Raw genomic sequence first — 43,120 nt, 5'->3', positions numbered from 1 at the left:
AACGAGGTGGGGAGGGTGAGGCGCGCGAGCCAGCGGTGCGCGTGGCGACGCACGCGATGCGGCGCATGATGCGTCCGACGGCGCGGCGTACAGCCGTGGCCGTGCAGGCTTGCAAAATTACAAAGGGGTGGATTTTACAGCAGTGCGGCCGAGGTCGCCGGTGACGCGAGCGGTGCGGCGGGCAAGGTCGCGGCCGCGACCTTGCAGACTTTTTGCGCGGTTTTGCGCTTCCTTCGTCACGCGGCCAACCGAACAGCCGCGTGACGAAGCGCGTGCGAAAGCCGTCAGATGATCAAACGCGAAACCTTGGTCCCTTCGAGGGACACGCCGGCCATCAGGCCGCCGTTCGTCAGCACGAATGCTTCGACCGGGCCGGTCGCCGTCGACGTATCGACCGCGCCGTTCGCGCCCACCTTCAACACGGCGACGGTTGCATCTGCACCCGCTGCCCATCCCTGGCTGTGCAGGAACGTGTCCAGCGCTTCCTGCGTCATGAACAGGAACACGAGCGCCTTCGATTGCGCGCCGATCTGCAAACCGAACGAGCCGGCGACGGTGCTGTAGAAGCCCCGCGTGTGCCCGTTCACGCGCAATGCGCCTTCGCCGTATTGGCCGCCGACCCAGAAGCCCGCCGAGATCACCGACGGGAACACCAGCACGCCGCGCGCTTTCGCGACCAGTTCGCGCGAGCCGCCGACGTTTTCGTAGAGGCGCGCGAGCGTCGCGTCGACGCCCGCGTTGATCGTGTCGCGCTTGCCGGCGTTGGCCGAAGGCGAGGCGCTCGAGGACGGCGAAGTCGTCGTGCAACCGGCGAGGCTGAAGCCAACGGAGGCCAGAGCAGCGCTGCCGGTCAGGATGAATTGTCGTCTGCGCATGTTTGTTGTCCTTTTACGTTATTGAGGGTGCGGGAGTGGCACGTACCCCGTGCCCGGTGCTTCCCGTGCGTAGCCGCGCATGTCACCGCGATGGCGACAGGGCCGTACGACGCTTGCTAGTCAGCAGAAAACGTACCCGACCCCGCGGGCCTGCGCAAGGGCGGCGGGTGGGTGTGGCGGGTCGGTGTGGTATCGCAGGGAACAGGCGGAAACGCGGCGAGGTCTTGCGCCGCGTTTCCGCCGTTCATCTCTACGCTGCCGGTCGGATGTTCTGGTTGTGGCAGAAAAGATTGTGCGGATCGTAGCGGCCTTTTACAGCAACCAGCCGTTCGTAGTTCGGCCCATACGCATCGGCGACGCGGCCGCCTTCTTCCTCTGTCATGAAGTTCACGTACACGCTGCCGAGCGCGAACGGCGCGGCCGCGTCGAAGAACGCGCGCGCCCACGCGATGCAGCGCTCGTCGTCGGCGGGGTCGTCCCAGCGGCCGTGCACATTCATCGCGTATTGCGTGTCGCGCGCGGGGTAGGCGGTGGCCGCGACCGGCACGCGCTGCGTCTGTGCGCCGATCTGGCCGAAGAAGATTTCGCACTGCGGCGACGGCAGATTGTCGATCGCGTTGAGCAGCGCGTCGATGAGGCCGTCGTCGATGCCGCTGAGATTGTGCGACTTCCAGTAATTGCGCGCGCCCGGTGTGAGCAGCGGATCGAACGCCTGTTGCCACATGGTGTACGGCATCGGGCCGAGATGTTCGCCGACCGGCGTGCCGAAACCGCGCACCGGTTCCACGACCGACGGGCCGTTATCCACCGGCCCGTTGTAGCACATCGCAAACACGCACACCGGCGTGCCGTGCACCTCGGGCGGCAGGAACGGCAACGGCGGCGCGAGCCGCAACACCGCCCACACGCTGAGTTCCTCCGGGAAGTCGGCGTGCGCGGCGCGGTACTTGACGAGCGCGTCCCGCGCCTGCGCGATCGGCAGCACGACGAGGCCGCCATACACAAGCGGTCCGACCGGATGCAACTGGAATTCGAATAGCGTGACGACGCCGAAATTGCCGCCGCCGCCGCGAATCGCCCAGAACAGGTCTTCGTGTGAATCGGCGCTGACGTGCAGCAGTTCGCCTTCGGCGGTGACGACATCGGCGGAGAGCAGGTTGTCGATCGTCATGCCGTATTTGCGGCTGAGCCAGCCGAAGCCGCCACCGAGCGTCAGTCCCGCGACGCCGGTAGTCGAGTTGATGCCGAGCGGCGTCGCGAGTCCGAACGCCTGCGCTTCATGATCGAAGTCGTGCAGCGTCGCCCCCGGTTCGACATAGGCGCGCCGCGCAGCCGGGTCGATGCGCACCGACTTCATCGACGACAGATCCAGCACGAGGCCGTCGTCGCATAACGCGCTGCCGCCGATGTTGTGACCGCCGCCGCGAATCGCGAGCGGCAGGTTGTTCGCGCGCGCGAAAGAGACGCCGTAACGCACGTCGGCGGCACCGGCGCAACGCAGGATCAGCGCCGGACGGCGGTCGATCATCCCGTTCCAGATACTGCGTGCCTGATCGTAGCTTGCATCGCCAGGCAGCAGGAGCTGGCCTCGGATCGCGGATTTCAATTCGTCGGTAGCGCTGCTGGACACATTAACCATGGCTGGCCTCATCGGAGAGTGGAAGGCGCTCTCAACGCTATTCAAATGACCAAAGTAAACAGAAAGCGGTAAATAGAAAGCGTACTGAGAGCTTTGTGTGCGTCCAGTAAACGGGCCAGTCCGGCGAAGTCAAACAAAGGTAAACCCGCGCTTGCCGACGATCGCGCGCAAGCGCTCGCACGGCAAGCGTCCGCGGGCGGCGCGCGCGACGCGAGCCGTGCAGCGGCCCGCGGATGGTGGAAATGCTTCGGGAAAAGATCGCGCGACGAAGTGTTGGTTTGCGCCGCGCTGATGGTCGCGCGGCGACACTTTGCGCGCGGCGCCGCGAGCATGCGGGCTTTCGCGGCGCCCGTTCAGCCTTTGACGAGACCGCCGTCGACGATCAGATTTTGACCCGTCACCGCGCGCGACCAGGGCGACAGGAAGAACAACACGGCGTCGGCGAATTCTTCGGGTGTCGTGACGCGCCGCAACGGCGTGGAGTTGGCGATCAGGTCGAATACGAATGCCGGCGTGGCCGCGCTGGCGTCGGTGGTGCGCAGTAGGCCGCCCGACACCATGTTCACGGTGATGCCGTCTGGGCCGAGATCGTGCGCGGCGGTGCGCGTCAACGACAGCAACGCCGCCTTGGCCGCCGTGTAGTCGTGATACGGGACCACCGGATTCTGGAGCAGATTGGTGCCGACGTTGACGATGCGGCCGAAGCCGCGCGAGCGCATGCCGGCCGCTGCCGTTTGCATCGTGTTGAGCGCGCCTTTGAGTGAGCCCTCGAGTTGCTGCTGGAAACGCGCCCAGTCGGTGGAGTCGATCGAGGGGACGCGCGTCGCCGTCGAACTGGAAGTCGGCCAGCGCATTGTTCACCACCGACACGATGGGCTGCCCGGTCTGTGCTTGCGCTGCTTCGAACAGACGCGCGACGGCGGCGCTGTCGGTGACGTCCGCCTGAAGCGGCAGCACGCGCTCGCCGAGTTCTTCCCGCAGCGCGTGCGCCAGGGTTTCGCTCTTACGGTAATTCACGATCACGCCCGCGCCTTCGCGCACCAACGCTCGCGTGATCGCCGCGCCGAGTCCGCGAGCGCCGCCCGTCACCAGTACCCATTGTTCGGAGAGAAGCATCTGTTTGTCCTGTTGTCGATGAAGTTGCGATGTTCGTATTGTCGCTTGAGTTGGGGAGCGCTTGCTGTGTGGGATAGCGCACGAAACAGGAGATTGCGTTGAGAGGCAGTCGGGCACTTCAGGTGAGGCCCGTTTTTGTGTTTTGGCGGTGACGAGGTGACGTGCCTCGGCGAGTGCGATGGTGACGAGGAGAGAAGGTCCTCCGCGTTCCTGTCTGTGGGATTGCGCTCACTCGGATTCGGCAGTCGCGTGCTTGTGTGCGGACGAACACGTAGAAAGTGCGGAGACGTACGTCATTACCCTGATTGCTTCGCGAAAACGGTATTGGAGTTTGTCGCCGGCTATTCAATTCGATGAGTAAAGCAGTCGGCATATTTAACGGCATATTAGTTTGGACTGCGTAACTAACGTCGAAAGTTGCCGCGATTTTATGGCTCTGGATTTGACCATTCTTGACACTTGGGCCATTGCAATCGACTTGAAGCGGATCCGCGATATCGCTTTGCGTGGGCTAGCGCACGGTCGCCACCTGGCGCTGCGCATACCTTCAACGTCCATCAGGACTCGCTGTGCCGTTCTCACAAAAAGGTTCGCGCGCAGCCAGTCTTTTCTCTCGGATGACGCCAAATCGGACCGGGATTTTTCGCGAGAGAGGCGCCGCACGCGATGCGTTTTTGCATCGATCGAGGCAGCGTCGACTGGGCTTTGAATTTTCGTTTTTAACGGTGAAAAAGAGATTCGCTCGTTATCTGGGCCGGTCACTCTAGGTTGATAGTTAGGAGAATGAAATGAAAAGGCAAAACGGGGACGCGCGCACATTGGGGACGCGGCAGGCGGTATTGGCAGTGGCGGTGAGTTTGTATGCGGCGATGGCGGGTGCTCAAACGAATCCGGCGACGCCGTCGACGAGTTCCGCCGGGCTGGTGGTGGCGCAGGCATCGCCGATGGGCGCTTGTTCTGGCGGTGGACCTGGCTGCGCGGGACCGGACATCGGCTTTCTGGCTCCGGGCGGAGGCGGCCTTGCGGCGGCGAGCGTGGGAGCGACGCCGAGTACGGGTTCGCAGGGCGGCAACGGAGCGCCGTCGACGGGCTCGGGCAATAGCGGCGGCAACGGTGTGACCAACTCCGGGTCGGGCGGGATCGGCTCGGGGAACACGGGCGGTAGTACCGGTGGCGGCGCCGGCGGGAAGGGCGGCACCGGCTCGGATGGTGGGACGAGCGGCGGTGGTACGGGCGGGGATGGGTCTGGTGGGGATGGTGGTGACGGTGGCGGTGATGGCGGTGATGGTGGCGATGGCGGTCATGGTCATGGGCATGGGCATGGTCATGGTGGGTATGGTCACGGTCATGGTCATGGTGATGGCGATGGCGATGGTGGCCATGGCCACGGCGACGGCGGACACGGTCACGGTGATGGTGGCCAAGGCGACGGTGGTCATGGAGACGGCGGCCACGGGGACGGTGGTCATGGCCACGGCGATGGCGGCCATGGTGATGGTGGCCAAGGCGACGGCGGTCACGGAGATGGCGGCCACGGAGACGGTGGTCATGGCCACGGCGATGGCGGCCATGGTGATGGTGGCCAAGGCGACGGCGGTCACGGAGACGGCGGCCACGGGGACGGTGGTCATGGCCACGGCGATGGCGGCCATGGTGATGGTGGCCAAGGCGACGGCGGTCATGGAGATGGCGGTCACGGAGACGGTGGTCACGGAGACGGTGGTCACGGCCACGGCGATGGCGGTCACGGCGACGGCGGACATGGCCACGGTGACGGTGGGCAAGGCGATGGTGGTCACGGTGATGGCGGCCAAGGCGGCACCGGTCACGGCGACGGCGGTCATGGAAATGGCGGCCAAGGCGGCAGCGGTCACGGCGAGGGCGGTCATGGAGATGGTGGCCAAGGTGGCACCGGTCACGGCGACGGTGGCCATGGTGATGGTGGCCAAGGCGGCACCGGTCATGGCGCTAGCGGCCATGGTGACGGTGGCACTGGTCACGGCGAGGGAGGCAACGGCCCTGGCAACGGTGGCCACGGTGGCGGTTCGGGTAACGGCGGCTCCGGCAATGGCGGCCATGGCGGTGGCTCGGGCAACGGTGGTTCCGGCAACGGAGGCAACGGTGGCGGCTCCGGCAACGGTGGTTCCGGCAACGGCGGCCATGGCGGTGGCTCGGGCAACGGTGGTTCCGGCAACGGAGGCAACGGTGGCGGCTCGGGCAACGGTGGTTCCGGCAACGGCGGCAACGGTGGYGGCKCRGGCAACGGCGGTTCCGGCAACGGCGGCAACGGTGGCGGCGCAGGCAACGGCGGTTCCGGCAGCGGCGGTCACGGTGGTGGCTCGGGCAACGGCGGTTCCGGCAATGGCGGCAATGGAGGCGGCGCAGGCAACGGCGGTTCCGGCAGCGGCGGTCACGGTGGCGGCTCGGGCAACGGTGGTTCCGGCAACGGCGGCAACGGTGGTGGCTCGGGCAACGGTGGTTCCGGCGGCGGAGGCCACGGAGGTGGCTCAGGCAACGGCGGTTCCGGCAACGGAGGCCACGGAGGCGGCTCGGGCAATGGTGGCTCCGGCAACGGAGGTAACGGCGGAGGGTCAGGCAACGGCGGCTCCGGCAACGGCGGCTCCGGCAACGGAGGTCACGGCGGCGGCTCGGGCAACGGTGGCGCCGGCAACGGCGGCAACGGCGGAGGCGCGGGTAACGGCGGCCACGGCGGCGGCTCTGGCAACGGCGGTTCCGGCAATGGTGGCAACGGCGGCCCAGGTAACGGCGGTGCCGGAGGTGCCGGCAATGGAGGGAACGGCGGCGGCGCGGGTAACGGCGGTCCGGGCAACGGCGGCAACGGAGGCAAAGGCGGTCCCGGCAACGGTGGCAACGGCGGTCCTGGCGCAGGCAACGGTGGTCCCGGCAACGGCGGCAACGGTGGCCCGGGCAACGGCGGCTTCGGCTCAGGCCGCGGTGGCTTTGGCGGTGGCTTCGGCTCGGGCCGTGGCGGGTTCGGTGGCGGCTTCGGTGGAGGTCATGGCGGCGGCTACGGCGGCGGCAATGGTGGCCACGGCGGGGGCAACCATTAAAACTGGCGGATAACTTTCCCCGCAGCGCGCGGAGGCTGGCGAGACCTCCGCGCGCGAACAGCCAAAAGCATCAGAAGCAACAGACACAACCGAAGCAAACAGAGACAACAGCAGCAACCCGAGCAACACATCCAGCAACACACCCCACGCACCATAATCACCAAAGAGTGGACGTTCGCGTCCACTCACCCCGACGCACCCCCCACCTCGATTACCCGCTCCTGCACGACGAGAAACACTCTCTCCGCAGCCGCACGTCCTTCCTCGCGCGCTCCTCCCGTAAAGCTTCCAAAAGCCGGCAACACGCCGCACTCCTTGCCGAACCGGAAACACGGCACGCGCACCGAATCGGTTCGCGTCGTGATCCGATAGACCGGATGCACATGGCCCGCAAGCGCATACGCGCCGTCGACCCGCTGCGGCTCATGACACAACGCCCAAGGCCCGACGATCCACGGTTCCCGCACATACTCGACATTCAGCGTCCCCGGCAGCGCACCCGCGTGCCGGTCGTGATTGCCCTCCACTAGCACCACCCGCAGTCGCGCATGGCGTGCGCGCCACGCATGCAGCGCATCGAGCGTTTCCGGCGCATGCGATTCGCGCGCATGCAGCAGGTCGCCGAGGAACACGAGTATCGCCGGTTCGAATTCGGCGATCAGGATATCGAGGCGCAGCAGATTGTCGGCGGTCGAGCCGATCGGCACCGGAATGCCGCGCGCACGAAACACCGCGTCCTTGCCGAAGTGCGCATCGGCGACGAACAGACAGCGCAGCGCCGGATCGAAACTCGCGCGCAAGCTCGACAGCACTAATGCATGCCCGGCGATCTGAACCGTCAACGACGTAGGCGTCATGCGCGCGCCGCCTTTTCGAGTTCAGCGAGCATTCTCTCGACACGATCCGCGAGCTTCTCGGTGCTGACCTTCTCGCGCAAGCGTCCGACGATCAACGGAAACGCAAACGGCGTCGGCTTCTTCGGTCGCGTCACCACCACCCGGCTCGCGTTCATCCGTTCGAGTGCAATACGAATGCGCCGGGCGTCGAGTTCCTGCAGTAGCACTTCGTCATCGGCCTGGTTGAGCAGCAGGTTGCCGCGATCGTGATTACGAAAGATCTCGTAGAAAAGACCGCTCGACGCCTGCAATTGCCGCGCGCTTTTCTGTTGACCCGGATGCCCCTGAAACACCAGACCCGATACCCGCGCAATCTCGCGAAAGCGCCGCATCGACAGTTCGGAAGAATTGAGACTTGCGAGAATGTCGTGCTGCAGGCCGTCGAGCGAGAGCAATCCGCCCTCCAGTTGTGCGGCCCAGTCGAAGGGTTGCGCGGACAGCAGCTCGAAACCGTAGTCGTTCATCGAAATCGAAAAGGTGCCGGGCTTCTCGCGCGCGACCCGCCATGCGAGCAGGGCGCCCACGCCGATATGCGCGGTGCGCCCCGCAAACGGATAGCAAAAGAAATGATGTCCCTCGCGCGACTTCACCAACTCCACGACCAGCACGCCCGGCTCCGGCAACGCCGACCACTTCTGCTGCAATTCGAGCAGCGGCCGTACGGCGCGCATCTCGGGTTCGTCATAGATGCCATCGGCGGCGCGCGCGAGCATCGTCAGTGTGGCGTCGGCGAGTTCGGACGAGAGCGGCATGCGGCTGCCCGCCCATTGCGGCATCGCTCCACGCGACGACGTCGCGCGCCGTACCCAGGCGGTCATGTCCTGCACGCGGATCAATTCGAGCGCACGACCGCCGAAAGTGAAAATATCCCCTGTTTTGAGCCGTGAAATGAACGACTCTTCAATCGCACCGATTCGGCCGCCCGACAGATACGCGACATTCAGCGTGCCGTTCGCGACGATCGTGCCGATGTTGTTGCGATGGCGGCGCACCAGATCCTCGCGCGGCACGCGATAGAGGCCGTCGTTTTCGCGCACCACGCGATGGTAGTCGGGATACGCACGCAGCGACGTGCCGCCGCCTTCGACGAAGCCGAGCGCCCAGTCGAACTCCGCTTGCGTCAGATCCCGGTACGCATAGGTACCGCGAATCTCACCGTACAGTTCACGCGCGTCGAAACCACCGCCGATCGCCACCGTGACGAGATGCTGGACGAGCACGTCGAACGGTTTCTCCGGCGTTTCGCGGCCTTCTATCTGACGCTTCTCGACCGCCTCGCGCGCGGCGGCGGCTTCGACCAGTTCGAGCGCATGCGTGGGCACGATCGTCACGCGCGATGGACGTCCGGGCGCGTGTCCTGAGCGGCCCGCACGCTGCATCAAACGCGCGACGCCCTTCGGCGAGCCGATCTGGAACACGCGCTCCACCGGCAGAAAATCGACGCCGAGATCGAGACTCGACGTACACACCACCACTTTCAGCAGGCCGCTCTTCAGGCCACGCTCGACCCATTCGCGCACTTCCTGATCGAGCGAACCGTGATGCAATGCAATCAGCCCGGCCCATTCGGGCCGCGCTTCGAGCAGCGCCTGATACCAGACTTCGCATTGCGAGCGGGTGTTGGTAAACACGAGCGAGGTTTGCGCTTCGCCGATCGCGTCGGCCACCGCGCCGACCTGGCGCATCCCCATGTGGCCGCCCCACGGAAAACGTTCGATGGTCTCGGGAATCACCGTGTCGACGATCAATGCTTTGGGCAGCGCGCCATGCACGCTTACGCGCGGCGTCTTCACGGGGGCGAGTAGCACGTCCGCGGCGAAGGGCAGGTTGCCGAGCGTCGCCGACAGCCCCCACACCTGCAAGTCAGGACGCCAATGCGCGAGACGCGCGAGCGCGAGTTGTGTCTGCGTGCCGCGCTTATTGCCGAGCAACTCATGCCATTCATCGACGATCGCGAGCCGCACATGCGAGAGCACTTCACGCGCGTCGGGCCGCGTGAGGATCAGCGTCAGGCTCTCGGGCGTCGTGACCAACGCCGTCGGCATGCGCCGGTTCTGCCGCGCGCGTTCCGCCGACGACGTATCGCCGGTGCGCAAGCCGACGCTCCACGGCACGGCCAACTCGGCCGCCGAACTCTGCAACGCGCGCGCGGTGTCCGCGGCGAGCGCGCGCATCGGCGTGATCCAGAGCACGGTGAGCGACTCGGGCTGCGTGCGCGGAGTACGCTTGCGCGCCGACGCTTCGGATGTTGCGAAGGCGGCCAATGCGCCGAACCATACGGCCCAGGTCTTGCCCGCGCCGGTGGTCGCGTGCAGCAAGCCGCTCGCGCCCCGACCGATTTCCGCCCACACGTCGCGCTGAAATTCGAACGGCTGCCAGCGGCGCGCTTCGAACCATTCGCGGAGTTTGTCGGCGAAGGGGCGGCGCGCGGCGGTGTCGTCGAGCGTGAAAGGGACCGGCTCGAAGGCCGGCTCGCGCGCATCGAGTCGCGCCTGCTGTTCGCGGCTGCGCGGAATGCGACGCGGGCGGGGCGCGCGGCGCCGTTCGGGCGCGACGGCGGGCGCCGGATCGAGAGGCTCGTCGGAATCAGCCGGTTCGGTCATCGAAAGTACTCTTGGGCATGGCAGTCGCTGTCGACCAATGGCTCGCGTTGAGTGTCTTATGTGGACTATGGAAGCGTGCCGGGGTTCACGTCGGCGTGCGCGTACTTTCGCTCGCGGCGCTGATCGTGATTAAATGCCGGGACTTTGCGCATTCATAGAGTGGCCGAATCCGCGTGGCGCATTGCAATGGTCCATTCATCACGGAGTTCGCGTTGAATCACAAACAGGCATCGCTGCCGCAGACGTCATTGCGAATCGCGGCTGCGCAGGCACAACCGGTTTCCGGCGACGTGGCCGCGAACATCGCGAGAACGGTCGAATTGACCGGTCTCGCCGCCGACCAGGGCTCGAGACTGGTGGTTTTTCCCGAGAAGTTCCTGAGCGGCTATGAACCCGATCTGGTTGCAGGCGACCCCGCGAAATACGCTTTCGACGCACACGACCCACGGCTCGAACCGATTTGCGCAGTGTGCAGACAGCGCGAGATCGCGGTGATCGTCGGCGCGGCGACGCGCAATGCGAATGGTGCGGGTGGTCTTCATATCTCGTCACTGATGTTCAACCGCTCCGGCGAACAGCTTGAGCCGTATCACAAGCAGTATTTATATAGCAGTGAGTCGCGTATCTATCAGCCGGGCTCGCAAGGCGGCATGCTGGAACTCGACGGATGGCGGCTTGCGCTGAGCGTGTGCTACGACGCCGGCTTCCCGGAGCATGCGCGGCTCGCGGCGGTCAACGGCGCGCATGCTTATCTGGCGAGCGCGCTCTTCAGCGCGAAGACGGGTTATCACCAGTCGCGTATCTGGTTTCCCGCGCGTGCTTTCGACAACACCCTGTACGTGCTGCTGTCGAATCACGTCGGCATGACCGGCGGCTGGGCGACGTGTGGCGCGAGCGCGATCTGGAGTCCGTACGGTGACGTCGTTGTGCAAGCGGGCCGCGATCGCGACGAAGTGATTAGCGCGCTACTCGATCCGGCAGTGCTGGCCGATGTGCGCGAACGCGAAACGGTGCTGGCCGACTTCAATGCGCTTGGCGGAGTGGCGGGTGCCCATCGCTACAACGTGCAGCGGCTCGATTGAATAACATTCAAGCGAGCGTGCAGTTGGTCCTCCCGGTTATCCCTTCGCTTCGATTCGCGCGATCACACTGGCCGGTCCGGCAACTCAACCTGTACGCAACATTGCAACGCGGCGGCATCCCACATGCGATCCGCTACAATGGCGCGCACTACCTCACTGGAGATTCGCTTTGAAATCCATCGTTGCTTTGGTTGCCGCGGCTGTTCTCTCGTCGACGGCAATGGCCGCCGCGCCCACGACTGACAAACTGCCTTCCGGCGTGATCGTGCAACACCTGACGCAAGGCACGGGCGCTCAACCGGCAGCCGACGATGTCGTCAAGGTCAACTATCGCGGCACGCTGCCGAACGGCACCGAATTCGACAGTTCCGCAAAGCACGGCGGCCCGGCGAGTTTCCCGCTCAATCGCGTGATTCCGTGCTGGACGCAAGGCGTTCAGAAGATGAAAGTCGGCGGCAAGGCCAAACTGACGTGCCCGGCGGCAACCGCTTACGGCGACCGTGGCGTCGGCCCGATTCCGCCGAATACCGACCTGACGTTCGAAATCGAACTGCTCGGCATCGGCAAATAACGCTGCCGCGCAATGCGTCGAGAATTAAGCCCCGCTCCGGATTCCCGTGGCGGGGCTTTTGTTTTTCCGGGCGTTGAAGCGCCGTTGTTGGGTATTCGTCATGAAACGTGAAAACAGTGCAGTGCGGGTCGCAACCATCGGTTTTGCCGGCAAGAGCGCGCAGAGCTTTTTCGATTTGCTGAGGAACGCTCAGGTGCGTACCGTTCTCGACATCCGCCTGAATAACACTTCGCAATTGGCCGGCTTTGCTAAAAAGCAGGATCTGCCTTACTTTCTCGACAGGTTGTGCAATGCAGCGTACGTCGAAATGCCGGAACTCGCGCCCGAGCCGGATTTGCTGAAGCGCTATCAGGCCAAACAACTCGCGTGGGACGCATTCACGGCGGAGTACGTCGAGCTGATTGCGCGGCGACGCGTGGAAAGCAATCTGGATGTCGATCTGTTTCACTCGGCTTGCCTGCTTTGCAGCGAACATTTACCACATCGCTGTCACCGGAGCCTCGCGGTCGAGTATCTGAATGCCCAATGGAATAGCCGGCTCACGATTACTCACCTTACCTGATAGGGCCGCGCCGTTCCGTACCGGCCGCTTTTTAAAGCTGCCCGGTGCTCGGTCGTCTACTATCTACTCACGCGCCGATCCTGCGTCTCGCCCCGCCGCGCAGTCGAGAACCCCCGCCGTCATTCGCCATTCGTCGAGCGTCAGGAGTGCCGCCATGAATATCGACTTTCACTATGGTGTGGTCTATATCGCCGCCCGCGTCGGCGGAATGACGGCCGGCGACGCGCTGACCGTGGCGCACGCCTGCCAATACGTCGACGATGCGACGACGCGCGGCATTCTGCGTTTCAAAGGCGGTGAGACCTTCGAGCGGTTTGCCACCGCGCACAAGCTATTCGACTACGCGAACACGGAGAACGACCAGAACCGCCTCGTGTGGACGCCGTTTCATTTTCTGCCTGCCGGCGAAGGCGAAACGCTCGAAGAAAAAGCCATTTGCCGGCCGGACAGCGAAGTGGCCCGCGAAGTCGTGCGGCGTGCAATTCGTCAACGCGGCTCGGAAACCGGTTTGCATCGCCTGGGCGTGACGCTTCACTCGTACGTGGATACATGGGCGCATCAGGGATTCGCGGGAATAGAAAGTCCGTGGAACCGCGTGCACTTGCTGGAAGCTCAGGATTGCACGCGCAAGGGTTGGATGGAAAGCCTGAAACTGGTCGCCGGACATCTACTGGAACATATCGAGGAGGACATACTGACGCTGGCATTGCCCGTCGGCCACGGCGCCGCGTTGCATTATCCCGACCAGCCGTGGGCGCGTTGGCATTACATCGACGGCAGAAACAACTTCATTTCGCGCCACAATTTGCCGGATTTCGTAGAGGCGGCCGACATGGCATGCCGTGCAGTGCGCGGCTATATGGACGGGCGGGAGGACTTTGAAACTCAACCTGGTTTGCCGGCGGACGTGAAGGAAGCGCTCACCGATCTGCTCGACACGAATCGGAATGCGGACGACAACGACCGCTTGCGGACCGTATGCGAATGGGTGAAAGCGGGCCGAGTTCCGGGATTGAAAGAGCGCGTTCCCCCTTATATCGCCAAAGGACGCGGCTCGTGGAAATGTCTCGCCACCGGTCTGGAATACGACGATGACACCGGGGACAGACCGGTATGGACGGATGCGTTCGAGAAAAGCGATTACCGGCTCTTTCACGACGCGGTCAAGCAGCACCGTTTCGTGACCACGCAGGAGATTCTGCCTGCCCGCGGATTGCGGATCGCGTGAATGAGCGCAGGAAGTAGAAGAAGGAGCGCCGCCGCGAACCGGGCCTCGGCTCGCAATTGAGTGAGTCCGGCGCCGCCGCCATTAATGACCTGCCTATTGCAGCCTGGCTTGCTGACGCTGCGCGGCCTGTTCTTCGGCATGTTTCTTCGCCATATGCCGTCCGACGATGCAGCCGCCGACTGCGCCGACGACCGCGTGATGCCCGGCATAATGACCCGCTACCCCGCCTACGACCGCGCCCTTCAGACAACCCGCCGCGTTCGCCGTGCCGGTCATTGCCGAAGTGAGTGCCGCCGCTGCGAGGGCGGCTTTGATGTAACCCGCTTTCATCTGAAAGTACCGTTCTGTTGAGATTGTCGGAAATGGTGCTATTCGAGTGCTTTTCAATAGTCACCCCAGCGTCGGTGTTCACGCGCTTCATGTTCGCGCCATTGTTCACGACGCCATTCATGTTCTCGCCACTCGCGATGCTCGCGCCACCTTCTCGCGCGCCAGTCGCCATCGTCGCGGTAGTCCACCGCCAGGGGAGCCGGACCGTAGGCAACGGGGCGGCCGATCTCGATGGGTGGCGGCGATGTCTGAACGCCGAGCGGAATGCCGACGCCGACGGCCACATCCACGTGTGCCGATGCCGCCGACGATACCGCCAGAATGACCAGACCCAATGCCGCGCCAATAATCTTCCTGTTCATTTTTCCTTCTCCCTGGACGTCGAGGTGCGCTGCTCTCCGTTGCTTTCCGCTGCTTTTATTCACAGCCGGTCGGCAGCGAGGCACGGTTCGAAGTGTAGAAGGGTGGTCGCGACACAGGTGAAACATTGCTGAGAGATCCGTAACGCCGGGTTACCGCCGTGGCCGGCTATGCATCCGGCCGTCCTCGAAGGCGGTTTTTTCATTCTCGATGGCGTTTTTTTTTAAAGCCGGCAGCCAGGAAAACTCACTTTCGAATAAAAAATGAACTGCCGTCCTTTGAATATTCCAATGCTTGCCTATAGTAGAAGCGGCTATTGCCGCGAAGCACAGCAAGCGCCATTTGGTTGATGCGGGTCACGGGGAAACAGAAATGACGCCATCGAATGCTGCGATCTATCAGTCCGGGACCTGTACGCCCGAATCTCTCCGCACGCTTGCCGGCTACCTTGAATTGGCGCTCGACGAGGGAGAAAGCGTCGTTCTGATGCGAGTCGGTACGCAGGTACGCAGTGTTTATGTCGGCGATCCTTCAGGCGCATTGGAGGATCTAACGGATTCCGGTGTAGTCGACGCTTTTCAGGCGGACGAAATGCTGATGTTGACCAGGCTGGGACTCAACCGGATAACGGCGGACGGTCAACAGTACCGTTTTGTGCGTAGTGTGCGTTACATCGCCGATCGTCAGGCTGTCGTTTTTACGCCAACCTGAGTTGTTTTTAAGAAGCGTGCTGGAACTGCAAGCCAAAAGAAGAGTCTTGGGAAAGGAAAAGAAAGAGAGACCGGCTAATTGAGTCACGGACCTGAAAGCTCCGTACTCGAACGCTATGTGATCAGATGGCGTCTCGGTGTCTGAAAAGGGCACACGGATCTGCCTTTCTTCTATTATTCATGGCATAGTTCGACGATTACCACATAGGGAGGATTCAAATGCCAACGTTAGAGCAAATCCAGGCAAAGCTGAAGAAACTGCAAGCGCAAGCGGATGTCATTATCGCCAGAAAGGCACAAGTCGCGGTCGACCGGATTCGCGATCTGATGCTTGAGCACGGTCTGACTACTGAGGATATCGAAGCCAAAGCCAAGGCGAAGCGAGTAGCGCGAGGCTTGAATGGCCATGCCGCAGGCGCCAAGGTAGAAGCGGGTGGCTCGGGCAAGCCGGCGAAATACCGCGATCATAAAACCGGTGCAACCTGGACGGGCCATGGCCGCGCGCCGGGCTGGATTGCCGGCGTCAAAGACCGCACTCAATTCCTGATCGACGGCGCAAGCGAACTGAAGTCTGCGGCAAAAGCGGTGGTCGCTCATGCCAAAGCCGGTAAAGGTCAGCCGAAAGGCGCACAGCCGCCCAAGTACCTCAATCCGAAAACCGGTGCAACCTGGAGCGGCCGTGGTCCGGCGCCCGCATGGCTCGCGACGGTTAAAGACCGTACTAAATTCCTGATCGACGGCGCCGCGGCTAAACCTGCGACTAAAGTAACAACCAAAGCGGCAACGAAAGCCGGCAAAGCCAAATCGGCGGCGACGAGCGGAGCGGTAAGCAAGAAAGCCGCGGCGAAAAAGCTCGTGGCGAAAAAAGCGGTAGCGTCCAAAAAGACCGCTGCGAAGAAAGCACCGGCAGCCGGAAAGGTAGTAGCGAAGAAAGCCGCTGCGAAAAAGACCACGGCGACCAAAGCAACCCGCGCGGCAAGAAAAGCGCCGGTTCGGAAAGCCGCCGTCAAGTCGTCGGTCGCAACAAGCGCCGCGGCAACGCCGCAAACCGCGCCGGAGCAAGCCAGCGCATGAGCGCAACGGAGTCGTGAAGTAGATGACTAGCACGATCGAGTCACCCCAGCAGGAAGACCACGTCGTCCTGCTGGACTCCGTTCCTTATCCGGCGGCCGATGCGGCCGAACCTTTTATCGTCGCGAGCGACCGCCGGGTGATACTGGCTTACCCGATTGCGGAAGCCGACTTCGAGCGGTTCGGCCCATTCGATCCCGACGACGATCCCTTCTGCACGGTGCTGTTTCCCGACGCGATGTTTCATCGGCTTGGTCCGCCGGGCGACGTCGATCTCGAGATTCACCCGCTCGCCATGCAAGGTCTGCTCGGTTACTCGGTTCACGAGGTCGTGAATTCTTCGCTGGCCGCGGAGATTGCGGCAGTCGGATCGGCACTACCGGCATTGCGCCATTTCGTCATTACGTTTCAGAGCTCGACGTTCGAATGCGTGGCGTCGGACTATACGGTGGTCGGCGTATATGGCGCCGGCGAGATTGCCAGTCGCGAGGCGTTCTCGCTAGTCAGATAAGTCAAAGAGGCGAAAAAAGCGTGGCAGAAAGGCACGCTTTCGCGACGGGCACGCGCAATGCGTCCTGTCATCGTGGTTAAAGCCGGACCCTGGGTCCGGCACGCTCCGTCCAACTGCGGGATGCGCCTCGCGTGTCCCGCCGCTCAGTATCGAGGCCACGCTTGCTGACCATTCCTCTCACCGCGTTTATCACGCTCGTCATTATTCTGCTGATCGCCAATCTGTCGAGCGGCGAGAAGAAGATCGAACACAAGATCGAACGGCTTTACGCGAGCGACGATCCGCAATTCCTTCGTTCGATGGGACTGCTGCTCGGGCCGCCGGTCATCGGCGGCAATCGCTTTGAAATGCTGCTCAATGGCGACCGCATTTTTCCTTCAATGCTCGAAGGAATCCGTTCGGCGCGCGAAACTATTACGTTTGAAACGTTCATTTACTGGTCTGGCGAAATCGGCGAGCAGATTGCCCATGCGCTCGCCGATAAAGCGCGTGAGGGCGTCGCGGTGCATGTACTGCTCGACTGGGTCGGTTCGTCGAAAATGGACAAGCGCTATCTGGATGAACTGCGCAACGCTGGCGCGGAAGTGATCCAGTATCACAAGCCGCACTGGACGGGTCTCGGCCGCATGAACGATCGCACGCACCGCAAGCTGCTGGTGATCGACGGGCAAATCGGTTTTACCGGCGGCGTCGGCATTGCACCGGAATGGACCGGTCATGCGCAGGACGAAAAGCATTGGCGCGATACCCATTTTCGCGTGGCCGGTCCGGTGGTCGGACATATGCAAGCGGTGTTCATGGACAACTGGGTCAAGGCGACCGGCAATGTACTGCATGGCGCCGGTTATTTCCCACATGTCGAGCCGCAGGGCGACGGTCTTGCGCATATGTTCAGCAGCTCGCCGTCGGGCGGCAGCGACGATATGCAGTTGATGTATCTGATGGCGATTACCGCGGCGACCCACAGCATTCATCTCGCCAGCGCCTATTTCGTGCCGGACAAGCTGACCATCAATGCGATCGTCGAGGCGGCCAAACGCGGCGTGAAAGTGCAGATCATCACGCCGGGCAAACGCATCGACACGCACACGGTGCGCGAAGCGTCGCGCGCCTGCCGGGGCGATTTGCTGAAAGCGGGCGTCGAGATATTCGAGTACCAACCGACCATGTTTCACTGCAAATTGCTGGTGGTAGACGAATATCTGGTGTCGGTCGGCTCGACCAATTTCGATAGCCGCTCTTTCAAGCTGAATGACGAAGCGAACCTGAACATCTATGACCGCGACTTCGCGAAGCAGCAAACCGCCACTTTCGCGGACGACATCATGAAGTCGCAACGTATTACGCTCGAAGCGTGGAAGCACCGCCCGCTAACCGAAAAGCTGCTTGAAAAGTGCGTATCGCTACTGGATAGACAGCTTTGAACTGAGCATGGTGAAGCGGTCTAGCTAAAAGAAAACGTTTGCGCGCCGTCGACGTGATGCATCGTCCGAGAAGATCGTGCGAGAAAGCGGCGACGGCGCGAATGCAACCGACTAACAGACCACGCCGCTCAGATAGGCTTCGACGTCGCACGGCGCTAGAGAACTGTCGCTGTCGGATAGCGGCGCGGCGAGCACCGCTTTAGCATGCCGATATGCATTCGCGAAGCCACGCAGCTCCTGAGTAACCGGCCGATCATCGAGCCGACGACGCACCAGGGCCAGCGCAATGCAACGATCGATCAAAGCGAGCTGGCTGTCGATATAGTCCACACATAACCGGCGGCAGTTTGCGGAAGCCGACGCGACCGTCAGCAACGCGGGCACGATCGAGATCGTCAGGAAACCGCCCGCTGGAATGCGCGCCAACGCGGCGGGCGAGTCGAACAGTTCTCTACGCAACGCTTCGAAAACAGCCCGGCCCCAGACCTCTCGTTCTTTTTCGAGTGCAACACGGCGGCGCTTTAACGCATCGTTCGCACTTGCATCCACAACGCGCCCGTGCTCGACCATCAACGTGGCGCCGTCGCGTGCGCCTTCCTGAATGCAGTCGGCGCCGAGATAGACGGCGCTCTGATTGCGCCCGGCCAAAACCAGATGTTGCAGCGTGTCGGGCACGAGCGGATCGAGCGGCACGACTTCACACGTCAGCGGCTTGCCTTGCAGATGAATCGCGCAACGTCCGTCGTCTTCGAGCGCGGGGCAGCGCGCGAGAGAAGGGTAGTCGTAGCCTTGCGCGGTGATGCTGAAGGTGTCGCCGGCGCGATGCAGCAGCGTGTCCGCAATCGCGTCGAACGCGGCGATGTCCGCTTCGTCGAGCACGCTTTCGTGGTGTTCGACGCGCAAGCGTTCGCCTGCACGCTTGCGCGGCACGCGACCAATCGCAATGCAGCCGACGAAGCGGTCGCGATGCCGGAACAGTTCCGCGAGCGTCATCGCAGGGGGGCTGTTGCAGCATTTGCCGCATGCCGAGCACGCGAACGAGAACGCGTTCACCATGGCCGGCGCACCGAGTCCTGATAGCGCGTGAGGATGAAATGCGCGACGTCGTCCGAGTGATAAGCGGCGACGAGTTGTGCGACCCAGGCTTGAGTGCGGTCGCTGTCGCGAACGGTCAACACGTTCGCGTAGGGCGAGCGCGCGTCTTCGAGACCGAGGCTGTCACGCGCGGGGTAGAGCCCCGCACGGGTCGCGTCGTCGCTGTCGATCACCGCGACGGCCACACTGTTCAGCGAGTCGAACAGACGCGCGCGCGGCACCTGGCGGATCTTCAGATTCAGCCGGTTGCTGGTGATGTCGCGGACTGTGGCGTGCAGCCCCGCGCGGTCCTTGAACGTCAGCAGCGTGAAGTTTTGCAGCAGGATCAGCGCGCGTGCGGCGCCGTCGCGATCGTCGGGAATCGCGATCGTCGCGCCGCGTTGCAACTGGCCGAGGCTCGTCAGTTTGCGCGAGTACAGCGCGATCGGAAACGTTACGGTCGGGGCGACGCTCGTCAGCGCATAGCCATGCTGCTTGCGCTGCGCGTCGAAGGCCGGTTCATCTTCGAAGCTAGCGGCGTCGATCCGTTTCGCGGCGAGCGCGGCGTCGATTGCGGCCGGTTTGTCGAACACCACGACGTCGAGCGCGAGTCCGCGCGTAGCCGCGACGCGCCGTACTTCGTCCATGATCTCGGCATGCGCGCCCGCACTCACGCCGACCTTGACGGCCTGATCTTGAGCGGCGGCCGCGACGTGTGCCGGTTGCAGCAACGCAGCGACAGCGACGCCCACGGCAAACAGAGCCGCCGCCACGTTGGCACGGGATGTCATGACGCGTCCCTCAGCACCGTGCGAAAGCCGATATGCGCGGCCGGCAAATCCGCTTCCTGCTGCTCGCGTGAAGCCGCGCGATAACGCACGCAATAGTCGCGCGAGCAGAGAAACGAACCGCCTTTGATGACCATCGGCGTATCGTGCCGGCGGCTGAGCGGCGCGACGGCAGCCGTATCGCCGTTGGTGTGCGATTGGTGCGGACCGCTGTAGACGTCTTTGGTCCATTCCCACGCGTTGCCGATCATGTCGTAGAGCCTGAAGTCGTTGGCCGCATAGCAGCCGACGGGTGAGAGTCCGACGTGACCGTCCTCGTTGGTGTTCAACACGGGAAACACGCCTTGCCAGTAATTCGCGGTCGGCTTGCCGTGCTCGTCGCGCGGCGCGGTGTCGAGGTCTGCGCCTTCGTGACCGGCTTTACCCGCGTATTCCCACTCGGCCTCGGTCGGCAGATCGCGGCCGAGCCAATGCGCGTACGCGAGCGCATCGGCCTGCGTGACCATCGTCACCGGCTGGTTTATACGACCGTCGAGGTTGCTGCCCGGTCCGGTCGGGTGATTCCACCCCGCGCCTTTCACCCAGCTCCACCACGCCAGATCGCGCGCGTTCATTTCTTCGCGCGTTGGCGAGTGAAACACCACGGCGCCGCCCTGGCGCTCGGAATCGCTGACATAACCGGTCGCTTTGACGAAGGCCGCGAATTGCGCATTCGTCACGTCGGTCTGATCGATCCAGAAGCCGGCGACATGTGTCTTGCCGTCGCCGGCGGGGCGCTCGTCCTCATATCCGAGCTTGCTGCCGAACGCGAAGTCGCCGCCACGCAGATGCACCATGCCCGCTTGCGCATCGTCACGCCAGCGCGCCGGCAAACCGCTGTAGCGCCCGCATTGCTGCTCGGAGCCGAGCGCGGCCAGCGGACGCGAGCGGTTCAGGTCGTCGAACGCGCTGTGTTGCGCGCTACCGCCGAATGCAGTCGAAGCGGCCGATGCCGCGGTAAACGCGGCGGCGAAGGCGGCCGCCGCGAGTCCGGCGTAGGCGCCGTACAGCGCCGCGCCGCTTTTGAGCTTGAATCGAACCGTCATTGCATGCTCAGTAATAACCGCGTGGGCGCAACGGCTCGACGCCGCCGACGCTGCTCATGTAGTTGTTCCACTGCTGCACGAGACCGTCGATCACCGACGCGTTCTGCGTCGACACGTCCTGCGTTTCGCCGCGGTCCGCGCTCATGTCGAACAATTGCCAGTGCCCGTCCACGGGACCCGCCGACGGCTCCGTCCACAACGCCTTCCAGCGACCGTCGGCGCTACGCAGATAGCCGCGGCCATACGCTTCGTCGCCGAACGACGCGGTGTGCACCGCGCTCGTGGCCTGATCGTTCAGCACCGGTAACAGCGACTGCCCGGTGATCGGATACACGTAGCGATTGTTGTAGACCACCTTGCCCTTGTTCTGATCGACGCCGGTCAGCGCGTTGATCAGCGGCGGCGCGGCTTGCGTCGGCGGCGAGATCTGCGCGACCGCGAGGAATGTGGCCGTGTTGTCGGTGACGTGCGTGAAGTCGCGCAGCGTCGGCTTCTGCGCGGTTTGACCCGGCAGGTGCACGATCAACGGGGTGGACACGCCGCCCTCGCCCGAATAGCCCTTGGTCTGACGGAACGGCGTCGCGCTCACTTCGGCCCAGCGCAAACCGTATTGCAGCCGCCTCGCGTTTTGCAGGCCGTTGTCGGTGCCGAGTGTCGAATAGACCGGGTCGGCGGCATTCGCGGTATCGGTCGCGGTCGGGTCGGCGCCGGAGTCGATCGGCCAGCCTTCCGCGCCGTTGTCCGACTGGAACATGATGAACGTGTTGTCGTATTCGCCGATATCCTTCAGATGCTGGATCAGCAGGCCGATGTTGTGATCGAGGTTCTCGACCATGCCCGCGTAGATTTTCATGTAGCGCGCCTGCGCTTTCTTTTCGGCGGGCGTGAGGCTGTCCCACGATTTGTTCACGTAGCCGGGGCCGTAGTCGGTGTAGCCCTGCGCGGCGCTATGCACGGCGCTCACGTACTTCGCGTTCACCGTGCCGTTGTTCGCGGTGCCGGCGCTCGCGACGAGCGTTTCCGGAGCGGCGCCGTACGGTACGAAGTCGGCGGGAATGATGCCGAGCGCTTTCTGACGCGCGATTCGCGCATTGCGGATCACGTCGTAGCCGGCGTCGTATTTGCCGGCGTAGTTGTGCAGATAGGGTTCCGGCACCTGCAGCGGCCAGTGAGGCGACGTGTACGCGGCGTATGCGAAGAACGGCTTGCCGTCGCCTTTATTCGAATCGATGTACGAGATCAGGCGCTGCGTGTAGAAGTCGGTCGAGTAGAACACGGCGGGGCTGCCGCCTGTGCCGCCCGGTTGTCCCGGTTGGCCGGGCTGCACGTATTGACCGTCTTCGGTGTAGTTCTTCGAGCCCGCCGGTTCGTGCGCGAAGTGATTGGTCGCGGCGCCGCCGAGCAGCGCGTAGCTGTGCTCGAAGCCCCATTGGTCCGGCGTTTGTCCGCCGCCCGTCGCGCTGCCGACGATGCCCGAGCCGATGTGCCACTTGCCGGCCATATACGTGTGATAGCCGCCGTCCTTCAGCAACTGCGCCACCGACAACGCGCGATCGTTCAGATATCCCTCATAACCGGGCAGACCTTTGCGTTCGTCGGTCGGCGCGCCCATCGTGCCTTCGCCGACGAGATGGTGATCGGTGCCGGAGATCAGCATCGAGCGTGTAATCGCGCACACGGTGCCGGTGTGGTGATTCGTCAGGATGCGGCCCGATTGCACCAGCGCGTCGAGGTTGGGCGTATTGATTTCGCCGCCGAACGCGTGGATGTCGGAATAGCCGAGATCGTCGGCCATGATGTACAGGATGTTGGGCCGCTTCTGTGCGACCACGGGCGCGGGTGTCGGCGCCGCGTTGGCGTTGGTGCTCGGCAGATTGTCGTCGCCGCACGAGGCGAGCACGACGAGGCTGGCGACGGCCGCGCCGATGATGCCGAGACGAAGCGTGGGGCGATACGATCCATGTGTTGTCATTGTTGTGCTGACCGGGTATGTCGGGTCGCCGATGTTAGCAATGACGTCGTTCAGGCCAAAGATCGATTTCTGCGTTGCTATGAAGGATTGCCGATATAGCTGTTAAAGCGGCGATGTGGTGCGGCAGGGTGGTTTCGATGCGCCGCCGGACTCGCGCTGACTAATTGCCCGGTTCGAGTACCGGCTTGTCCGGGTTGGCCAGTGTTCTATAGGGAAGTTGTGCGGCGCGCGGATCGACGATCGTGTTGTCGATCACACGTTCGACGTCCGCCGTTTTCGCGAGTTCGGCGAGAAAGGTCTGCTTGTCGAAGCCCGGCGCGACGCAGCCTTCCACATAGATGAAGCGGCGTTGCAGCGTGAGCCACAGTGTCGATTGCTCGCGCCAGTGCGTCGCATAGTTGATATTGGCGAGACGCCGCTGCACGGCCTCGGCGATTTCCGCATCGTACAGATAGGCGTTCGGCAACCGGCAGCGGCCCTCGATCCAGCAGCTATTGCCGCGTTCGATCCGGTAATGGCTGTCGTCGAGCCATTCTTTTTCGGTTTCTAATGGGCCGAGCGGCGTGGGGCATGCGCTGATTGCTTTGGAGATCTGAAAGAACGGATCATGGCCACGATTAATGCGCGGCTGTTCCGCATGAGCTTGAGTCGCTGCCATGCAGACCAGCAGAGTGGCGACGCGCAGTTCGATCAGGCGTTTCATCGTTGACCCGCTCCAGGTGTTGGGCGTTCGACCGCAAAGAGTTGAACGGCAACGCTATTCTTACACCTGGTGCGGAGCAGTGCTCGACTGACAAAACGCGACGACGGCCATCGCGGCCGCTCACGCGCCAGCCGATGCTTCCAGTTCCGCAAGACGTTTGCGTAACAGGCGATCCTCCTGGAAGCGCGCGGTTTCGTCCCGGACCACTGCGACGATGCCGGTGAGTTCGTTTTGCGGCGAATGTAGCAGCGCGACGGTAAAGGCGATCGACATCGATCGTCCGTTCTTATCCACGGCGGGCACACGCAGCACGTCATTGCCGTAGCGGGTTTCGCCTGTCGCCATGGTCTTGTGATAGCCGTCCCAGTGGCGGCCGCGCAGGCGTTCCGGAATGATCAGATCCAGCGACTTTCCGAGCGCCTCGCTTTGCGTGAAGCCGAACATGCGTTCGGCCGCGGGGTTCCAGAAAGTGATGCTGCCGCCGGCATCGGAGATGATGATCGCGTCGCCGATTGCGTTGGCGAGTTGCTGGAAGTCGATGGCGGTTTGCACGGCGCTCCTCCAAAGTGAAAACGCAGAGTTGAATCGAATGCGGCGCCTTCACAGGCGCCGCATCGGCACGCCAGAACCTGAAGCTGTCCTGCGTGACACCGTCAGACTGCTTTGACCTCGCGTAGATTGAAGATGTCCTGCTGACTGTAGCCAAGGCTTGCCAGTACTTCGTCCGTATGTTCTCCGAGCAGCGGCGACGCGGTGACTTCCGGCTTCATATCCGAGAACTTGATTGGGCTGCCTACCGTCAGATACGAGCCGCGTTTCTTATGCGGCACTTCGACAATCGTGCCGCTCGCGCGCAATGACGGATCGTTGGCGAGTTCTTTCATGGTCAGCACCGGTGCGCACGGAATGTCGAACTTGCGCAGAATGTCGACCGCTTCGAATTTGGTCTTGTCGGCGAGCCACGCTTCGATCGTCTTGAAGATCTCGAAGATATGCGGTTGACGCGCCTCAGCGGTCTTGTACGCTGGGTCATCGATCCACTCGGGTTTGCCGAGCGCCTTGCAGATCGGTTCCCACGCGTGGCCCTGAATCGTGAAGTAGATGTAGGCGTTCGGGTCCGTCTCCCAGCCCTTGCACTTGAGCACCCATCCCGGCTGACCGCCGCCACCCGCATTACCGCCGCGTGGCACCACGTCGCTGAATTCACCGTGCGGATACTGCGGGTATTCCTCCAGATAGCCGACCCGTTCCAGCCGTTGCTGGTCACGCAATTTGACGCGGCACAGGTTCAGCACGCTGTCCTGCATCGACACGGCGACCTTCTGGCCTTTACCGGTTTTGTCGCGTCCGAGCAGCGCGGTCAGAATGCCGATCGCCAGATGCATGCCGGTGTTGCTGTCGCCGAGCGCCGCCGCGCTGATGGTCGGCGGGCCGTCCCAGAAGCCGGTGGTGGACGCCGCGCCGCCCGCGCACTGCGCGACGTTTTCATAGACCTTCAGGTCGTCGTAGTGATGGCCGTCGCTGAAGCCCTTCACCGAAGCGACGATCATCTTCGGATTGAGTTCGTTCAGACGTTCCCACGAAAAGCCCATCCGGTCCAACGCGCCCGGGCCAAAGTTCTCGACCAGAACATCGGATTCGCGAATCAGCTTTTCGAGCACTTCCTTGCCTTCGGGCTTTTTCGTGTCCAGCGTCAGCGACTTCTTGTTGCTGTTGAGCATGGTGAAATACAGCGCATCGGCATCGGGGATATCGCGCAACTGGTTACGCGTCACGTCGCCGGAACCGGGTCTTTCGACCTTGATCACATCGGCGCCGAACCACGCGAGCAACTGCGTGCACGCGGGACCCGCCTGAACGTGCGTGAAGTCGATGATCTTGATGCCTTCGAGAGGTTTGCTCATGTCGATATCTCCGTAGTTACGCTGATTACTTTTTCATTGCCGCGCTTTGCGGATTCAGATTGGTCAGGCGGCCGCTCTCGGTGCCGGCTGCTTCGTCGATGACGGCGTTGATCAAGCTCGGCTTGCCCGATGCGATCGCTTCTTGCAGCGCGTTCGTCAGTTCTTCCGGGGTGCTCACGTGATAACCGGCGCCGCCGAACGCCTCGATCATCCTGTCGTAACGCGCACCCTTCACGAATACGGTCGGGGCAACGTCCTTGCCGCCGGTCGGGTTCACGTCGGTGCCGCGATACACGCCGTTGTTGTTGAAGACGATCGTGCACACGGGCAGCTCGTAACGGCAGATCGTTTCGAGTTCCATCCCGCTGAATCCGAATGCACTATCGCCTTCGATCGCGACAACCGGTTTGCCGGTCGTGACCGCCGCGCCGATCGAGAAGCCCATGCCGATTCCCATGATTCCCCACGTGCCCGAATCGAAGCGTTTGCGCGGCTCGTACATGTCGATAATGCTGCGCGCGTAGTCGAGCGTATTCGCGCCTTCGTTGACGACGTTGATATCTGGGCGCGTCTTCAGCACATCGCGAATCGCACGCAATGCGCTGTGGAAGTTCATCGGCGATGGGTTCTTGTCGAGTGTCTCGGCCATCTTCGCGAGATTCTTGTTTTTGCGCGCGGCGATCGCGCCGAGCCATTCGGCGTCCGGTTTGCGGAAGCTCGCATCGATGCCGGCACGCAGCGCCGCCACGCATGAACCGATATCGCCGATGACCGGCGCGGCTATCGCGACGTTGCTGTCGATTTCCGTCGGCGAGATATCGACCTGGACGAATCGCTTTGGCTCGCCGCCCCACGTTTTGCCTTTGCCATGCGAGAGCAGCCAGTTCAGACGCGCGCCGATCAACACGACCACGTCGGCTTCCTGCAGTACGAACGAGCGCGCCGCCGACGCCGATTGCTCATGCGTGTCGGGCAACAGACCCTTGGCCATCGACATCGGCAGATACGGAATGCCGCTTTGCTCGACGAAGCCGCGGATCTCCGCGTCGGCCTGCGCGTACGCCGCGCCCTTGCCGAGCAGGATCAGCGGACGTTTGGCGCTTTTCAGCACCTCGATCGCGCGCTTGACGGATTCCGGCGCGGGCAACTGACGCGGCGCGGCGTCGACGACTTTCACCAGCGACTGCTGTGCCTTCACGGCGTCGAGCGTTTGCGAGAGCAGCTTGGCGGGCAAGTCCAGATACACGCCACCGGGGCGGCCCGACACGGCAGCGCGAATCGCACGCGCGACGCCGATGCCGATGTCCTCCGCATGCAACACACGATACGCGGCCTTCGCGTAAGGCTTGGCCGCGTTCAACTGATCCATTTCCTCGTAATCGCCCTGCTGCAGATCGACGATTTCGCGTTCACTAGAGCCGCTGATCAGAATCATCGGGAAACAGTTGGTGGTTGCATTGGCGAGCGCCGTCAGGCCGTTCAGAAAGCCCGGTGCCGACACGGTCAGGCAAATGCCCGGCTTCTGCGTGATGTAGCCGGAAATGGCGGCTGCGTTGCCTGCGTGCTGCTCGTGACGAAAGCCGATGAAACGCATCCCTTCCGCTTGTGCCAGTCGCGCCAGGTCGGTGATGGGGATGCCGACCAGTCCGAAAATGGTATCGATGTCGTTCAGCTTCAACGCATCGATGACGAGATGGAATCCGTCGGTCGTTTCGGTCGCCTGTTGTTTCAACGTGTCTTCTGTTGTGGACTGATCGGCTTCTGCCATGACATCTCTCCTTGGTGACGGGGCGTTGTGTGGTTGGGCGTGAGCGGCGCGCTCACGCTGGCTTTTATTCGGACGAGCCGCCGGACCACGGCTGCAACCTTGGTTCGGCAACGGTGACGCTGGCTGGTGCGCCCGAGTTTTCGATCCAGCGCTTTCTCATGGGTGCGAGGATGAACTTCGCGGAGACGGCGGCCGCGATCGATATCACTGCCGCCGAGATGAACACCGTGCTCCATCCACCGTTCGCGGACAGAAGCGAGGCGACCGGCACCAGCATCGCGGCCGTCCCCTTCGCGGTGTAAAGCGTCCCCGCATTCGCGGCGGCGTGCTTGCTGCCGAACGTGTCCGCGCAAGTCGCGGGAAAGATCGAGAAGATCTCGCCCCAGCAGAGGAAGACGGCGGCTGCGAAGAACATGAACGCGTACGGGTTGTGGCCGAACTGCATCAGCCCCAGCAGCGCGACGCCTTCGCCGAGGAAGATCATGAACATCGTGTTTTCGCGGCCGATGCGGTCTGACAGAAAACCGCATAGCGGACGGGTGAGTCCGTTGCACAGATTGTCGATCGACAGCGTCATCGTGAGAAGGGGCAGCGTGATGCCGAGCAGATTCACGGGCAGCCTGGCAAAGCCATATTCCTTCGCGATCGGTCCAAGCTGCGCGGTCGCGATGATGCCGCCGGCTGCGACGAAGACGAACATGAAATACAGCACCCAGAACAGCGGCGAGCGGATCATCTGGCGGGACGTGTAGTCGATCTTGCTCGCGACGATACGTTTAGCCGGGATCGCGTTGGCGGGCGGCTTCGGCCGCACCAGCATCATGGCGAGCAGCAGGATGGCGACACCCTGGAAAATGCCGAAGAACATGAACGCGTGCTCGTAGCCCGAACGCTGGATCATGTTGGCAATCGGTATCACCGTGACGGCCGCGCCGGCGCCGAAACCCGCCGCGGTCAACCCGGCTGCAAGACCGCGTTTGTCCGGAAACCATTTGAGCGCCATGCCGACGCAGGTGCCGTATACACAGCCCGCGCCAATGCCGGCGATGACGGCTGCAATGTACAGTTCGACGAGACTGGTCGCGTGCGCGTTGATGACCCAGCCGAGCGCGGCGCACAGCGCGCCGCCGGTCACCACCGGGCGCGGCCCGAACTTGTCGACGAGCCACCCCTCGACCGGAACGAGCCAGGTTTCGGTGACGATGAAGATCGTGAAGGCGGTCTGGATCGCCGCTTGACCCCAATGGTGCTTGTTGTCCATCGGTACGACGAACAGCGTCCACGCATACTGCAGATTCGCGACGAGCCCCATGCACACGATGCCGATAGCGAGTTGCACCCACCGGTGCTGCCAGAATGGTGCGCGGCCGCCTTCCAATACGTTGGAATGTCCCATGTCTCCGTCTCCTGTTCCGCCGCGCTCGAGTGGCGCGTTGAACTTACGTGATCGAATCGCTTCGCCGCCGTTTGCTTGCGGGCAATGAAGCGCCAATGGTCGGCCAGAGGGAACTGCAGTAAACGAAAAACCTTGCGCGCTGAACGGCCAACAGCTGGAGTGAAAGCTATTGAAGATGCAGCGTGTGTGAGGGGATGCTGCGCGAGATCAGCGATAAACGAAAGTTAAAACATTTTATGGTTTGTATTAGGCATCCGTAATATAAGGGTCTACCCTTTTGACCTGGGCCTGATCGTGAACTGCGAGAAGAGGTGCCTTCCATGGTCGCGGTCGCAACGGCAATCGGATGTATAAACAAAAGACTATAGTTTTTCGGAAAAATTTTAACTATTGTTTATTCATGGGCTCTTCTACTCTTGGTCAATGCCAATTGCCGGAAGGAGGCGACCATGAACCCCTCTCAAATCCCTGCTCGCGACAGCGCGCACGACGTGGAAGTCCAGGCGCAGCTTTGTGCCTATAACGCCGCTTTCGACGAACTCGGCCTGCGCTTTCGTTGGGACGAGCAGATGCTGACGTCGCTCGCCATGATCGACGGTGAGCGGGAGCAGATTGCGGCGTACATCGAAGCGCATCACGCGCACCTGCTGAAAGCCTATAGCGCCGAGTTTTTGAGCCGCGCGATTCTCGAGAGGAAGAACGCCCGCTGTCCGGCGCGCTTACAGAAGCGCGTCGAAAGTGCGCCGCTTGCGAGCCACGTGCCACATCAAGCCCAGACGAGCCGCCGGTCTGAACGCATGTCGTATGAAATGGAGCTGCCGGGACTGGCTGGCGCGTAGACGGCGCTGCGCGGTAAGGCGTGCCGGCTGCGGGACGGCCACGCGGCGCCGAGCGCTTGATCGCGTCACCGCCTCACCGTTTCGTGCGCCGGTTCTCCACCGCGAACTTGATCAACTCCGCCTGGCCTTCGATATCGAGCTTGCGCTTCAGATTCAGCCGATGCGTCTCCACGGTCCGAACGGAAAGATCGTTGCGTTGAGCGATCTGCTTGCTCGACAGGCCTTCGGCCAGCGCGTCGAGAATGTCCCGCTCGCGCGGTGTGAGACGCTCGACCGGCGATTGCGTCGCCGATGCCTGAATCAGCCGGGCGCCGAGCCCCGCGCTGAAAAAGGTCTTGCCGTCGAGCACGGCGCCGATCGCCTGAATGATTTCGGTGGCAGGCGAATCCTTGAGCACGTAGCCGCCCGCGCCCGCGCGTACCGCCTGGGTCACGTATTCGAGGTTGTCATGCATCGACAGCATCAGCACGCGAATCGCCGGAAAGCGTTCATGAAAGAGGCCCGCTAACGCGATGCCGTTCATCCCGTTCATGCCGACGTCCATCAGCACCAGATGCGGGGTTTCGCGCTCGGCGAGCGCGAGTGCTTCCTGCGCGTTGCCCGCTTCGCCGACCACTTCGAAGTGGCGCACCGCTTCGAGACGCGCGCGCAAACCGTCGCGCACGAGCGGGTGATCGTCGACGAGAAGCAGGCGCGCGAGGGTGGGGGAGGTGTCGTTCATGAGCGCATTTCCTGCAGCGGCGGCAAGGCCGCCTCGGATGTTTCAAGCGGCACGCGCGCGGCGACGACGGTATGGCCGGTTTGCGACGCGAGCGACAACGTGCCGCCCAGCGCTTCGAGCCGCTCGCGCATATTGCGCAGACCCACGCCCGAGCGTCGGCCGACAAAAGCGTGCGTCACGTCGAAGCCGCGTCCGTTATCCACAATCGTCAGCGTGACGGCGTCGTGCGAGATTTCGAGCGCCAGTGCCGCGCTCGACGCCTGCGCATGGCGCACGATGTTGGTCAGCGCTTCCTGGGCGATGCGAAACAGCACGGTGTTGACCGGGTCGGGGAGCGTCGCCGCATGCGTGTGCGCGATCTGCGTGAAGCCGATCTCGATGCCGGACTGCTCGCTGAGTTCGCGCGTCAGTTGCTCCAGCGCGGCCGCGACGCCGAGGTCGTCGAGCATCGACGGACGGAGTGCGTGAGAGATGCGCCGCACTTCGCGCAACGTATCGCCGAGCCGCGTGAGACTGGTGGCGAGCGCGGCTTCGGCGGCGGGCACCCGCGCCTCGCTGCGCTCGAAGCGCGCCAGCGCCGATTCGAGCAGCAGCTTCACCGACACCATCATCTGGCTGATGCCGTCATGCAATTCACGCGACAAACGCGCGCGTTCGTTTTCCTGCGACTCGACCACTTGTTGCGCAAGCCGCTTCAATTTCGCGTCGGCGCTGCGGTACTCGCTGACGTTGAGTACCAGCGCGCACAGCGCGATCACCGCGAGCCCGGCCACCGCGATTGCGTCGATCCACTTCATCGTGCGATCGATGTTGGCCGCGGCGCCCGCGTCGATATGCGCGAGCGTCGTGTCGACGTCGTCGAGATAGATGCCGGTGCCGATCATCCAGCCCCAGCGTTCGAGCGGCACCACGTAGCCGAGCTTCGATGCGACCTTACCGGTCGACGGACGGTGCCACAAATAGCGCACGTAGCCACCGCCGCGTGCAGCGGCCGCCAGCAGTTGCTGGATCGTCGGCGCGCCCTGGCTGTCGCGCAGCGCCCACAGATCGCGTCCGACCAGATCGGGCTCGCGCGGATGCATCAGCGTACGGCCGTGCATGTCGTAGACGAAGAAGTATCCGTCCTTGCCGAAATCCATTTTCTCCAGCACATCGAGCGCGCGGGTGCGCAGCAACGCGTCGTCGCGCGCATTGTCGCGGCCGGCGTCGTACAGCGGCGCAATCGCGGTGGTCGCAAGCTCGACGTAATGCTTGAGCTCAATTTCCTTGCTCGCCATGTACGCGGCCTGGGTGGTCGCGTGCTGCGTTTCGGCGAGCGATGTGGCTTCGCGGCGTACGCCGGTTTCGATGCTGGCGATGGCCGCCAGGAAGGGCACGATCGCCAGCAGGACAATCTTTGCTTTGAGTTTCATCGTTGAAAAAACAGCCGACGGGCTACGTAGTATTACGTAGCCGGCTTACGTAGTTGCGCGCTTGTGAGGACGCTCACGAAGGCGAATACTACATCCCCGCGGGAACCCGCGCGCGGCGGCCCATTGCGCGCGGCGATCCGCGTCGTGGAATGCGCCGGGCCGCCCCGGCAGTTCCGCAAGCAGGCGGGAGACGCCTGCATCCGGTTTTTTTGCCTAATATCAGATCACCGGTATTCCGCGCGGCGGGCCACGAGCCATGACGCGCGGTGTCGATAATAGACTTAGGAGAAGTTCGTGGAGACCTCCCCATCCGCCGGCCGTTCATGGCTCTGGCTCATTCTGCTGATCCCGTATATCGCGTTGTTGTGGCTGCCGTTCTATAACGACACGCATCCGCCGCTGTTCGGCTTTCCGTTCTTCTACTGGTATCAGTTTCTTTGGGTGCCGTTGACCTCGCTGCTGATTTACATCGTGTATCGAGGTGTCAAATGAATGATCTGAATCCCGTGAATCCGGTTGCGATGACCGTGTTCATCGCGTTCTTCGTGCTCGTCACCGTGATCGGCTTTTTCGCCGCGCGCTGGAAACGGGGCGACCTGACGCAATTGCACGAGTGGGGTCTTGGCGGGCGGCAGTTCGGCACGATCATTTCGTGGTTCCTCGTGGGCGGCGACTTCTATACCGCTTATACGGTGATCGCGGTGCCCGCGCTGGTGTACTCGGTCGGCGCATATGGTTTCTTCGCGTTGCCGTACACGATCATCGTCTATCCGTTCGTGTTCGCGGTGATGCCGAAGTTGTGGAAGGTCGCGCACGCGAAGAACCACATCACGGCGGCGGACTACGTACAAGGCGAATACGGCGGCAAGTGGTTCCCGGCTGCGGTCGCGCTGACCGGCATTGTCGCGACGATGCCGTATATCGCGCTGCAACTGGTCGGTATGCAGGTGGTGATCAAGGGGCTCGGCGTGAGTGGCGAAATGCCGTTGATCGTCGCCTTCGTGATTCTCGCGCTCTATACGTATGCAAGCGGCCTGCGCGCGCCGGCGATGATCGCGTTCGTGAAGGACATCATGATCTATATCGTCGTGATCGCGGCGATCTGGCTGATTCCGGCGAAGCTCGGCGGCTACGCGCACGTGTTCGACGCGGCCGATGCGCACTTCAAGGCCAAGGGCGGCGCGACCGGCATCATTCTGCATCCGGGGCAGTTCACCGCGTTCGCTTCGCTCGCGTTGGGTTCGGCGCTGGCGGCGTTCATGTATCCGCATACGATGACGGCGGTGCTGTCGTCCGCGTCGGCGAAGACGGTGAAGAAGAATGCGATCTTCCTGCCGGCGTACACGTTGCTGCTGGGTCTGATCGCGTTGCTCGGCTATATGGCGATTGCCGCTGATGTGAACGTCAAGTCGGCGTCCGACGTGGTGCCGGCATTGTTCGGCACGCTGTTCCCGCAGTGGTTCGTCGGTTTCGCGGCCGCGGCGATTGCGATCAGCGCATTGGTGCCCGCTGCGATCATGTCGATCGGCGCGGCGAATCTGTTCACGCGCAATCTGTGGCGTCCGCTGGTGTCGCCGAATATTTCGCCCGAGGGCGAGGCGTCCACCGCGAAGATCGTTTCGCTGGTCGTGAAGTTCGGTGCGCTGCTGTTCATCGTGTTCCTGCCGACGCAGTACGCGATCGACCTGCAACTGCTCGGCGGCGTGTGGATCCTGCAGATTTTCCCGGCTATCGTGTTCTCGCTGTACACGCGTCGCCTGAACACGCCTGGCCTGTTCCTCGGCTGGCTGGTTGGGATTGTAATCGGCACCGGGCTCGCGATGTCGCAAGGGCTCAAGCCGGTGTATGCGCTGCATCTCGGCGCGACGGCTTATCCGTTGTATATCGGCCTGATTGCGCTGGCGGCCAATATCGTCGTGACGTTCGCGGTGTCGGTGGTGACGCCGCGCCGTGCGGTGGCTGCGGCCTGAACGTTGTGTCTGTCTGATTAGAACGCCGCGAAGCCTTTGCTTCGCGGCGTTTTTTATTGCGGCGGCGATGTGCCGCTTCGTGTCAGGCGTCGGCCCAGCGACGTAGCAGATTGTGATAGATGCCGGTGAGGCTGATCACGGTAGGATCGTTCGAGCCTTTCTCCGCAGCGAGACGTTGCACGTCGTTGTCGAGTTGAAACAGCATGGTGCGCTCGCCGTCGTCGCGCACCATGCTCTGAATCCAGAAGAACGATGCGACCCGCACGCCGCGCGTGACCGGACCCACATGATGCAGGCTCGAAGCGGGGTAGAGCACCATGTCGCCGGCCGGCAGTTTCGCGCGATGCACGCCGTAGGTATCCTCGACGCAGAGTTCGCCGCCGTCGTACGTGTCCGGCTCGGCGAGAAACAGCGTGGCCGACAGATCGCTGCGAATGCGGAAATTGGTGCCGCGCAACAGGCGGATCGCGTTGTCCACGTGGGTGTTGAAACCGTCGCCGCCTGCGTAGCGGTTAAAGAGCGGCGGGAATACCTTCAGCGGGAGCGCCGCGGAGAAGAAGCGCGCGTTCACGCCGAGCGCGTCCTGAATCGCATCGCCGACCGCGCGCGCCGCGGGCGATCCCTCGGGCAGTTGCTGGTTGCGTTTGGCCTGCGCCGACTGCATGCCGGAAGTCGCGTTGCCGTCGATCCATTGCGCCGCGTCGAGTACTTCGCGACATTGCGCGACCTGCTGTTTGTCGAGGACGCCTTGCAGATGCAGCATCATGCGCGTGATTCCTGTGCGGGGTGCGGCGCGGCGTTATATTGCGTGGTGCCGTTTGCCATGGTGTTGCTGGTGATGTGCTTGGTGGCGCTCGCTGTGACGATGCGCGCGTCGATCTCTTCACCCAGCGCGCGAAACGCGCTCATCGGTGAAGCCGCGAGCCATCGCTGCATCTTCGCGATGAACACCGGCGTCGCCGTTTGCGGCACACGCTGCAACCATCGCAGCGCGTGATCGATTTCGCCGCGTTCGGCCAATAGCCGCGCGTAATTGAACTGACCGCGGAAGTCGCCACCTTCCGCCGCGCGCCGGTAATAGTCGAGCGCGATGTTCGCGTTCGCACCGACCACCCAGCCGTCTTCGTAAAAGCTGCCGACGAAGTTCAGCGATTTCGCGTGCCCGAGTTCGGCGGCGCGCCGGAACCACTGCAACGCCTCCGCGCGATCGCGCTCGACGCCGTTGCCGAGCGCCAATGCCGACGCGTAGTTGTACATGCCCCAGTCGAGTCCGGCCCGCGCCGCGAGCCGATACCAGTAGACCGCAACCGGCGCGCACGCCGCCGTGCCCCAGCCATGTTCATAGCAGCGGCCCAGCATGTTCATCGCCATCGGATGATCGCGCCGCGCCGCGTGCCTGAACCAGGTGAACGCTTCTTCCGCATTGCGCTCCACGCCGTGCCCGTCGAGCAGATACTGCCCATATACGGCCTGCGCTTCGACGATGCCGTTATGCGCGGCCGCCGCCACCCAGGCGGCGGCCTGGGCCGGCGGCCCGGAGAGAATCGCGGCGAGCTCGTCGTGCGACACGCTCGCCAACGCCTTCAACGTCACCTGTTCCATCGGGCGGATGCTTAGTAGTGCGCGTTGAGCGTCAGGAACGCGGAGCGTCCCGGCGCGATCGACGCATAGTGCGACGCATACGCCTGGTCGTAGTACGTGCGGTTGAAGATGTTCTGCACGTTCAGTTGCAGGTCGACATGCTTGTTGACGCGGTACGTCGCCACGCCGTCGAAGCGCCAGTAAGAGGGCACCGCGCGCAGATTCGCCGTGTCGCCGTAAACCTGGGACATGTAGAACGCGCCGCCGCCGATCGTGAACTTCGGCAGCACGTCGTAGGTGGTCCACAGGCTGACGCTGTTCTTCGGCGTATTCGGGAACTGGTGGCCGTTATCCGACGTGGTCTTGCCGTTGTCGCGCAACTCGCTCTTCAGGTACGTGTAGCCGCCGAACACTTGCCACTTGTTCGTCAACTGGCCCGCCACGCCGAATTCGAAACCTTGTACGCGCTTGTTGCCGACCATCGCGTAGGAGTTATCCGGCAGCGTGACGCGTGCGTTGGTCGTGTCGATCTGGAAGATCGCGCCGGTCAGCGAGAGCTTGTTGTTCAGCACGTTCCACTTGGTGCCGAGCTCGATGCTGCGGTTCTTTTCCGGCGAGAGATCAGCCGCGTTCGCACCGATGCCGCCACGACCGGGCGTCAGCGACTGCGTTTCGCTGCCCTGGCCGAGCAGCGAGCCGGCCGGCGTCGACGAGGTCGAAATCGACGTATAGATGCTGCCGTTCGACGCCGGCTTGAAGACGAGGCCGAACTGGTAGTTGAACAGCGTATCGTCGCGCGAGACGCGCCCCGCGCCGTTGGCGACGGTGTTGCGGAAGTCGGTCGAATAATCGTCGACGCGCAGGCCGACGTTGGCCTGCCAGCGTTTGGTCAGCTCGATCGTGTCGAACGCGTACAGCGATTTGGTGGTGGTGCGCTGCTCGCTCGGATCGTTGGTCTGCCTGACCGAACCGGCCCACGGGCCGTTCGGATTGGGCGTCCACAAGCTCGTGCAGTTATAGTTCGACGCCGCGCCGATGCCGTTGGTCCTGCAGATCGCCCCGGTCGCCGCGGCCACGGTGTACGAGTCGTTCACGCTGGTTTCGCGCGATACTTCGAGCCCGGTCGTGAAACTGTGCTTCAGGAAACCCGTGTTGAACTCGCCGAACAGTTCGGTCTGGTTCGCGAGGCTGTAGACGTCGCTCGCGCGCGTATTCGCGCGGCGCCACACCATGCCGTTCACCACGTTGCCCTGGCTGTCATCCGGCTGGGTCCAGATGTAGTCCTGCGCCGACTTCGTGTAGCGCGTCGTGTTGCGGATCGTCAGATTGCTGTTGATGTCGTGCTCGACACGCACCGTGCCGACATCCGACGTCGTCTTGCGGAAATCGCGGTCGATCAGGCCGTAGAAGTTATGACGGTCCACGTTCGCCGGATAGATCGTGTTGACGTTCGCCGGCTTGTTGGTGGTCGTGTAGTAGTACGGAATACCGCTATCGGGCAGGTCGTCCGTCTGCAGATGGTAGTAGCTCGCCGTCACGCGGGTCGGCGTGCCGAGACCGTAGGTGAACGACGGCGCGATGCCCCAGCGTTCGTTGTTGACCGCGTCGCGGCCGGCCACGTCGTTGTTGTGGCTCATCACGTTCAGGCGGAATGCCGCGTGATCGGCCATTTGCCAATTGCCGTCCGCGGTGAAGCGGCGATAACGGTCGGTGCCGAGGCCTGCGCTGCCGTCGGCGGAGTTGCCCAGATGCGGGGTCTTCGTGATCAGGTTGATGCTGCCGCCCGCGCCGCCGCGGCCGCCGAAGGCGCCGTCCGCGCCCTTGGTTACTTCGACGCTCTGGATGTTGAACACTTCACGGGTGGTCGCGCCGACATCGCGCATTCCGTCGACGAAGGTGCTGCCCTGCGCGTCGTAGCCGCGGATGAACGGACGGTCGCCGAGCGGATTGCCGCCTTCGCCCGCGCCGAACGTGATGCCCGGCACGGTGCGCAGCGCTTCGGTCAGCGTCGACGCGCCGGTGCTCTGAATCAGTTCTTGCGGGATAACGGTCACGGAGCGCGGCGTATCGAGCAACGGCGCGGTGAATTTGACCGAGGCCGACTGGTCCGTTTTGAAGCCGTCGTCCGTCTGACCTTGCACGGCGATAGCTGCCAGTTGGCCCTCCCTGTCAGGCGGCGCGGTGCCCGCGGTGCCCTGCGCGAGGGCGGGGCCGGCAGCCAACATGCTGCACAGCGTGGTGCTGATTTTGCCGAGCTTCGGTTCGTCGGACCGCAACTTCATTTTCTTATCCCGTAGGTTCTGGAAGCCGCAGGCAGGCACCGTGACCTTACCCGTGTATTCCATGTTTATTACAAAGTGATTGCGGATCGCATTCTATGTAATTACGGGGTAATTGAGAAGCGTTCTCAATGAGAAAGTTGGCGGTGCAGTGGGTCTGGGAAATGTGAATCCGATTGGTTTAGACGACAATCGCGATAGTTGTGGGAAAATATCGGGCATTTACTGGCCATACTGCGCAATGCCGAGGCTTTTTTTTTTGTGTGCGAAAGAAGCAACGGGAGGCAGAAGTCGAGCGGTTCGGCCCCCATTACCGGGGCGATACGGGAAGGAAATTCAGCGCTCGACGAGCGTATTCGGAAGCCCAGCTCGGCCGATTCCTTTCGCGCGGATAACAACCCGCCGGCGTCCCGCGATGCGGGGCCAGATACGCCGACGGATGGTTTGTACCGCGACGTCAGCGGTCGACGCGTTGCTGCAAGTGAGCCGGATAACGGTCGCCCACGATCTTGATCCGCTCGAGCGCGGTCTCGATTGCGGCAAGGTCGCCGGCCGACAGTTCGACCGCCGCCGCGCCCACGTTTTCCTGCAGGCGATGCAACTTCGTCGTCCCAGGAATCGGCGCGATCCACGGCTTTTGCGCGAGCAGCCAGGCCAGCGCGATCTGCGCGCGCGTCGTGCCTCGCGCGTCGGCGATCCGGCCGAGCACCTCGACGAGCCCCGCGTTGGCCTTGCGGTTTTCCTCGGAGAAACGCGGCACGATATTGCGGAAGTCGGTCTTGTCGAAGGTGGTGTTCGTATCGATCGCGCCGGTCAGGAAGCCCTTGCCGAGCGGACTGAACGGCACGAAGCCGATGCCCAGTTCCTCGAGCGTCGGCAGCACGGTCTGTTCGGGCTCGCGCCACCACAACGAATACTCGCTTTGCAACGCGGCCACAGGCTGCACCGCGTGCGCGCGGCGGATCGACGCCGCGCCCGCTTCGGACATGCCGAAGTGCTTCACCTTGCCCTGCTGGATCAGATCCTTGACGGCGCCGGCGACGTCTTCGAGCGGCACGTCCGGATCGACGCGGTGCTGGTAGAACAGGTCGATGCGATCGGTTTTGAGGCGCTTGAGCGACGCTTCCGCGACCGCGCGGATTCGCTCGGGACGGCTGTCGAGCGGCTTCTTCGAATCACCGTCCTGAAAGCCGAATTTGGTGGCGATCACGATCTGGTCGCGAAACGGCTGCACGGCTTCGCCGACCAGTTCCTCGTTCGTGAACGGGCCGTAGCACTCGGCGGTGTCGAAGAACGTGACGCCCTGCTCGAAGGCGGACCGAATCAGTTTGATACCCGCGGACTTCTCGACGGCCGGTCCATAGCCGAAGCTCAGGCCCATGCAGCCGAGTCCGATCGCCGACACTTCCAATCCACTATTGCCCAGTTTGCGTTTTTGCATGCTGTTTGCTCCTTGACGGATTGCGCGGGCGCGAGTCCTGTGGTCGATGCCAGGACTCACGCGTCGCGTGAGGTTCAGGGAGTCAAGCTTAGGGCTGGGGCTGTTGTTCAACAATACGCCCGGCACGGCATGGGGTTATGAGTGGGATTCATCTATGCCCGGCGCGCGCCGAACGCCCGCGACGTTTAGAACCGTTCCACGCGGAACGGCTGCGGATTCACGAGGGTCGGCTCGCCGGTCATCATTTCGGCGATCAGCCGGCCGGTGACCGGCCCCAGCGTCAGTCCGTGATGCGCATGGCCGAACGCGAACCACAGGCCCGCATGCCGCTTTGCGGGGCCAATGACCGGCATCATGTCCGGCGTGCAGGGGCGGCCTCCCATCCACGGTTCGGCGTCGAGACGCTCGCCCAGCGGAAACAGCGTGCGCGCAATCGGCTCGACCGCGGCGAGTTGCGTCGGCGTTTTCGCTGCATCGCGCCGCGCGATTTCAGCGCCGGTCGTGAGGCGGATGCCGCGCGCCATCGGCGCCAGCAGATAGCCGTTTTCCACATCCAACACTGGATGATTCAGGCGGGCGTTCTGCTGCGGCGCGTAATGCATGTGATATCCGCGCTTGACGGCGAGCGGCACGAGATAGCCGAGCCGCGAACTCACTCGATCGGACCAAGGCCCCAACGCAACGACGGCCGTTGCCGCAGTGACGGTGCCGGCTTCGGTATCGACCTGCCAGCCTTCGCGAAACGTGTCCGCGTCGCCGATAAAAAAGCGCCCGCCCAGCGCTTCGAAATGCTTCGCGTACGCGGTGACGAGCGCATTGGGATCGCTGACCGAATCGGACTCGGGGTAGCGCAAACCGCCTCGCAAGTGCCGGTCGAGATCGGGTTCCATCTGTTGGAGGTGGGACGGGTCGAGCGCTTCGAACGCGACGCCGTACTCGCGATGCCACCGCTCGGCGAGCCGCGTTTCCGCGTCCTGCACGGCGGCGCTGCGAAACACCTTCATCCAGCCGATCGGGCGCAACAGCGCGCTCGCGCCGGCAGCGGCGGCGAGCGCGCGGTGTTCGCTCACGCAGTGTTCGATCAGCGTCGAGTACGACTTCGCGATCTCGGCATGTCGGGCCGGATGAGAGTTGCGCCAGTATTGCCAGAGGAAGGGCGCGGTCTTGAGCATGGCGTCGGCATGGTAGCGAACGTCCGGCGACTGGTTGCGCGCATAGCGCAGCAATGTGCCGAGTCCGCGCGGAAACGCGTACGGATAAACGCCTTCGCGCTGGATGAGCCCCGCGTTGCCGAACGAGGTTTCATTGCCGGGCAATTTGCGGTCGACCAGCGCCACCTGACGCCCGCGTTTCTGCAGATGCACGGCGACACTCACCCCAACAATGCCCGCGCCGAGCACGACGGTATCGAATTTCATGCTGCGTGTTTGCCTCGCTTGAAGTCACTGTGTTTGAAGGTGTCCGCGGGTTCGCGTGCGGGCCTCGCGGATAGGCGATGCAAACGGATACGGACGCGCATCGCGCGGTGGTCTGCCTTTCTTCCAGGCGTCCTCGCCGACTTTTTCGTGTTGCAGTCTTGCAGGCGGTCTTGATGAAGCGCTGTGCTTCGATGTTGCCCGCGAAGCGGGTTTCATCTTACAGGGAACCGCTTGTTCATCGGGTGGCTTCGAGTTCGCCGCGAACGTTCAACGCATAACGGGCATTGCATCGCTAGGCGGATGCCCAGCCGAATGACGAGATGAAGCAGTTCTGCTGAAGGGCATCAGGAAACACGCTGTAGGAATCAAAGACTCAACCCGCACGAACAACGGAAAACCCCCTGACGGAACGCTGGAAAAGCGCGTCAGGCCCGTCGAAACACCTTGCCCGAACACTCCGCGAATCGCCCGACACCGACCCCCGTCCCGCCACCGTGTAAACTGGCGACTTTTTTGTCTCCGGTGGTATGGTGCAAGCCCCCCAGCGCACAGCTCCCAGCGGCCCGGCGCTTATTCGCCTGCTGGCTCGTCTGGCGGATGTCGATGTCCCCGAATCCAGGCAATCGCTGTCGGACCGGCTTAGCCAGTGGCTCGGCTGGACGGACGCGATCGCGCTGTCGTCGGCGCTGAACGGCAATCCGCCCGCGGTCGCCGCGGCAGCGCGCAGTTTCGGCAGCGCCGAAGAGGACGAGTGCGTCCGCGTGCGCAGCTCGCTCACGAAGGCCGTGGCCGGCGACAGCGTGTTCGCCGCCGCGCGGCGCCGTGCACATGCGCCCGCGCACACGCCGGCGCAAAGCGCGCCGCTCGACGCGCCGGTGGATTACGCGCTGTTCCGTCAGCGCTACGTCGCGATCCAGCAGTCGATGGAAACCGCGGTCGGCACGCTGCGCGGTCGTCTGCGCGGCATGCTTGCCACGCGGACGCCCGCGATGGCGCGTCTTGCGGTGGTCGACGCGGTGATGGAGCGTGCCCTGGGCGAGCGCGAGCGCAATCTGCTGGGTTCGGTGCCCGGCCTGCTCGCCGGGCACTTCGAGCGTTTGCGCGCAGCCGAGCAGCAGGCGCTTGCCGCGCCGGAGACAGCAGAGGCTTCCATAGACGCCGCGCCGGTCACGCCCGGCGCATGGCTGGACGTGTTCCGCAAGGATATGCAGAGCGTCCTGCTTGCCGAACTGGAAGTTCGTTTTCAACCGGTCGAAGGGTTGCTCGCCGCTCTTCGCACCCGCTAACTGGGACACTATGTCCAGATATCGTATTGATCTCGTTGTGTTTCTGGCCGGTCTGGCCGCTGCCTGCTGGATCGCCGCCAGCTATGTCGGTTCGAACCCGCTGGCGCTGGCCGTCACGTTATTGATCGGCGCATGCTACGTGGCGGGCGCGCTCGAACTGCGCCGCTACAGCCAGGCGACGGGCACGCTGACGCGCGCGGTCGCGGGCTTATCCGGGCCGCCGCCGGGGCTCGCCGCGTGGCTTGAGCCGCTGCATCCGAGTCTGCGCAACGCGGCGCGCTTGCGCATCGAGGGCGAGCGCGTCGCGTTGCCGGGTCCGGCATTGACGCCGTATCTCGTCGGGCTGCTGGTGTTGCTCGGCATGCTGGGCACGCTGCTCGGCATGGTGGCGACGTTGCGCGGCACCGGCATCGCGCTGGAGAGCGCGACGGACTTGCAGGCGATCCGCGCTTCGCTGGCGGCGCCGGTCAAGGGGCTGGGGTTTGCGTTCGGCACGTCGATTGCGGGCGTGGCCACCTCGGCGATGCTCGGGCTGTTGTCCGCGCTGTATCGCCGCGAGCGGCTCGAAGCAGCGCAGATGCTCGACATGAAAATCGCGACGAGCCTGCGCGTGTATTCGCAGAGCCATCAACGCGAGGAAAGCTTCCGACTGCTGCAGCGCCAGGCGGAGGTGATGCCGACGCTGGTCGATCGCTTGCAAACGATGATGGCGGCGCTCGAACAGCAGAGCGTCGCGTCGCACGAGCGGCAACTCGCGAGCCAGGACGCGTTCCATGGCAAGACCGAGGCCGCTTATCTGCGTCTGGCCGGCGCTGTCGAACGGTCGTTGAAGGACAGCGTCGCCGACAGCGCGCGCGCTGCGGGCGCCGCGTTGCAGCCTGTCATGGAAGCGACGCTGGCCGGTCTCGCGCGCGAGTCGGCGGCGTTGCACGAGACAGTATCGCAGGCGGTGCAGCGGCAACTCGACGGACTGTCGAGCGGCTTTGCGGCGACCAGCGCGAACGTCGCCGACATCTGGAACAACGCGTTGGCCAAGCAGCAGCGTTCGAGCGATGAGCTGACCGCGCAACTGCGCACGTCGGTCGAGCGCGCCGCCGAAACGTTCGAGCAACGCTCGGCGGCGTTGCTCGCCGATGTGTCCGCGCGTCTGGACGAAACGGCGGGCGGGGTGTCGCAAGCATGGCAGGCGGCGCTGGCGCGGCAGGAGAGCGTCGGCGAAAAGCTCGCGGCGAACAATCAGCAAGCGCTGGCGATGGCCGCGGCGAGCTTCGAGCAGCATGCGGCGTCGCTGGTGCGGACGGTCGGGCAGTCGCATACGGAGTTGCAAACGGAACTGGTTTCGCGCGACGAAGAGCGGCTGGCGGTTTGGAGCGGGACGTTCGGGGCGATGGCGAGCAAGTTGAGCGAGCAGTGGGAGCAGTCGGGTGCACAAAC

The 43,120-nt window shown here is 63.3% G+C and carries 36 protein-coding genes and 1 pseudogene; 14 read left to right on the top strand and 23 right to left on the bottom strand.

Features of this window, described 5'->3' with window-relative positions; genetic code table 11:
• Positions 1-284: 284 nt before the first annotated feature.
• From BGI01S_RS28070 to BGI01S_RS28060, 3 genes and pseudogenes are all read right to left on the bottom strand, one after another.
• Positions 285-875 (bottom strand): BPSL1445 family SYLF domain-containing lipoprotein, encoded by a 591-nt coding sequence (locus BGI01S_RS28070; protein WP_042329668.1) that lies wholly within the window; start codon positions 873-875, stop codon positions 285-287.
• A 250-nt stretch (positions 876-1,125) separates the two neighbouring features.
• Positions 1,126-2,514: an FAD-binding oxidoreductase gene (locus tag BGI01S_RS28065; protein WP_042329667.1), complete on the bottom strand. Its 1,389-nt coding sequence runs from the start codon at positions 2,512-2,514 to the stop codon at positions 1,126-1,128.
• Between the two features lie 353 nt (positions 2,515-2,867).
• Positions 2,868-3,630 (bottom strand): annotated as a pseudogene (locus BGI01S_RS28060) (3-oxoacyl-ACP reductase).
• Between the two features lie 1,239 nt (positions 3,631-4,869).
• Here BGI01S_RS28060 and BGI01S_RS31310 point away from each other — a divergent pair.
• Complete coding sequence (locus tag BGI01S_RS31310) at positions 4,870-6,714, top strand: hypothetical protein (protein WP_052400537.1); 1,845 nt, start codon at positions 4,870-4,872, stop codon at positions 6,712-6,714.
• Positions 6,715-6,886: 172 nt separating this feature from the next.
• Here BGI01S_RS31310 and pdeM read toward each other — a convergent pair whose 3' ends face one another.
• Positions 6,887-7,558: a ligase-associated DNA damage response endonuclease PdeM gene (gene pdeM, locus BGI01S_RS28040; RefSeq protein ID WP_042329666.1), complete on the bottom strand. Its 672-nt coding sequence runs from the start codon at positions 7,556-7,558 to the stop codon at positions 6,887-6,889.
• Positions 7,555-10,200 carry a ligase-associated DNA damage response DEXH box helicase gene (locus BGI01S_RS28035; protein ID WP_042329665.1) on the bottom strand — a complete coding sequence of 882 codons (2,646 nt, stop codon included), beginning with the start codon at positions 10,198-10,200 and terminating at the stop codon, positions 7,555-7,557. The genes pdeM and BGI01S_RS28035 overlap by 4 nt, the downstream gene beginning before the upstream one ends.
• A 212-nt stretch (positions 10,201-10,412) precedes the next feature.
• Between BGI01S_RS28035 and BGI01S_RS28030 the strand changes: the two genes are divergently transcribed.
• The 4 genes from BGI01S_RS28030 to BGI01S_RS28015 all read left to right on the top strand — a co-directional run bounded on the left by BGI01S_RS28030 (position 10,413) and on the right by BGI01S_RS28015 (position 13,643).
• A complete protein-coding gene (locus BGI01S_RS28030) occupies positions 10,413-11,282 on the top strand; it encodes a carbon-nitrogen hydrolase family protein (RefSeq protein WP_042329671.1) in 870 nt (289 codons plus the stop codon).
• Positions 11,283-11,502: 220 nt separating this feature from the next.
• A complete protein-coding gene (locus BGI01S_RS28025) occupies positions 11,503-11,853 on the top strand; it encodes an FKBP-type peptidyl-prolyl cis-trans isomerase (RefSeq protein WP_232624484.1) in 351 nt (116 codons plus the stop codon).
• A gap of 100 nt (positions 11,854-11,953) precedes the next feature.
• Positions 11,954-12,415 (top strand): DUF488 domain-containing protein, encoded by a 462-nt coding sequence (locus BGI01S_RS28020; RefSeq protein ID WP_042329663.1) that lies wholly within the window; start codon positions 11,954-11,956, stop codon positions 12,413-12,415.
• A gap of 154 nt (positions 12,416-12,569) precedes the next feature.
• Positions 12,570-13,643, top strand: a complete 1,074-nt coding sequence (locus BGI01S_RS28015) for a DUF6765 family protein (protein ID WP_042329662.1) — start codon at positions 12,570-12,572, stop codon at positions 13,641-13,643.
• Positions 13,644-13,736: 93 nt separating this feature from the next.
• On the opposite strand, the gene BGI01S_RS28010 is transcribed toward BGI01S_RS28015, so the two are convergent.
• Positions 13,737-13,973, bottom strand: coding sequence for a hypothetical protein (locus BGI01S_RS28010; protein WP_174447456.1), 237 nt, complete (start codon positions 13,971-13,973; stop codon positions 13,737-13,739).
• 53 nt (positions 13,974-14,026) lie between these two features.
• Complete coding sequence (locus tag BGI01S_RS28005; protein WP_042329661.1) at positions 14,027-14,335, bottom strand: hypothetical protein; 309 nt, start codon at positions 14,333-14,335, stop codon at positions 14,027-14,029.
• Between the two features lie 370 nt (positions 14,336-14,705).
• On the opposite strand from BGI01S_RS28005, the gene BGI01S_RS28000 reads away from it, so the two are divergent.
• The 4 genes from BGI01S_RS28000 to cls all read left to right on the top strand — a co-directional run bounded on the left by BGI01S_RS28000 (position 14,706) and on the right by cls (position 18,049).
• On the top strand, positions 14,706-15,044 hold the full coding sequence (locus BGI01S_RS28000) for a hypothetical protein (protein ID WP_042329660.1): 339 nt from the start codon (positions 14,706-14,708) through the stop codon (positions 15,042-15,044).
• Between the two features lie 218 nt (positions 15,045-15,262).
• Positions 15,263-16,117 (top strand): H-NS family nucleoid-associated regulatory protein, encoded by an 855-nt coding sequence (locus BGI01S_RS27995; RefSeq protein ID WP_042329659.1) that lies wholly within the window; start codon positions 15,263-15,265, stop codon positions 16,115-16,117.
• Between the two features lie 22 nt (positions 16,118-16,139).
• A complete protein-coding gene (locus BGI01S_RS27990; protein ID WP_042329658.1) occupies positions 16,140-16,625 on the top strand; it encodes a hypothetical protein in 486 nt (161 codons plus the stop codon).
• Between the two features lie 161 nt (positions 16,626-16,786).
• The gene (cls, locus tag BGI01S_RS27985; RefSeq protein WP_042329657.1) at positions 16,787-18,049 is read left to right on the top strand and encodes a cardiolipin synthase; all 1,263 of its coding nucleotides are present in this window, start codon (positions 16,787-16,789) and stop codon (positions 18,047-18,049) included.
• A gap of 111 nt (positions 18,050-18,160) precedes the next feature.
• Here the strand turns inward: cls and BGI01S_RS27980 are convergent, their stop codons facing one another.
• The 9 genes from BGI01S_RS27980 to oxlT all read right to left on the bottom strand — a co-directional run bounded on the left by BGI01S_RS27980 (position 18,161) and on the right by oxlT (position 28,739).
• On the bottom strand, positions 18,161-19,105 hold the full coding sequence (locus BGI01S_RS27980) for a hypothetical protein (protein WP_042329656.1): 945 nt from the start codon (positions 19,103-19,105) through the stop codon (positions 18,161-18,163).
• On the bottom strand, positions 19,099-19,914 hold the full coding sequence (locus BGI01S_RS27975; protein WP_042329655.1) for a MetQ/NlpA family lipoprotein: 816 nt from the start codon (positions 19,912-19,914) through the stop codon (positions 19,099-19,101). Before BGI01S_RS27975 ends, BGI01S_RS27980 begins: the two co-directional genes overlap by 7 nt.
• Positions 19,911-20,996, bottom strand: a complete 1,086-nt coding sequence (locus BGI01S_RS27970) for a formylglycine-generating enzyme family protein (protein WP_042329654.1) — start codon at positions 20,994-20,996, stop codon at positions 19,911-19,913. Before BGI01S_RS27970 ends, BGI01S_RS27975 begins: the two co-directional genes overlap by 4 nt.
• 7 nt (positions 20,997-21,003) lie before the next feature.
• Positions 21,004-22,968, bottom strand: a complete 1,965-nt coding sequence (locus tag BGI01S_RS27965) for an arylsulfatase (protein WP_042329653.1) — start codon at positions 22,966-22,968, stop codon at positions 21,004-21,006.
• Between the two features lie 160 nt (positions 22,969-23,128).
• The gene (locus tag BGI01S_RS27960) at positions 23,129-23,671 is read right to left on the bottom strand and encodes a hypothetical protein (RefSeq protein WP_042329652.1); all 543 of its coding nucleotides are present in this window, start codon (positions 23,669-23,671) and stop codon (positions 23,129-23,131) included.
• 120 nt (positions 23,672-23,791) lie between these two features.
• Complete coding sequence (locus BGI01S_RS27955) at positions 23,792-24,223, bottom strand: PAS domain-containing protein (protein ID WP_042329651.1); 432 nt, start codon at positions 24,221-24,223, stop codon at positions 23,792-23,794.
• A gap of 101 nt (positions 24,224-24,324) precedes the next feature.
• A complete protein-coding gene (frc, locus tag BGI01S_RS27950; RefSeq protein WP_042329650.1) occupies positions 24,325-25,575 on the bottom strand; it encodes a formyl-CoA transferase in 1,251 nt (416 codons plus the stop codon).
• Positions 25,576-25,600: 25 nt separating this feature from the next.
• Positions 25,601-27,343 (bottom strand): oxalyl-CoA decarboxylase, encoded by a 1,743-nt coding sequence (gene oxc, locus BGI01S_RS27945; RefSeq protein ID WP_042329649.1) that lies wholly within the window; start codon positions 27,341-27,343, stop codon positions 25,601-25,603.
• A 64-nt stretch (positions 27,344-27,407) separates the two neighbouring features.
• Positions 27,408-28,739: an oxalate/formate MFS antiporter gene (gene oxlT / locus BGI01S_RS27940; protein ID WP_042329648.1), complete on the bottom strand. Its 1,332-nt coding sequence runs from the start codon at positions 28,737-28,739 to the stop codon at positions 27,408-27,410.
• Between the two features lie 449 nt (positions 28,740-29,188).
• On the opposite strand from oxlT, the gene BGI01S_RS27935 reads away from it, so the two are divergent.
• The gene (locus BGI01S_RS27935; RefSeq protein ID WP_042329647.1) at positions 29,189-29,578 is read left to right on the top strand and encodes a hypothetical protein; all 390 of its coding nucleotides are present in this window, start codon (positions 29,189-29,191) and stop codon (positions 29,576-29,578) included.
• A 73-nt stretch (positions 29,579-29,651) separates the two neighbouring features.
• Here BGI01S_RS27935 and BGI01S_RS27930 read toward each other — a convergent pair whose 3' ends face one another.
• Complete coding sequence (locus tag BGI01S_RS27930) at positions 29,652-30,299, bottom strand: response regulator (protein WP_042329646.1); 648 nt, start codon at positions 30,297-30,299, stop codon at positions 29,652-29,654.
• Positions 30,296-31,711, bottom strand: a complete 1,416-nt coding sequence (locus BGI01S_RS27925) for a cache domain-containing protein (protein WP_042329645.1) — start codon at positions 31,709-31,711, stop codon at positions 30,296-30,298. Before BGI01S_RS27925 ends, BGI01S_RS27930 begins: the two co-directional genes overlap by 4 nt.
• A 294-nt stretch (positions 31,712-32,005) precedes the next feature.
• On the opposite strand from BGI01S_RS27925, the gene BGI01S_RS27920 reads away from it, so the two are divergent.
• A complete protein-coding gene (locus tag BGI01S_RS27920; protein ID WP_042329644.1) occupies positions 32,006-32,203 on the top strand; it encodes a DUF3311 domain-containing protein in 198 nt (65 codons plus the stop codon).
• Positions 32,200-33,681, top strand: a complete 1,482-nt coding sequence (gene mctP, locus BGI01S_RS27915) for a monocarboxylate uptake permease MctP (RefSeq protein ID WP_042329643.1) — start codon at positions 32,200-32,202, stop codon at positions 33,679-33,681. The genes BGI01S_RS27920 and mctP overlap by 4 nt, the downstream gene beginning before the upstream one ends.
• 82 nt (positions 33,682-33,763) lie before the next feature.
• On the opposite strand, the gene BGI01S_RS27910 is transcribed toward mctP, so the two are convergent.
• The 5 genes from BGI01S_RS27910 to BGI01S_RS27890 all read right to left on the bottom strand — a co-directional run bounded on the left by BGI01S_RS27910 (position 33,764) and on the right by BGI01S_RS27890 (position 40,400).
• Positions 33,764-34,447: a Fe2+-dependent dioxygenase gene (locus tag BGI01S_RS27910; RefSeq protein WP_042329642.1), complete on the bottom strand. Its 684-nt coding sequence runs from the start codon at positions 34,445-34,447 to the stop codon at positions 33,764-33,766.
• Positions 34,444-35,283 carry a tetratricopeptide repeat protein gene (locus BGI01S_RS27905; RefSeq protein ID WP_042329641.1) on the bottom strand — a complete coding sequence of 280 codons (840 nt, stop codon included), beginning with the start codon at positions 35,281-35,283 and terminating at the stop codon, positions 34,444-34,446. The genes BGI01S_RS27910 and BGI01S_RS27905 overlap by 4 nt, the downstream gene beginning before the upstream one ends.
• An 11-nt stretch (positions 35,284-35,294) precedes the next feature.
• Positions 35,295-37,544, bottom strand: coding sequence for a TonB-dependent receptor (locus BGI01S_RS27900; RefSeq protein WP_042329640.1), 2,250 nt, complete (start codon positions 37,542-37,544; stop codon positions 35,295-35,297).
• Positions 37,545-37,998: 454 nt separating this feature from the next.
• Positions 37,999-38,982, bottom strand: coding sequence for an aldo/keto reductase (locus BGI01S_RS27895; protein ID WP_042329639.1), 984 nt, complete (start codon positions 38,980-38,982; stop codon positions 37,999-38,001).
• A gap of 185 nt (positions 38,983-39,167) precedes the next feature.
• On the bottom strand, positions 39,168-40,400 hold the full coding sequence (locus tag BGI01S_RS27890) for an NAD(P)/FAD-dependent oxidoreductase (RefSeq protein ID WP_042329638.1): 1,233 nt from the start codon (positions 40,398-40,400) through the stop codon (positions 39,168-39,170).
• Between the two features lie 527 nt (positions 40,401-40,927).
• Between BGI01S_RS27890 and BGI01S_RS27885 the strand changes: the two genes are divergently transcribed.
• Both BGI01S_RS27885 and BGI01S_RS27880 read left to right on the top strand, forming a co-directional pair.
• A complete protein-coding gene (locus BGI01S_RS27885) occupies positions 40,928-41,686 on the top strand; it encodes a DUF3348 domain-containing protein (RefSeq protein WP_042329637.1) in 759 nt (252 codons plus the stop codon).
• A gap of 10 nt (positions 41,687-41,696) precedes the next feature.
• Positions 41,697-43,120 (top strand): DUF802 domain-containing protein (locus BGI01S_RS27880; protein ID WP_042329669.1); only part of this gene is annotated, 1,424 nt, incomplete at its 3' end.

The sequence above is a fragment of the Paraburkholderia ginsengisoli NBRC 100965 genome (genome assembly GCF_000739735.1).
Taxonomy (GTDB): Bacteria; Pseudomonadota; Gammaproteobacteria; order Burkholderiales; family Burkholderiaceae; genus Paraburkholderia; species Paraburkholderia ginsengisoli.
This window is presented reverse-complemented; position numbering and strand designations above follow the sequence as displayed.

What these genes read in the sequence shown, in the direction of transcription:
- BGI01S_RS28070 (WP_042329668.1), bottom strand. Translation starts at nt 875, where the DNA reads ATGCGCAGACGACAATTCATCCTGACCGGCAGCGCTGCTCTGGCCTCC.
- BGI01S_RS28065 (WP_042329667.1), bottom strand. Translation starts at nt 2,514, where the DNA reads ATGGTTAATGTGTCCAGCAGCGCTACCGACGAATTGAAATCCGCGATC.
- pdeM (WP_042329666.1), bottom strand. Translation starts at nt 7,558, where the DNA reads ATGACGCCTACGTCGTTGACGGTTCAGATCGCCGGGCATGCATTAGTG.
- BGI01S_RS28035 (WP_042329665.1), bottom strand. Translation starts at nt 10,200, where the DNA reads ATGACCGAACCGGCTGATTCCGACGAGCCTCTCGATCCGGCGCCCGCC.
- BGI01S_RS28025 (WP_232624484.1), top strand. Translation starts at nt 11,503, where the DNA reads ATGGCCGCCGCGCCCACGACTGACAAACTGCCTTCCGGCGTGATCGTG.
- BGI01S_RS28020 (WP_042329663.1), top strand. Translation starts at nt 11,954, where the DNA reads ATGAAACGTGAAAACAGTGCAGTGCGGGTCGCAACCATCGGTTTTGCC.
- BGI01S_RS28015 (WP_042329662.1), top strand. Translation starts at nt 12,570, where the DNA reads ATGAATATCGACTTTCACTATGGTGTGGTCTATATCGCCGCCCGCGTC.
- BGI01S_RS28010 (WP_174447456.1), bottom strand. Translation starts at nt 13,973, where the DNA reads ATGAAAGCGGGTTACATCAAAGCCGCCCTCGCAGCGGCGGCACTCACT.
- BGI01S_RS28005 (WP_042329661.1), bottom strand. Translation starts at nt 14,335, where the DNA reads ATGAACAGGAAGATTATTGGCGCGGCATTGGGTCTGGTCATTCTGGCG.
- BGI01S_RS28000 (WP_042329660.1), top strand. Translation starts at nt 14,706, where the DNA reads ATGACGCCATCGAATGCTGCGATCTATCAGTCCGGGACCTGTACGCCC.
- BGI01S_RS27995 (WP_042329659.1), top strand. Translation starts at nt 15,263, where the DNA reads ATGCCAACGTTAGAGCAAATCCAGGCAAAGCTGAAGAAACTGCAAGCG.
- BGI01S_RS27990 (WP_042329658.1), top strand. Translation starts at nt 16,140, where the DNA reads ATGACTAGCACGATCGAGTCACCCCAGCAGGAAGACCACGTCGTCCTG.
- BGI01S_RS27980 (WP_042329656.1), bottom strand. Translation starts at nt 19,105, where the DNA reads ATGGTGAACGCGTTCTCGTTCGCGTGCTCGGCATGCGGCAAATGCTGC.
- BGI01S_RS27975 (WP_042329655.1), bottom strand. Translation starts at nt 19,914, where the DNA reads ATGACATCCCGTGCCAACGTGGCGGCGGCTCTGTTTGCCGTGGGCGTC.
- BGI01S_RS27970 (WP_042329654.1), bottom strand. Translation starts at nt 20,996, where the DNA reads ATGACGGTTCGATTCAAGCTCAAAAGCGGCGCGGCGCTGTACGGCGCC.
- BGI01S_RS27965 (WP_042329653.1), bottom strand. Translation starts at nt 22,968, where the DNA reads ATGACAACACATGGATCGTATCGCCCCACGCTTCGTCTCGGCATCATC.
- BGI01S_RS27960 (WP_042329652.1), bottom strand. Translation starts at nt 23,671, where the DNA reads ATGAAACGCCTGATCGAACTGCGCGTCGCCACTCTGCTGGTCTGCATG.
- frc (WP_042329650.1), bottom strand. Translation starts at nt 25,575, where the DNA reads ATGAGCAAACCTCTCGAAGGCATCAAGATCATCGACTTCACGCACGTT.
- oxc (WP_042329649.1), bottom strand. Translation starts at nt 27,343, where the DNA reads ATGGCAGAAGCCGATCAGTCCACAACAGAAGACACGTTGAAACAACAG.
- oxlT (WP_042329648.1), bottom strand. Translation starts at nt 28,739, where the DNA reads ATGGGACATTCCAACGTATTGGAAGGCGGCCGCGCACCATTCTGGCAG.
- BGI01S_RS27935 (WP_042329647.1), top strand. Translation starts at nt 29,189, where the DNA reads ATGAACCCCTCTCAAATCCCTGCTCGCGACAGCGCGCACGACGTGGAA.
- BGI01S_RS27930 (WP_042329646.1), bottom strand. Translation starts at nt 30,299, where the DNA reads ATGAACGACACCTCCCCCACCCTCGCGCGCCTGCTTCTCGTCGACGAT.
- BGI01S_RS27925 (WP_042329645.1), bottom strand. Translation starts at nt 31,711, where the DNA reads ATGAAACTCAAAGCAAAGATTGTCCTGCTGGCGATCGTGCCCTTCCTG.
- mctP (WP_042329643.1), top strand. Translation starts at nt 32,200, where the DNA reads ATGAATGATCTGAATCCCGTGAATCCGGTTGCGATGACCGTGTTCATC.
- BGI01S_RS27910 (WP_042329642.1), bottom strand. Translation starts at nt 34,447, where the DNA reads ATGATGCTGCATCTGCAAGGCGTCCTCGACAAACAGCAGGTCGCGCAA.
- BGI01S_RS27905 (WP_042329641.1), bottom strand. Translation starts at nt 35,283, where the DNA reads ATGGAACAGGTGACGTTGAAGGCGTTGGCGAGCGTGTCGCACGACGAG.
- BGI01S_RS27900 (WP_042329640.1), bottom strand. Translation starts at nt 37,544, where the DNA reads ATGAAGTTGCGGTCCGACGAACCGAAGCTCGGCAAAATCAGCACCACG.
- BGI01S_RS27895 (WP_042329639.1), bottom strand. Translation starts at nt 38,982, where the DNA reads ATGCAAAAACGCAAACTGGGCAATAGTGGATTGGAAGTGTCGGCGATC.
- BGI01S_RS27890 (WP_042329638.1), bottom strand. Translation starts at nt 40,400, where the DNA reads ATGAAATTCGATACCGTCGTGCTCGGCGCGGGCATTGTTGGGGTGAGT.
- BGI01S_RS27885 (WP_042329637.1), top strand. Translation starts at nt 40,928, where the DNA reads ATGGTGCAAGCCCCCCAGCGCACAGCTCCCAGCGGCCCGGCGCTTATT.